The organism is Pseudomonas sp. SJZ074, assembly GCF_007828215.1.
Lineage (GTDB): Bacteria > Pseudomonadota > Gammaproteobacteria > Pseudomonadales > Pseudomonadaceae > Aquipseudomonas.
The window spans coordinates 1-57671 of the sequence record NZ_VIUE01000015.1 but is presented as its reverse complement, the minus strand read 5'-3'; the positions used below and the strand labels follow the sequence as shown (position 1 = coordinate 57671).

The following is a 57671-nucleotide window of genomic DNA, read 5'->3' as shown; positions in this document are numbered from 1 at the left end:
GCGGCGACCGTTGGTATCGGTGCTGCACTTCCTGCCGCTCGCTTCGTCAAGCCATTGCTCGGAGACGCCGCAATTGCTGTGGGAGCGAACGTTGGTCTTGGCATGGCCGGGCGTGGCGCTACTGCCAAGCTGTTGGAGAGCAACGGCTACACCGCCCAGGCCGCGCAGTACCAGGCCATGGACGGGACAGCCATCGCCACCGACGCCATCTTGGGCGCGGCATTCTTCGGCATTGGCCGTGTGGGAGCGAACGGCCTACGCCGGCCCACCACCAGGCAGGTGGACGCAGCGCTGGCCGAGCGCACGTACCAGCATGCCGACATCGATACCGCCCCAGGCGCTCCGATAAACCCACGGTCGGCTGTAGCGCATCAGGACGCTATCCGCACGGCCATCAGCCAGTTGAGCCGTGGCGAGTCTGTAGTGCTACCGGAGAGCATCCACAGCGCGGAGTTCCTGCGTACCGCTGACGATGTGCCGGCCATGGCCCCAAGCCGTGACGCGGCACTGGCATCCGCCCGCCAGGACTTGGAGCCCACCTTGCGGTTGGAGCTGGAGCAGGAAGCCGCCGGAATTCTGCCCAACGTGCGCGATGTGAAGGCCGAGCTATCGACTGTAGCCAACAGCCTGCAAGGGCTGGACGACACGTTCCGTGCTCGAGCAAAGGAGTTTCAGCAGCAAGGGCAGAGCCGCAAGGCTGCCGAGCGTTCGGCGCGGGAATCGATCAATGCCGAGCGCCAAGCCCTGACCGACCGCCAGGCCACCCTGAATGACAGCCTCAGCGGCAACCGCAGTGCAGAGCAGGCCCGGGCTGACCTGAACACCCTTGATCGTGGTTCGCTCCCACGAAGGTTTGAAGAGCGGGTCAGTCAGCGCGCTGACGCCATTGTGCAGGGGTTCGAGAAGAAGCCCCTTGCCGCCGGCGTGGCCGAGGGCAATACCCGCTTGAGCATGGCCCAGGTGGCACAGCAGGAAATCCGCCGAATCCTTGACGACATCGAGCGCGCCGAGCCTACGTTGCAGGCCAAGCCGCTGGATATCGGCACCTCAAAACAAGTTGCAAAACCGGAAGCGTCGTCACCGAAGGCTGACTTACCACCTGGTGGTAAACAAACTGGTAAGTCTGCCGGGGAGAAAGTTACCAACCCTGATAAACCGGGGGCTGAGGTGGTAAGCGAGTCCGGTAAACCGAGTGCCGATCCAGAGATTCAGGTTGCCGACGAGATCCTGTCCAGGGTTGAGGATATGCGGATATCCACCGGTGCCATCGATGCCGACGGCAATCCTATCACCGTGTCCGCCCGGGAAATGCTCGCCAGCGCTGACGCTGAAATCGTCAAGGCTCAGGATGACGCCCGAGGCTTCGCCGCTGCCGCTGCCTGCTTCCTGCAACGCGGTTTCTAAATAGTCGGGAAACCGTCTATCCCCGCCCCATAGGCTTGCTCCCATCCCATCAGGAGCAAGCCCATGCGCCCCGAATGTATCAAGGCCGTAACCCAGGCCATTGGCCGCCCCCTCACGCAGCCAGAAATCCAAGGCATCGAGAATCGTGTGCGCCGGAATATGAAGCAACTGGCGCAGACCGACCCCACCTGGCAATCAAAGACTGCTGCTGACCGGCTCAACGAGGCCGCCGCCAAGTCCGCCAAGGACCTGGTCGATGAAGCCAACCTCAAGAAAAAGCGCGTGGCGCTGACGATCCTGGCCCATGACCGTATCGACAGCTACATGAAGCGATTCCCCGATCAGCCCCTTGAAGGGCTTGATCGGCTGTTGGCGTTCTCGTCGGACGGCAAGAGCGGCATTCAGTCCATTGAATCGGCCACCCGCGCCATTCGTGACGACGCGCTCAGTCGCATGCTGGACGTCATCGACCAGACCAAAGGCAAGTTCCTCGGGCTGTTCCAGGACGAAGCCGGAAACCTTGCGCTGGTGCGCGAACTGCACGGCCAGGACTCCGGCAACGCCACGGCCAAGGCTGCCGCCAAATCCTTCAAGGACACTGCCGAGCAGCTTCGCCAGCGCTTCAACCGCGCCGGCGGAGATGTGGGCTTCCTTGATGATTGGTCAATGCCTCGCGATCACTCGCAAGTCAAGGTCGCCAAGGACCAGGCCAAATGGGTAGGCGACCACATCCAGTGGGCCAACCGGGCCAAGTACCTCAAGGAAGATGGCACACCCATGAACGATGCCGAGCTGACCGACTTCCTGAACCATGCATGGCAGACCCTGGCGACCGGTGGCGTCAACAAGCTGGAGCCGGGACAGGCGGCCGGTAACGGCATGCGCGCCAACCGTGGGAGCGAGTCGCGGCAAATCCACTACAAGGACGCGGAAAGCTTCATCGCAGCACAGAAGGCCTACGGTGAGCGCAATTTGCTGGAGCTGCTGATAGGTCACATTGACCGGGCGTCCCGTGACATCGCTCTGGTTGAGGCCCTGGGCCCGAACCCGTCCAACCAGATGCGTTACTTCCTCGATGAGGGCCAGAAGGCCACAGACACAGCCGACCCGAAGAAGTCCGACAAGACCGCCAAGCAGCGCCGCAAGATTGAAAATCTGTTCGAAGAAGTGGCCGGCACCCGGGAGCCGCCGGCATCGGCAACCATAGCCAATGGCTTCGAGACGTATCGCGCCTTGAACGTTGCCAGTCGCCTGGGCTCTGCCGTGCTGACGTCGGTCACCGACCAGGGAACCCTGGGCCTTACCGCATCCATGAACGGTATGCCGGTGATGAAGGTGTTCGCCAACGAGATACGCATGCTAAACCCGGCCAGCGCGGCAGACCGGCGCATGGCACAGCGCGCAGGCCTGGGCCTGAATCAGTTGATCGGCAGCCTGAACCGTTGGGGGGCTGATGGCCTAGGCACCACGGAACAGATTTCCGGGCGGATCTCGAAGTTCAGCCAGACCGCCGCCAGCAAGATCATGCAGGCCTCTGGCATGAACGCATTGACCGCCGGCACCCAGCGGGCGTTCGGCGCCACCATGATGGATACCCTGGGTGACATGTCCCGGCGGCATCCGACCATTGCGGCCATGGACCCGGCCGACAGCAAGCGCCTGCTCGGGCAGGGCGTGACGGAAACCGATTGGGCCGTGTGGCGCCTGGCGCAGCCAGAGGATTGGCGCGGCGCGGGCGACACCGTACTGACGGCGAACAGCATCTACCGCATCCCTAACGCTGACCTGGTGCCGTTGGCGCAGCAGCTCAAGACAACCCCGCAACGCCTCAAGGATCAGGCCGCCACCAAGCTGCTGGGCACGGTGCTGGATGAAACCAATATGGCGATCATCGAACCCGGTGCCCGGGAGAAGGCCGTCATGCACGGTGGTGTCGAGCGTGGCACCGTTAAGGGCGAACTGATGCGCTCGTTCTGGCAGTTCAAAAGCTTTTCTATCGCCATGATGCTGCGCCACGTTCGGCGCGGGCTGGCCCAGGAAGGTTGGGGCAAGGCTGGATATATCGGCGCGCTGGTAGCGTCCACTACCGTCCTGGGCGGAATGGCGATTCAGTTGGGCGAGATCGCTGCAGGTCGTGACCCGAAGAACGTCACCGATGACGGAACGCTGGGCGTCCCTGGCCTGCGCTTTGGTGTGGCCTCGATGCTCAAGGGCGGGGCATTGGGGCTATACGGTGACTTCCTGTTCTCCGACAGCTCCCAGGGCGGCAGTTCACCGCTGGCAGCCATTGGCGGGCCGATTGCCGGCGACCTGGAAGCCGTGTTCAAGCTCAAGGACAACGCGGCGGCAGGCGAGGTAAACCAGACCGGCGCCAAGCTGGTGCGTCTCGCCAAGTCCCATACCCCAGGCGCAAACCTCTGGTACACGAAGGCGGCCACCGATCACCTGATATTCAACCAGCTTCAGGAATATTTCAGCCCTGGCTACCTGCGCCGGATGAAGAAGCGGGCCAAGACGGAATTCAAGCAATCGTATTGGTGGGAGCCTGGCGACATGACGCCGGATCGGGCTCCAAACCTTGGCGCAGCCGTGGGAGCGAGACCATGAGAGATGATCAGATCACGCGCCTACAAGCGCTCAGCGAACGCTTGGGGGAGGTTGTCATCACCGAGGTTGATCCGCACAACTGGCCTGGCGCGGAGAAGCCGCCGGCAGAACTTACCCAGCAGGAGCGAGGCGACCGCTATTGGTGCAAGAAAAACGCCGCAGCCACCATGACGCTACTGCTCAAGGTTGTGAACATCGCCGGCATCATGAATCGGCAGAAGCCGGCACCAGATGCTGGACATGCGGTTGATGAGCTGGACGGTGAGCTGGCATCCGCCGAACGTGAGGCCCAGGCCATCATCGAGCGGATGCAGAAGGCCGGGAATGTCCACTGACCCAGAGAAGAAAGTCAGCCTACTGGTTTTCTTCATGCTGTGGGCGCGGCGCATGCGTTGGGATGTGCCGTTCATCCACGTTCAAGCGTTGATGTGGCTGGAGGCCAAAGGGCCTCTGGCCGTTTTGCGTTGTTTCCGGGGCTTCGGCAAATCGACCTTGCTCGCGATTTACAACGCCTGGCTGTACTACAAGGACCCGACGTTTCGCATTCTTCACCAGTCCGAATCAGACCCCACGGCCTACAAGACCAGCCGTGACACACAGAACGTCATTCGCAATCACCCGCTTACTCGGCACCTGCTGCCGCCCAACCAGGGCACCGTTGAGCAATGGTGGGTGGAAGGGGCCGCGGACATTCGTAACGCGAGCATGTTCGCCAAGGGCATTTTGTCGAACGTCACGTCGGCCCGTGCGGACGAATGCCAGAACGACGACGTTGAGGTGCCGCGAAACATCCAGACCCCTGAGGCTCGCGAGAAGCTTAGGTATCGCCTGGGTGAGCAGACGCACATCCTGGTGCCTGGCGGCAGCAAGCTATTTATAGGCACGCCGCACACCCATGACAGCCTGTACGACGAACTGGAGAGCATGGGGGCCGACTGCCTGACCATCCGCATGTTCGCCCAGGAATTCAGGATCGAGGACGCCAAGCGCCACGCCTATGACGTGCCGTTCGTGCCTGACGTGGTTTTCTCCGGCATCGGCAAGCATGCCCGGGTTCTGGTGCAGGGCAAGGACTATCAGGTCACCAAAACGGGTATCGCATTCTTCGAGCCGCCCGGAACGCTGATCGACTGCTACGCGGGCAGCGCCTGGCCCGAGCGTTTCGACATGGCTACGCTGGAGATCCGCCGGCGCGAAACCCGCACGATCAACGAATGGGACTCGCAATATCAGCTCCATTCGAAGCCCGTCACGGAGGTTCGCCTCGATCCTGCTCGGATCATTCCCTACGACGTGCAGCCGACCATGCGCTATGCCAACAGCGCGGCGGCCATGTACCTGGGTTCAACGCAGATTGTCGGTGCCATCGCTTACTGGGACTGCTCGCTGGGCAAGATCAAGTCGGATGCCTCAGCCTTTTCCCTGATCCTCACGGACGCCAGGGGGCAACTGTACTGGCATCTGGCGAAGGGACTCACTGGTGAGATTGCCGAGTTCGACGAGCGCGACCGGATCAACGGCGGCCAGGTCTATCAGATCCGGGAACTGGTCATTCAGTACCAGATTCCCCGGGTGATCATCGAAACCAACGGGCCCGGTGGGTTCGCTCCCGCGATATTGAAACAGGCCCTGAAGGGCACGGGGTGCGGCGTAGGAGAAGAGCACAGCAGTACCAACAAGCAGAAACGCATCCTCGACGCCTTCGAGCCGCCTCTCTCGGCGCGCTTCCTGTGGGCCCACATCGATGTGCTTCGAACGATTTGGGATCAGATGCGCGACTTCAACCCAGCGCTGACAGATCAGGATGATGACTTCATCGACTCCGGCGCCGGCGCAATCGCCCAAACCCCTGTGCGCATTGGCCGAATAGTCGGGAAACCGACAGAGGTCCGGCGGGACGATTGGCGTCCAGATGCGGGCGTGCACGACGTGCAGGTTGAATACTAGGGCCCGCCGCCACCAAGGGGTCTACACATGTCTGTCCAGCCAGGGCCAACCGAAAAGCGCTATGCCGCCAACGGCGTCACCACCATCTATGCCGTACCGTTCCTGGTGATCGAGGCCGGCGACCTCAAGGTTTATTTAAACGGGGTCCTGCAAACATCTGGATACACCCAAACAGGTGTCGGCCAGCCGACCAGCTCTGTCACCTTCACCATCGCGCCTGTGGGTGATCTCTATTTCGTTTTGGAAGTACCGTTTCAAAGGCTGGTGGATTATCAGGAAAACGGCGATTTCCTTTCCTCGACCGTGAACCGCGACTTCGACCGAATCTGGCAGGCTCTCAAGCAGTTGCTCACCACTACCAGCCGTTCGCCAGTCCTGGGGGTGAACGACGTTGACGGTTCTGGCTTTTACCGGGCAAAGGGCAACGGGCTTATCAACCTTGCCTCCGCCGCCGGCAACCCAAGCTCTGCGCCAAATTGGCAAGATGTTCTTGATTATGTGGCAAGCGTTCTCGAGACCGGTCAGGGCCCGATCAATAACGCTGCAAACATTGCTTATGCTTTCCCGAACTCCGTGGTTCGCTCCGTACAAGACCTCTCTAGTTACACTGATCCCTTGAAGGGCGCCAATGGCATTGGCTTGTTCAGTCCTGGCGGAAACCTTCTTACCGTGGGAGCTGTTCTGAGTGGACAGCGAAACATCCGTCAATTCGGCGCATTGGCAAATGACGGAGTGACCAATGACATAGCCGTGTTCCAGGCGGCCGCTGCTGCTGGCCCTGGCATTATCGATGCTCGCGGCCTGACCTGTAAGCTCGACGGCACCTTCAGCCCCGGCAGCAATCAGACCTGGCTACTTACTGGATCCATCTTCACCACGGCCAACACTACCGAGACGCTGATCAACGTAACGCTCACAGATCGAACCAGCATCATCGGCCCGTTCGCAATAACAGGGACTGGCGGGGCAACCTTTACCGGGGCAGCAGGCGTTCGCATCAATGATTGCTCGCGCTGGTACATCGACCGCCCTATCGTCTCGGACATGCCAGGCTATGGGATTTATGTAACTCCAGGTTCTAGCACGTCCGGGCGAAGCAACCACGGCACAATCAATAATCCACACTGCACCGGAAACAACATCGGGATTCTCGACGTGGCTGGTACTGGCGCCGAGTATTACACGATTCTCAACCCATATTGCTCTGGTAACTACAACTGCGGTTTGGTTACGGCGGCCGGTAATGTAAACGTCATCGGCGGCCACATCGTTGACAACTTGCAGGATGGTTTGCGTATATCTAACGGCTCGAACCACGCTCACGGGATCATCAACGGCGTAAACATAAACCACAACTTTCGATACAACTTGTGGTGCGACAACGTTCAGAATGGGCAGTCAATCGTCAACTGTCACTTCTTCGCCTACAGTGCGCCAAGCGGCGGCAGCATCTTCCTCGACGGCTGCAAAGGGGTCGATATCAACGGCGGGTTCCTTGTGTGCCGTGTGTATAGCTGGAACGAGGCTGCAGGCGGCCTAAACTTCATAAGGAACATGTACTGTCTTGGAACGTATGGTGATGTGATTATCGTAGATGACACTTCACCTACTCCGGTGACCCCATCAAAACTGATTGTTACAGACTGCTATGGTCCGGGTGCTTACTGGCTCGGCGTGAGTATCAATGACCCGTCTCCGGTTTCGGTAAAGGCTCGACGTGCGGCCGGTGCAACTCAGGCCATGACGTCGGGGGTTAGTGCCGTACTAATATTTCCCACCGAGGATTACGACCGCCGGCGGGCCTACAACAACTCGACGGGGGTTTTTACAGTTCCTGCCAACCAAGCAGGTCGCTACAAGGTCTTTGCCCATGCGATTGTTACTGGTGCGTCTTACTCGCTGACAAATAGTTACATAGAGGTCAGAAAAAATGGAGCGGCCGAAACGGTGGCTGGAGGCACGGCAGTTCTCACCGACAAAATCTCTTTCGACATTGAGTGGCATTTGGACTTGGCGGCAGGCGACACGGTAACGATTACCGCAATCGTGCAAGCAACAACGCCCGTATTTGGCAACAGCGCTTACCAGTCTGAGCTGGTCATTGAGCGTGTAGCGTAATTACGAAAGTGACTGAGATCCTCGGTTTCTGTAGGCTGTAGGCTGATGAGAAACCTGAGGATTTTGTCTAGATGGATTATGTTGATGTTGTCGCAAGCTACCAAATGAGTCGACCTGTACATGTTGCCTTTATCGGCAACAGCGTTTCGTGCGGCTTTTATGGCGACGACTGGAAGCATATCCGATCAATACTGCAGTCTAATGGGAAAATCCGTGACGACCAGATAGAGAGCGATATCCCGCAAAGCGCCCCGACCAAGCTCAGGGCGATGCTCAAGGCCAGAAACCCAGCGTCAACCGTGGCGAATATCTGCGGTAGCGGCTGGGACACCAATGATCACCTTGGCGTCGCTACCCCCTCAAGCAGTGTTACACGCCAAACCAATTCCGTTGATCAGGTCCTTCGGCTGCCACGCAGGCCAGAAGTGGTTTTCCTCCCCCTTCAAATCAATGACGCTAACCACAAGCTGACCGTGGAAACGTACACCAGGAACACCAACAAGATCATTCAAGCTCTGAGGGGAGCGGGGATCCAGGTGGTTCTGGTGAAGGAAAATTACGCCATCATCCCAGGCTACAAGGCGTTCATTGATAAGGTCGACGAAATAGCCAGGGACTGGGGGGTGCCAGTGATCGACACCTACACACCGTTCGGTAACGCTCAGTGGTTTCTCTACGACCGTACACATCCGAACGGCCAGGGGCACAACTTGATATTCAGTCAGTATGTGAAGTGGTTCAATTTCATGACGCCGCCCGGCCGATCAGATGATCAGCGAAGCGCAAACAGTACATCTGTTGGTACATCAAATTTTTGATCAGCCTATTTTGATCAGTGTTTATATGGGTTTTTGTGCTTAGTGCGGTTCCTGTCTCGGGCACCACGCTTCCTTTATCTGCGCTCTTCGACTCCTGTTGTTGCACTGGCTTGCGTCTCTGCTAGGATTCCTTGCCTCAACGAAACAATTGCTCTGTTTTCAGATGATCCTCACGAATGGTTCTGAAGGCCAGGTAAACCGGGCAAGTCACGGTTTCCTGTGTCAGAGAGATCCTTGAATGATCCAGACCTATCCCCATTCCTCCGATCAGCGAGAACGACATGACGGCTAAAGAACTGACGCAAGAAGCCAGACACGAAGAAGCCCTGCGCAAATACGCCCTGGACACGCCTCAGTTACTGGAAGAAATCAGGAATCTGAGCGACGACGAACAGAGAGACCAGATCCAGTGGGCCTTCGAAGATGAGGCCGAAGCCCAGGGGCTGCAGCCTTGGGAGTTGACGCTCAAGTACACCAGCACACCTGAGGAATTCGAGGCGCAGCGCCTTGCCTTGCACAAGGAGGCTGCCGAGGTGTTGGGTGTGGATTGGGAGGAATACTGCGAGATGAATAATCTTGTAGTTTAAAAAAGCAGCCACAAGCTACAAGCTGCAAGACAGGCGTCGAACCGCTTGAAGCTTGCAGCTTGAAGCTCGCAACTGCCGCTCAGAGGCTCAGCCGCATCGACAGATCCACCGCCTTCACATCCTTGGTCATCGCTCCGATCGAGATGTAATCCACCCCGGTCTCGGCAATCGGTCGCAAGGTGTTTTCATTGATTCCGCCGCTGGCCTCCAGCTTCGCCTTGCCGCCGTTCAGGCGTACGGCTTCACGCATGTCGTCCAGGCTCAGTTCGTCGAGCATGATGATGTCGGCATTGGCCGCCAGGGCTTCTTTCAATTCCGCCAGACTTTCCACTTCGACTTCCACCGGTTTGCCCGGTGCGATCTTGTGGGCGGTCGCAATCGCCTGGGCGATCCCGCCGCAGGCGGCGATGTGGTTTTCCTTGATCAGGAAGGCATCGTACAGGCCGATGCGGTGGTTATGGCAACCGCCACAGGTCACGGCGTACTTCTGCGCCAGGCGCAGCCCGGGCAGGGTCTTGCGGGTGTCCAGCAGCTTGACCTGGGTGTCGGCGACAAAGTCGGCCAGGTAACGGGCACGGGTGGCGACGCCGGAAAGCATTTGCAGGAAGTTCAGCGCGCTGCGCTCGCCCGTGAGCAAGGAGCGGGCCGGGCCTTCTAGGTGGAACAGCACCTGGTCGGGGCTTGCCCGGTCGCCGTCGCGCACTTGCCAGTGGACCGCGACACGCGAGTCCAGTTGCCGGAACACGGCGTCGACCCAGGCCGTACCGCTGATGATCGCGGCTTCGCGGGTAATGATGATGGCCTTGGCCAGGCGTTCGGCGGGGATCAGTTGCGCGGTGATGTCGCCGCTGCCGATGTCTTCGAGCAATGCGCGACGCACATTGGCTTCGATTTCGGCGGTCAGGTCGGCGAGACGTAGGTTCGGCATAACGGGCTCCACAGGCAAAGTGGGCCGATTATAGGGCCAGTGTCCTGTGGCACAAACATTGTTCACCAGGACCTGCATTTGGTCGGCTCTTCGCAACGTTTTGCCGATTTCCCGGTCATCTATTGCGATGTATTTCAAGCTGGGTCACAGAGTCCTCTGGTGCGACGGGGTTCTTTTACCAGATAATCCGCCTTTCGATTGACGTCATGGCTTTGACGTTGCCAACCGAAGAACACCGTTTCAGGAGGCCAGGATGCATAACGACGGGAATGTAGTGCCTTTGCGCAAGGGTTCTACCGATCAGGCGAATCGCTCGCCACTCGCCCGTTTGCCTGTGATTCTGCTCCAGGTTCGCGACAAGGCTGCGCAACAGTTGCGCCTGGGTTTGCAGAGGCTGTTCGATAACGCTGACGATACGCTGTTCGAGATGGCCGACCGGGCGCGCAACGATGTCGAACAGAATCTGTTCTTCGAAGCCATGCGGGACCTGCGCCTGAAGCGAAAGAGCATCGAACGCGAATTCATCGAGCAGTTCTTCGAGGCGTTCGTCAGCCTCGCCCAGTACGACCTGACTCGCGCCTCCTTGAGCACCGTCGTCGCTCCGGGGGGGCCGGGCAAGTCGTCCCATGACGATCTGGAGCGCCATCTGGCCGTGGAGGCCATGGTCACCCGGGTGCTCAGTCGCGATGGGGCCTCCCTCGACCAATTGACGGCCCGGCTTAGCGTACTGCTGGCCCGGCCGATGGCGAGTTCCCAGAATCCCCTGAGCCCGGCGCTGTTGTGCCAGACCTTTCTGCAGGCCGGGCGCAACCTGGGGGTGGAGATCAAGGTCAAGCTGATCCTGCTCAAGCTGTTCGAGCGGTATGTGCTCAGCGAGTGCGACCAGTTCTATGCCGAGGCCAACCAGTTGCTGGCGGCCACGGGGATCCTGTCGGATCTCAAGATTTCGCCGTCCCGGCGTGCGTCGGATCGTGCCGACGATGCTCCGCGTTCCACGCCGGAGCGTGCGGCCAAGCCCCGGTCCGCCGAGGTCGATGACAGCGTGCAGGAAGTGTTTTCCGCCTTGCAGAAACTGGTGATGCAGGTGCGTGGCAGCGTGGCGCCGACCCTGGAGCCCAGCGCACCGGCGCAGCCCATCTCGACCCGTGACCTGTTGCGTCTGCTCTCCCATTTGCAGCAATACGTGCCGGCCCCCACGCTTCAGGACGAGTTCGATCTGCGCAGCCAGCTCGAACAACTGCTTACCCGGGTCAGCGTCAAGAGCGGCAAGTCGCGGGTGGTCGAAGGTGCCGACGAGGACGTGATCAACCTGATCGCGATGATGTTCGAGTTCATCCTCGACGACCACAACCTGCCGGACTCCCTCAAGGCGTTGATCGGCCGGCTGCAAATCCCGATGCTCAAGGTCGCGGTGCAGGACAAGAGTTTCTTCAGCCGCGGCAATCATCCCGCCCGCCGGCTGCTCAACGAAATTGCCGCCGCCGCCGTGGGCTGGGGCGATTGTGACGATCATCAGCGCGATAGCCTTTACCAGCGCATCGAACAGGTGGTGCAGCGGCTGTTGAACGACTTCGTCGATGACCCGGCGATTTTCTCTGAAGTACTGGCCGAATTCCTCGCCTTCACCAGTGATGAGCGGCGCCGCTGCGAGCTGCTCGAACAGCGGATCCGCGATGCCGAAGAAGGGCGGGCCAAGGCTGAGCTGGCGCGCCAGCGGGTCGAAGGTGCGTTGAATCAGGTCATGTTTGGCAAGGTGCTGCCCCAGGCCGTGGTGGAATTCGTGCAGCAGGCCTGGAGCCAGGTGCTGCTGCTCACCGGCTTCAAGCATGGCGAGCAGTCCGCCGAATGGCAGGCCGATGTCCTGACCCTGGAGCAACTGATCTGGAGTGTCCAGTATCACGATGAGCCAGATGCCGGCTTACGCTTGCTGGCCATGGTGCCGGAGCTGCTCAAGGCCTTGCGCGAAGGGTTGAGTCGTTCGGCATTCGACCCGTTCGCCACCAGCGAATTCTTCAGCGAACTGGAAGTCCTGCATGTGCAGGCTTTGCAGCGTATGGGCCAGGCCACGGATCAGGCCCAGTCGGCCGATGCGCCGGCAATGATCGAGGTACGGGAGAAAATAGTCCTGCGCCCCGCCTACAAAGCGCCTGCGGATACCGCGACGGTAAGCTTGCCGGCCGATGACGTGGGCCTGCTTCAGGTCGACCAGTTGCGCCTGGGCAGTTGGGTCGAGTTCCAGGAGGATGACGACAACAGCCTGCGTTGCAAGCTGGCGGCGATCATCCAGAGCACCGGCAAATATATCTTCGTCAACCGTACCGGCCTCAAGGTACAAGAGCACAGCCGCACCAGCCTGGCCCTGGAGTTTCGCCGGGGGGCAGCTCGGCTGTTGGACGATACCCTGCTGTTCGACCGGGCGCTGGAGTCCGTGCTCGGCAATCTGCGTCAACTCAATCGCGGCAAGTGATCGCACAGTCCGGGTCGATCGCGGCATACTGGCGGCATCGCCGTCGTCTCCGAAGGAACCTGTATGCAGCTGGACCCCGCGAGCGGTTGGTGCGATGGCGTGCGTCATTGCCCATCGCCCAATTTCAATGCGCGCCCCGAGGGCGAAATCTCCCTGCTGGTGATCCACAACATCAGCCTGCCGCCTGCCCAGTTCGCCACCGGTAAGGTGCAGGAATTCTTCCAGAATCGCCTGGATGTCACGGAACATCCCTACTTTGCCGGTATCGCCGACCTGCGTGTCTCTGCGCATTTTCTGATCGAGCGTGACGGTGCCGTCACCCAGTTTGTCTCTTGTCTGGAGCGTGCGTGGCATGCGGGCGTTTCGTGTTTCGAGGGGCGGGAAACCTGCAATGATTTTTCCATTGGCATCGAGCTCGAAGGAACCGATGACCTGCCGTTCACCGACGGGCAGTATGTCGCCCTGGTGGAATTGACGCGGCAATTGCAAGCGGCCTTCAAGGCGATCACCGTGCAACGCATCTGCGGGCACAGCGACATCGCTCCGGGGCGCAAGACCGATCCGGGACCGGCATTTGACTGGGGGCGCTATCGAGCGGCCCTGACAGAAGGGGAAGGACAATGAGTTTTCTGGTGTTGCTGCTGGCGGTCTGGATCGAGAAATTCTCGGCCTTGCGTCAGCGAGTCCAGCGCGACGGCGCGTGGCTGGGCGAGCTGAACCGGATCGAGGCGACCCCTCGCTGGGTCAATCGGCCCTGGCTGGTACTGCTGGCCATGGTCCTGTTGCCCGTGGCGCTACTGGCGCTGTTGTTGTGGGTACTTGAGCCGCTGGCCTATGGATTGCTGGTGCTGCCGGTTCACTTGCTGGTGGTGATTTACAGCCTGGGGCGTGGGGATCTGTTGGCCGAGCTGGGACCTTTTCGCGATGCGTGGCGTCGCGAAGACCTGCAGGCGGCTATCCATGTGGCCAAGCGGGACTTGGGTATCGAAGCCGACAATGGCGAGCAATTGCTGGAACGGGTCCAGGGCCATCTGCTGTGGCAGGCCTACCAGAGCTTTTTCGCCGTGATCTTCTGGTATTTCCTGCTGGGCCCGGTGGCGGCCCTGAGTTATCGCCTGCTGGCGCTGGCCGCCGAGCATAGCCGGAACCCTGGCGTGGCCGAGCGGGCAGCGCAACTGCGCCATGCCTTCGACTGGGTGCCGGTGCGGCTGCTGGCGGCGAGTTTCGCCCTGGTGGGCAACTTCGTGGCGGTCAGCCGGGTGATGCTGCATGAACTGCTGAACTGGAACATCAGCGCCGCTCAACTGGTCGACAAGGTCGGCCTGGTGGCCGGCGAAATTCCTGAGCCCGTGGCCGGGCCGGACGGCATCAACAGCCTCGATCGGCTGTGGGAATTGCTGTTGCGGGCGGCCGTGCTCTGGTATGCCGGGTTTGCGCTATGGACGGTGTTGGCCTGAGGAAACAAACACATTCCTGTTTGGCCCGGGACATGGTGACCCCTCGCCACAGGAATGGGTCGGGCTGACTCGTTAACCTTAAGTTACAAATCTCCTCTCCGATTTAGGCTATACAGGGACAGCGCCCAATAGTGGCTTTCTGCTGTCTCTGTGCGCATGTCCCATAACAATAAAAACACTACCGGGAGGCTTCCTTGTGAAGAGTTTGCTCTGGCCCGCCGTCGCCCTGATGAACCGCCTGAGTTTCGGCATGAAATTCAGCCTGATCAGCGTGTTGTTTCTGCTGCCGATGCTGGTGACCAACTTCTTTCTGGTACGCGATTCCTACCGTGAGTTCCAGGGAACGCAAGTGGAGCTGCAAAGCCTCGACCTGCTGGGCAGCAGCCTGACCCTGCGTCGCGACCTGGAAACCCTGAACAACCTGGTGCAGATCAACGCCAGCCTGGGCCAGTCCGGTAAGGCCGGGGATGTGGACGCGAAAATAGCCACCTTCGAGCAACAGATCCTCACGCGTCTGCAGGGCATGACCGCCATGGCCGTGGAGTCCGATCAGGCGAGTCTTTTCGAGGCCAAGCGCGACGAGATAATCGCCGGGTTCAAGGTCCAACAGGCGGAAAACTCCTTGCAGAGCAAAAGTGCGCTGATCGGCAAGCTGCTTAACAGCTCGCAGATATTCAGCCAGATCATCGCCAGCCAGGCAGGATTGAGTCGTGACAACCAGAGCGATATTCGTCAGCTCGGCGAACTGATTACCGGCGTCACCCCCAATGTCACCCAGATCCTGGGCGAGGGGCGTGCGCTGGGCGCGTCGGCCTTGGGTCTGGGTTTTCTCAATTCCGCCTCCAGCACCCGGTTCGATGAGCTGCTGGTGCAGATCGAAAAAGTCCAGGGTGAATATGGCTTGAAGCTGCAAGACGCGTTGACCTCCAGCCCTGCGGCGGGACAAGCCCTCGCCGGCCCGGCTGACACGAGCAAGGCCACCTTGAAGAAGGCCGCTGAACTGATCGAAGAACAGGTGGTGATGGCCGACGCCCTCGACGCGCCCTGGCCGGCATTTTTTGGTCAGGTCAGCAGCCTGATGGAGCAGACGTACCGGCTGGACGATGCAGCGCTGGGTTTCCTCGGTGTCCAGTTGCAGCATCGCCTGGAGCAGAACCGCAGCCACATGGTGCTGCAAGCTGTGGCGTTGGTGGTGGTGTTCCTGCTGATTTTCTATCTGTATGCCGGCTTCTACGCTTCGACCCGCGCCACCCTCCACTACCTGGGCCGGATGATGGATAAAGTGGCGGCAGGGGACATGACGGTTAATTTCGTGGCCCGCAGCCAGGACGAACTGGGCGAGTTGGGTGAGGTGTTCAACGGCACGGTGGCGAAGATCCACGACCTGATCGAACGGGTGGGGCAGACCGTCGTCGAGGTGGAACGTCAGGCCGGGCAGGTGGAGTCGGTATCGGCTCAAAGCAATCTGGCGGTGGCGGGGCAGCGCAACCAGATCGAACTGGTTGCCACGGCGATGAACCAGATGTCAGCCACGGCCCAGGAGGTGGCCCGCAGTGCCGCCGCGGCGGTCAGCAGCGCTCACAGTGTGAACGACGAAACACTCAATGGGCGTGGGCTGGTGGAGTCCCAGCAGGGCAGCATCGCCCGCCTGGCCAGCGAGATTGATCAATCGGTGCAGGTGATCAATCAGTTGGCGACCGACAGCCAGGCTATCAGCCGGGTGCTGGACGTGATCAAGAGCATCGCCGAGCAGACCAACCTATTGGCCCTCAACGCCGCGATCGAGGCGGCTCGGGCCGGTGAACAGGGACGCGGCTTCGCGGTGGTGGCCGATGAAGTGCGGACCCTGGCCAAGCGGACCCAGCAATCGACTGAAGAGATCGAGGCGATGATCAGCCGTCTGCACGGTGGCGTGGGCGCAGCCGTCAAGGCCATGGGCACCAGTCATGAAATGGCCAATGGCACGGTCGGTCAGTCGGAGAAGGTCCAGCAGGCGTTGGAGAACATCCTCGGTGCGGTTGGCATGATCGTCGACCAGAACCAGCAGATCGCGGCCGCTGTCGAGCAGCAGACGGCGGTGGCACATGATATCGATCAGAACATTGTCGAGATCAACCGTGCGGGTGAGCGCACGGCCGAAGGGGCGCACCAGACCGAGGATGCCAGCCGTGAATTGTCTGCGCAGGTGGGGCAGCTCAAGTTGTTGATCAATGCGTTTCGGGTGTGATGATCGCTGCAGAACTCTTGTGGGAGCGAGCCTGCTCGCGATGGCGGAGTGTCAGACGACTCATGTGTTGGGTGATACACCGCTATCGCGAGCAAGCTCGCTCCCACAGGTGTTTTACCAACCGAACAATTGGCGGGCGTTGGCTGTGCTGGCCTCGGCCAGTTGTTCCGGGCTGATTGCCATGATCCCGGCCAGGGCCTCGCAAATCGTCGGCAGGTGCGCCGGGCTGTTGCGTTGGCCGGGGAACATCGCCGGGGCCATGTCCGGGGAGTCGGTTTCCAGTACAACCGCATCCAGCGGCAGTTTCGCCAGGACCCGGTGCATGCGCAGGGCCTGGGGCCAGGTGGCGGCGCCGCCGAGGCCGAGTTTGTAGCCGAGCTTGATGTACTCGCGGGCCTCTTCGAAACTGCCGGCGAAGGCGTGGATGATCCCCGCGCGTTTCAGAGCAAGGCGTTTGAGGGTGGCGATCACCGCTGCGTGGCTGCGACGCACGTGGATGAGGGCGGGCAGTTCGAACTCCGCCGCCAGTTGCAGTTGCGCTTCGAACAGCGTCTGCTGGCGCTCACGGTCCAGGCTCTCGATGTAATAATCCAGGCCGATTTCCCCCACCGCGCACAATTGCCGATGCCCGGCCAGGCGGGCCAGCCAGTCGCGCAGGTGCGCCATGTCGTCAGGGCGATGCTGGTCGAGGTACACCGGGTGCAGGCCCAGCGCGGCGTGCAGGTCCGGGTCGCTTTGTACCAGGTCCCAGACTCGCTGCCAGTTGTCGCGATACACCCCCAGCACCACCATCTGCCGGACGCCTAAGGCGCGGCTCGCTGCCAGTAACGCCGGACGATCCGCGTCGAAATCGGGAAAGTCCAGGTGAGTGTGGGTGTCGATCAGCTCCACGATTCAGTCCCGGTGGATACGCTGCTTGAAGGTCCGCGCAATGGCCTGCACGCCAGGCTGGTAGTCGTCGTTTTCGATGGCTGCCAGGGCCAGCTCCAGCGCCTTGTCGGCGATCAGCTGATGTTGCTGGGACATGGCATTGACCGGCAATGGCAGGAAATCCAGCAATTGCGTGTCACCGAAGGTGCCCAGGCGCAGCGGGCGCGACTTGAGCGGGAAGTCGTGCAAGGCGTCGAACACCCCTTGCAGCAGCACGTAGGAGGTGGTGATCAGCGCATCGGGCAAATGCCCCAGGCGCATCAACAAATCGTCCATCAACTGGCGGCCGCATTCACGGCTGAACGATTCGCCGTGCTCGACCAGCACCTGGCCTTCGAATCCGCTGAGTGCTTCGCGAAAGCCCGCGGCCCGCTCCTGGCTGATACTCAGTTCGGGACGCGCGCCGACCAGCACGATCTGTCGGGGTTGCGTCTCCAGCAGGCTGCGGGTCAGTTGCAGGCTGGCCTGGCGATCGTCACTGATCACCGAGCAAAAGTGCTCAGGCTCCATTACCCGGTCGATGGCGATGATAGGAATGCCCTTGGCCTGGAGCTGGCGGTAGCTGTCATCTCCGGCCGGTAGGCAACTGGCGACGATCAACGCGTCACAGCGCCGGGCGCGGAACAGTTGCAACAGTTGTCGCTCACTTTCTGGCGCGTCATCGGAACTGGCGATCAGCAACTGGTAGCCCTGCGCCCGGGCGCCCTGTTCCAGCAGCTTGGCGATGCGGGCGTAACTGGGGTTTTCCAGATCCGGCAGGATGAAGCCCAGGGTGCGGGTATGCCGACTGCGCAATCCGGCGGCCTGGGGGTTAGGCGTGAAGCCATGCTCTTCGACCACCGCACGTACCCGTTCGACGGTCGCGTTGCTGATGCGTTGCTGTTCGGCCTTGCCGTTGATGACATAGCTGGCGGTGGTGACGGACACACCGGCCAGTTGGGCGATATCACTGAGTTTCAACCCGTTTTTCCTTGTTTTTTCGAGTTTGCCCGACACTGAGCGTCCATCCTAACCGATTCGACGCGACGGTCGTGGTCCAAACACTGGCGACAAGTTGCACTTCAAGGATGTGAGATTATCGAGTAACGTGCCAATCTTTCTAGATTAAACGTTTCAGCAAGCGTATTTTCAAGGTTAGCAGGATTTTTTGGCCGCACTGCCGCGATACCGCCAAAAGCCGTCCTGTAACGCTAAGCTCATTCAAAACAATACCTGGCGCCAACCCGACGCCAAAAAGGAGAAAGCATGCTCGAGCTCAATCCAGAGCAGATATCCATGGCCCAGACCGCCGTGGATAAAGCCGCCGCGCTGCAATTGCTCGCTGACAAACTGGTGGCCGATGGCTTGGTGGCTGAAGGTTATCTCGCCGGCTTGCAAGCCCGCGAAGCCCAGGGTTCGACTTTTCTTGGCCAAGGTATCGCCATCCCCCACGGTACGCCGCAAACCCGCGACCTGGTGCATTCCACCGGCGTGCGCCTGCTGCAGTTCCCCGAAGGGGTGGACTGGGGCGATGGCCAGATCGTCTACCTGGCGATCGGGATCGCGGCCAAGTCCGATGAACACTTGCGCCTGCTGCAGCTGCTGACCCGCGCCCTCGGTGAGACCGACCTGGGCCAGGCGCTGCGGCGTGCCGGCTCCGCCGAAGCCTTGCTGAAGTTGCTGCAAGGTGCGCCGCAGGAGCTGGCCCTGGATGCGCAAATGATCGGGCTCGGTGTGTCGGCCGACGATTTCGAGGAATTGGTGTGGCGTGGCGCCCGTTTGCTGCGCCAGGCCGATTGCGTGAGTAACGGTTTTGCCGGGGTGTTGCAGCAGGTCGATGCGCTGCCCCTGGGCGATGGCCTGTGGTGGCTGCACAGCGAGCAGACCGTCAAGCGCCCAGGCCTGGCCTTCGTGACACCGGACAAACCCATCCGTTATCTGGGACAACCCTTGAGCGGCCTGTTCTGCCTCGCCAGTCTCGGCGAAGCTCACCAGGCGTTGCTCGAGCGTCTCTGCGCGTTGCTGATCGAAGGTCGCGGCCACGAGCTGGGCCGTGCCACCAGCAGCCGCAAGGTGCTGGAAGTGCTCGGTGGCGAACTGCCCGCCGACTGGCCCAGCGCTCGAATCGGCCTGGCCAACGCCCATGGCTTGCACGCGCGCCCGGCGAAGGTTCTTGCGCAACTGGCGAAAAGCTTCGAAGGCGAGATCCGCGTGCGCATCGTCGACGGCCAGGACAGCGCCGTATCGGTCAAGAGCCTGAGCAAGTTGTTGAGCCTGGGCGCCCGTCGTGGCCAGGTCCTGGAATTCATCGCTGAACCGAGCATTGCTGCCGATGCGCTGCCGGCATTGCTGGAGGCCATCGAAGAAGGCCTGGGCGAGGAAGTCGAACCGCTGCCGCCGCCGAGTGCGCCGCAGGAAATCCCGATGGCCGAAGTCGCCACCGTGATGCTGGCCCCCGAATCCGGCAGCCTGATCCAGGCGGTGCCTGCCGCGCCGGGTATTGCCATTGGCCCGGCTCATATCCAGGTCCTGCAAGCCATCGACTATCCGCTGCGCGGCGAGTCGGCCGCCATCGAGCGCGAGCGCCTGCAAAACGCCTTGAATCAGGTGCGTCGCGATATCGAAGGCCTGATCGAGCGCGCCAAGGCCAAGGCCATCCGCGAAATCTTCGTGACCCACCAGGAAATGCTCGACGACCCGGAACTGACCGACGAAGTCGACACCCGTCTGAAGCTCGGTGAAAGTGCGCAAGCGGCGTGGATGGGTGTGATTGAAGCCGCGGCGAAAGAACAGGAAGCCTTGCAGGACGCGCTGCTCGCCGAGCGTGCTGCCGACCTGCGGGACGTCGGCCGGCGTGTGCTGGCGCAGTTATGTGGCGTCGAAACCCCGAACGAACCCGAGCAACCGTACATCCTGGTGATGGACGAGGTCGGTCCGTCCGACGTGGCGCGTCTGGACCCGAGCCGTGTGGCGGGGATTCTCACCGCACGTGGCGGCGCCACCGCCCACAGCGCGATTGTCGCCCGGGCCCTGGGCATTCCGGCGCTGGTGGGGGCGGGGGCTTCGGTGTTGCTGCTGGCCCCGGGCACCTCATTGTTGCTGGACGGCCAGCGCGGCCGCCTGCATGTGGACCCTGATGCCGCCACCCTGCAACGCGCCATCGAGGAGCGTGATACCCGTGAGCAGCGCCTCAAGGCCGCCGCCGAACAGCGCCACCAACCCGCGCTGACCCGCGATGGCCACCCGGTGGAAGTATTCGCCAACATCGGTGAAAGCGCCGGTGTCGCCAGCGCGGTGGAGCAGGGGGCCGAAGGCATCGGCCTGTTGCGCACCGAACTGATTTTCATGGCCCACACCCAGGCACCGGACGAAGCGACCCAGGAAGCCGAATACCGCAAGGTGCTCGATGGCCTGGCCGGCCGGCCGCTGGTGGTGCGCACGCTGGATGTCGGCGGCGACAAACCGCTGCCGTACTGGCCGATCGCGAAAGAAGAAAACCCGTTCCTCGGCGTGCGTGGCATCCGCCTGACCTTGCAGCGCCCACAGATCATGGAGGCGCAACTGCGGGCCTTGTTGCGCTCGGCGGACAATCGTCCGTTGCGGATCATGTTTCCGATGGTGGGCAGCGTCGAAGAATGGCGCCAGGCCCGGGACATGACCGAGCGCCTGCGCCGGGAAATCCCGGTGGCGGACCTGCAACTTGGGATCATGATCGAAGTGCCGTCCGCCGCATTGCTGGCGCCGGTGCTCGCCAAGGAGGTCGACTTCTTCAGCGTGGGCACCAACGACCTGACCCAGTACACCCTGGCCATCGACCGCGGTCACCCGAGTCTTTCGGCCCAGGCCGACGGCTTACACCCTGCGGTGCTGCAACTGATCGACATCACCGTGCGCGCTGCTCATGCCCATGGCAAATGGGTCGGCGTGTGCGGCGAACTGGCAGCCGACCCGCTGGCGGTGCCGGTCCTGGTGGGCCTGGGGGTGGATGAACTGAGTGTGTCGGCCCGCAGCATTGCCGAGGTCAAGGCGCGAGTACGCGAACTGAGCCTCGAACAGGCACAAACCCTGGCCTGCGAAGCGTTGGCCGTGGGCAGCGCCAATGATGTGCGCGCATTAGTGGAGGCGCTGTAAATGGCGAAGATTCTTACCCTGACCCTCAACCCGGCGCTCGACCTCACGGTGGAACTGGCGCGCCTGGAACCGGGCCAGGTCAACCGCAGCGATGCCATGCACAGCCACGCCGCAGGCAAAGGTGTGAACGTGGCGCAGGTGCTGGCCGACCTGGGACATACGCTGACTGTCAGCGGCTTTCTGGGTGAAGACAACGCCCAGGCGTTCGAGACGTTGTTCGCTCAGCGCGGGTTTGTCGACGCCTTTATCCGTGTGCCCGGGGAAACCCGCAGCAACATCAAGCTGGCCGAGCAGGATGGACGCATCACCGACCTCAACGGACCCGGGCCGAGGGTCGATGACGCGGCGCAGCAGGCGTTGCTGGCGCGTCTGGAGCAGATCGCTCCCGAGCACGATGCCGTGGTGGTGGCGGGCAGCTTGCCCCGGGGTGTCAACCCGCAATGGTTGCAGGCATTGATCACGCGTCTGAAAACCCTCGGTCTGAAAGTGGCCCTCGACACCAGCGGCGAAGCCTTGCGCGTCGCGCTGGCGGCCGGGCCGTGGCTGATCAAGCCGAACACCGAGGAACTGGCCGATGCATTGGGTTGCGATGTGGTGGCCGAACAGGCCCAGGCCCAAGCGGCGCAACGCCTGCACGCCCAGGGTGTCGAGCATGTGGTGATATCCCACGGCGCCGACGGTGTGAATTGGTTCAGTGTCGGTTCGGCGCTGCACGCTTCGCCCCCCAAGGTCACGGTCGCCAGTACCGTGGGCGCCGGGGATTCGCTGCTGGCGGGCATGCTGCACGGCCTGCTCGGTGCGCACGCCCCGGAACAGACCCTGCGCACCGCCACGGCCATCGCCGCAATGGCGGTCACCCAGATCGGTTTCGGCATCCATGACACCGCGCTGCTGGCGTCGCTTGAACAGGGCGTGCGCGTGCGCCCCCTGACAGAACAATAAGAGGGTTCGCGAGAATGAAATTAGCCATTGTGACGGCCTGCCCGAACGGCATGGTCACCAGTGTGTTGTGCGCCCGCCTGCTGGACGCGGCGGCCCAGCGCCAGGGATGGAGCACCAGCGTCGAAGTCCATGACGCGGCCCATCCGGAGCGCCAGTTGTCGGCGGCTACCCTTGAAGCCGCCGAGTGGGTGTTGCTGGTCGCCAGCGGCCCGGTGGACCTGTCGCGGTTCGTGGGTAAGCGGGTATTCCGCAGCACACCGGCCCTGGCCCTGCAGGATGTCGACTCGGTGCTGCGCCGTGGTGCCGAAGAGGCGGCGGTGCTGCTCGAGTCGGATGTCCGGCAGGAAGCCGCCGTTGCTGTGCAATCGTCCGCGGCTGAGAGTGAACGTGCACCGCGCCTGGTTGCCATCACCGCGTGCCCGACGGGCGTGGCCCATACCTTCATGGCCGCCGAGGCATTGCAACAAGCCGCGACGCGATTGGGCTACGACCTGCAGATCGAAACCCAGGGCTCGGTGGGCGCGCGAAATCCGTTGAGCCCCCAGGCCATCGCCGATGCGGACGTGGTGCTGCTGGCGACCGACATCGAAGTCGCCACCGAGCGTTTTGCCGGCAAGAAGATCTACCGCTGCGGCACGGGCATCGCCTTGAAGCAAGCGGAGGCGACGCTGAAAAAAGCCTTGGCCGAAGGGCAGCAGGAAACGGCGTCCAGCAGCAGTGCCGGGCCGGCCAAGGCGGAGAAGACCGGGGTCTATAAGCATCTGCTGACCGGTGTGTCGTTCATGCTGCCGATGGTGGTGGCCGGTGGGTTGCTGATCGCGTTGTCGTTCGTGTTCGGCATCACCGCGTTCAAGGAGCCGGGCACGCTGGCGGCCGCGCTGATGCAGATCGGCGGCGACAGCGCGTTCAAATTGATGGTGCCGTTGCTGGCTGGTTACATCGCCTATTCCATCGCCGACCGTCCGGGCCTCGCGCCGGGGATGATCGGCGGGATGCTGGCGAGTACCCTGGGCGCCGGGTTCATCGGCGGGATCATCGCCGGCTTCCTGGCCGGTTACGCGGCCAAGGCGATCAACCGTTACGCACGTCTGCCCCAAAGCCTGGAAGCACTCAAGCCGATCCTGATCATCCCGCTGCTGGCGAGCCTGTTTACCGGGCTGGTGATGATCTACGTGGTGGGCAAGCCGGTGGCGGGCATGCTCGAAGGCCTGACCCATTTCCTCGACAGCATGGGCACCACCAATGCGATTCTGTTGGGCGTGCTGCTGGGAGCGATGATGTGCGTCGACCTCGGTGGCCCCATCAACAAGGCTGCCTACGCGTTTTCGGTGGGGCTGCTGGCGTCGCAGAGTTATGCGCCGATGGCCGCGACCATGGCCGCCGGCATGGTGCCGCCGATCGGCCTGGGCATCGCCACCTTCATTGCCCGGCGCAAGTTTGCCCAGACCGAGCGCGAGGCCGGTAAGGCGGCGTTGGTGCTGGGGCTGTGCTTCATTTCCGAAGGCGCGATTCCGTTCGCGGCGAAGGATCCGTTGCGGGTGATCCCGGCCAGCATCGCCGGTGGTGCGCTGACCGGTGCGCTGTCGATGTACTTTGGCTGCAAGCTCATGGCCCCCCATGGCGGGCTGTTCGTGATGCTGATCCCCAACGCTATCAACCATGCGTTGCTGTACTTGCTGGCGATTGTGGCAGGCAGCCTGCTGACGGCGGTGGCGTATGCGCTGCTCAAGCGGCCGGAGGAAGTCGAGATGGCGCTGGAGCCTGCCAAGGCCTGATTACTTTCTGGGGCCATGATAGACCCTGTGGGAGCGGGCTTGCTCGCGAATGCGCTGGGCCAGTCGACGAAAAGGTTGCCTGACATTCCGCCTTCGCGAGCAAGCCCGCTCCCACATTTCGTTTTGCGCTGTTCATAAAGCTTCTGTCACACCCGATTAACACGAGCATGCTCTAGTTTCCCCATTTGGGAGGAACACTATGAGTGAGTTCGACCTGGGCCGTCGCCGTGTGATGCAGGCCGTGGGGGCGGGGTTGTTGTTGCCGGGATTGGCGCCGACGGTGATTGCCTCGGTCAAGGACCGGCCGGTACTGACTGATGGCGTACAGTCCGGTGACTTGCAGGGTGACCGGGTGATGATCTGGAGTCGCAGCGACCGTCCGGCGCGCATGGTGGTGGACTGGGACACCCGTAGCGGTTTCCTCAACCCCCGGCGCGTTGTCTCGCCACTGGCCGACAGCCGCAGCGACTTCACCGCCCGGGTCGAACTCACCGGCCTGCCGCCCGACCAGGCGATTTTCTACCGCGTCCATTTCGAAGACGCCCAGAGCGGCGTCGCCAGCGAGCCTTGGTTGGGTCATCTGCGCAGCGCGCCGCAGTTCAAGCGCGATATCCGTTTTGTCTGGAGCGGCGACACCGTCGGCCAGGGCTTCGGGATCAACCCGGACCTCGGCGGCATGCGCATCTACGAAGCCATGCGCCTGCGCCTGCCGGACTTCTTCATCCACAGCGGCGACACGATTTACGCTGACGGTCCGGTGCCGGCGCAGATCACCACGGAAGGCGGGCGCATCTGGCGCAACCTCACCACCGAAGCCAAGAGCAAGGTGGCCGAGACGCTGGACGAGTATCGCGGCAACTACCGCTACAACCTGATGGACGAAAACGTGCGGCGTTTCAACGCCGAGGTGCCGCAGATCTGGCAGTGGGACGACCATGAAGTGGTCAACAACTGGTCGCCGGGCAAGCAGCTGGACGAGCGCTACCAGACCCGGGAGATCGGCATCCTGGTGGGCCGCGCACGCCAGGCCTGGCTGGAATACGCGCCGATGCGCTTGCAGAAGGCCGATGGCGGTGGGCGGATCTATCGCAAGCTCGCCTACGGACCGATGCTGGATGTGTTCGTGCTCGACATGCGCAGCTACCGCGAAGCCAATGATGCCAACCTCGGCGCGGCCAAACCGTTCCTCGGTCGCGAGCAGTTGGATTGGCTCAAGCGCGAGTTGAAGCAATCCCGCGCTCAATGGAAAGTCATTGCCGCCGACATGCCCATCGGCCTGGGTGTGCCCGACGGCGAAGTCAGCCCCGGTGTGCCACGCTGGGAAGCCGTCGCCAATGGTGACCCGGGCCAGGCCCAGGGCCGCGAAGTGGAAATTGCCGAATTGCTTGGCTACCTGCGCAAGCAGCAGGTGCGCAACTACGTCTGGCTCACCGCCGATGTCCATTATTGCGCCGCCCACCACTATCACCCGGAACAGGCCGCGTTCCAGGATTTCGAACCGTTCTGGGAGTTTGTCGCCGGGCCGCTGAACGCCGGCAGCTTCGGACCCAACGTCCTGGACAAGACCTTCGGTCCCGAAGTGGTGTTCCAGAAAGCACCCCCGGCCCAGAACACCTCGCCGTTTGCCGGTTATCAGTTCTTTGGCGAGGTGAACATCGACGGGCAGAGCGGGGAGATGAGCGTGGTATTGCGAGATCTGGAAGGGGTGGCGGTGTTCGAGAAAAAACTGCAGCCGGTGTGATCTGCAGATCACAGGGGGACCTTGTGGGAGCGGGCTTGCTCGCGAAGGCGTCGTGTCAGTCATGCATCTATCAACTGATACACCGCTTTCGCGAGCAAGCCCGCTCCCACAAAGGGAAACAGGGTTGTTGGTCAGTAAACATCCCGCCGATACCGCCCCTGCTCGATCAGCCGCTCCACTTCCTCAGCCCCCAGCACATCGTTGAGCACCTGATCCACCCCTGACGCCATGCCCTGCAAGCTGCCGCAGACATAGATCACCGCCCCATCGGCCAGCCATTGCTTGAGCAGCGCAGCGGACTCGCGCAGGCGGTCCTGGACGTAGATTTTCTGTTGCTGATCCCGGGAGAACGCCAGGTCCAGGCGTTCCAGGTCGCCGCAGGTCACCCACTCCTGAAGCTCATCGCGGCAATGGAAATCATGCTCGCGCTGGCGCTCGCCAAACAGCAGCCAGTTGCGTTGCGGGCCTTCGGCGACGCGGGCCTTGAGCAGGCTGCGCAGGCCAGCCAGCCCGGTGCCGTTGCCCAGCAGGATCATCGGCACGCCCTGGGGCGGCAGGTGGAAGCCGCTGTTGCGTCGAACCCGCAGGCTGATGGCGCTGCCCAGCGGGGCATATTCGGTGAGCCAGCCGGAGCCGATGCCCAGGCTGCCGTCGGCATGGCGTTCCTGACGCACGATCAGTTCCAGCACGCCATCGGCCGGGATCGAGGCGATGGAATATTCACGCAGCGCCAGCGGGGCCAGCGCGTCCAGCAGTGCCTGGGCGTGCAGGCCCACCAGATGGGCGCGGTTTTCCGGCAACTGACGGGTCGCCAGGGCCTGCTCCAGGTGTTGCGACAAGCCGTCGACCTGGACGCGCGCATTGCCGGCGATACCCAGGCCCTCGAGGAAATGCTCGATGGCCAGCAGGTCGTTGCGCGGCAGTATCTCCACCAGGTCACCGGCCAGCCAGCTGCTTGGCCCAGGGGCGCTGAGGCCCAGCAGATACACGCCCGAGCCACTGCTGTCGGGGTTGAGCAAGGTGCGCTGGCTGAGCGTCCAATGCTCGAAATCGGGGGCTTTCCAGGTGTCCGCCGGCGCCTGTCCGGTCAGTTCGGCCAGTTGCTGTTGCCAATGACGCAAAGCATAAGGGTCGCCGCTGTCGACTTCCACCGGGGCGAACAGAGTCTTGCCGCCGTGCTCCGCCAGCCAGGTGTGCAGGCGTCGAGCGAAACCGCAGAAGTTGTCGTACTGCCGGTCACCCAGGCCCAGCACTGCATACTGCAGGCGTTCCAGGCCCAGGGGGCGGCCCAGCACTTTGCGCTCGAAACCCCGGGCGCTGTCCGGTCCTTCGCCGTCGCCAAAGGTACTGACCACAAACAAGGCGTGGGTGGAATTGCTCAAGTCCTGCTCGCTGACGCCGGCCAGTGGCTGGACGTTCACCGGCAGCCCGGCGGCCTGGAGCTGGCCGGCGGTCTGCCACGCCAACTGTTCGGCAAAGCCGCTCTGGCTGGCAAAGCCGATCAGCCACGCGGGCGCGTCGCCGTGGCTGGCCGCCAGCCCTTGGCGCGCCTGGCGGGCTTGACGTTTCCTGCGGCGGCGGTCCAGGTACAGTAACCAACCGGTGATGAAGAACAGCGGCATGGTCAGCGCCGCCACCGTCACCAGGATCCGCCCGATCAGGCCGAAATAACTGCCGACATGCAGGGCATAGACGCTGGTCAACAGTTGCGCCTTGAGGCTCTTGTCGCTGTAGCGGCTGTGGCGGCTGACGACGCCGGTGGCCGGGTCGAGGATGATCTGGTTCAGTGCCCGATCATGGGGCGAATTCTTCAACAGGTAGAACACCGTCGCCGGCTGCCCGGCCACCGGCGGCAGGCGCACATTGTAGGACGCCAGGTCCGGGCCGGCGGCGCTGTAGATGCTGCTCCACATGGCCCGGTAATCGGCCACCGGCGGCGGGCCTTCAGGCGCGGGGCCGCGGTTGCGCACTCGTTCTTCCTTCGGCGAGTCGGAGAGCAGGCGGGTCACGCCTTTGTTATACCAGTCGTAGGACCAGGTCAGCCCGGTCAGGGCCGCCAACAGGTAGAACACCAGGCACCAGGTACCGGCTACCGAATGCAAGTCCCAGTTGAAACTGCGGCCTTTCTTCTTCCAGTCGAGGGTCAGCCAGGCACGCCAGCTTCGCCACTGGCGCGGCCAACGCAGGTACAGTCCGGACAGGCAGAAAAACACCAGGATCAACGTGCAGGCTCCAGTGATCTGCCGGCCTACGTCGTCCAGGGCCAGGATGCGATGCAGCTTGAGCAGCAGGCCGAAAAAGTCCTGGCCCGCCACATCGCCCATGAATTGAGCGTTGTACGGGTTGAAGTAGCGCATGGGCCCGCGCTTTTCCCCCGGCGGCGCGGCGAAGATCGCCCGTGCGGCATTGCCGCTGTCGGTCTCGACCCAGAGCATGGCCACGGATTTACCGGCGGCGGCTTCGATCTGTTCCACCAATTCGGCGGGCGGCAGGACACCGGCCGGTTGTTTCTCCACCGTCAGCACCTGCGGGTTCAGCGCCCGCAGGATCTCGTCCTGGAACGACACCGCCGCACCGGTAATGCCCATAAACGCCAGGACCAGCCCGGCACTGATGCCGAAAAACCAGTGCAACTGGAACAGGGTTTTCTTCAACACGTCGCCCGCCTTTCATTCAGTACTGTTCATCACGGCGTGCATTATGCCGTGTGTTATCGAGAAGCATTCATAAACACACATAAAAGCCCCGCTCATGAAGATGGGCGGGGCTTCTATGGGTGGTCAGCGATGGCGAGTCAAACCCTGTGGGAGCGAGCCTGCTCGCGATGGCGGCATGTCAGACGATAGTGTGGTCGACTGATCCACCGCTATCGCGAGCAGGCTCGCTCCCACAGGTGACCGCATCACGGCCCCAGCCATTTGCGATCAGAAATGGAAATTGGTGCTCAGCAACGCCGTTCGCCCCGCCGCCTGGTTGGCAAAGTGGTTTCCGAGCGCCTTGTCGTAGTAGGTTTCGTCGGTCAGGTTCTGTACGTTGAGTTGCAGGTCCAGGTGCTTGCTGACCTTGTAGGCGGCCATGGCGTCATAGCGCACGTAGGAGTCGACCATCGTGGTGTTCGCCACGTTGCCGAACACGTCGTCGACGTAGAAGGCGCCGCCGCCGATGCTCAGCTTCGAAGTGAGTGCGTAGGTGGTCCAGACACTGGCGCTGTTCTTCGGCGTATTCGGCAACTGGTTGCCGTTGGTGACGCTCAACGGGCCGCCATCGACCTGTTCGCTGTCCAAGTAGCTGTAGCCGGCGAACACTTGCCATTTGTCGGTGATCTTGCCGCTGGCCGAGAGTTCGAGGCCGTCGACACGGGTCTTGCCGGCGTTCTCATAAGTCGTGGTATCGACCTGGACCCGGGCGTTCTCTTTCTCGGTGCGGAAGACTGCGGCGGTCAGCGAGAGGCGACTGCCCAGCAGGTCCCATTTGGTGCCGATCTCGTAGTTCTTGGTGGTTTCCGGCTCCATGTCACTTGCCAGCAGGTTGCCGTTGCGGTCCGGCGTACCGCCCAGCGGATTGCCTTCGATGCCTTCGCCGACCATGTTGCCCGGCGGTGTGGCCGAAGTGGCATAGGACGCATAGACGCTGCCGTTGTCGGCCGGTTTCCAGACCAGGCCCAACTGGCCGGTGACGAATTCACTGACATCGTCGCCCTTGGACGTGGTGGTACCGGCGGCGTTGTAGGTCTTGTACTTTGTGTCGAAATGATCGTAGCGCAGGCCCATGTTCACCAGCCATTGCGGTGTCAGCTCCAGAGTGTCGAACGCATAGAGCGCGCGGGTGACGCTGGTGGTGTCGGTGCCGGCATAGTTGCGGGCGATGGTGCCGTTCCACGGATCGTCCGGGTTCGGGTTGGACAACGAGGTGCAGTTGAAGCCACTCGACGAACCGATCATTGACGGGGTGCAGTTGGTGTTCGCGGCGGCGGTGCTCGCTACGGTGTCGGTGTTGACGGCGTAGGAAGATTTTTCACCTTTCTCGCGGCTCAGCTCGATGCCGGTGGAGAAGCTGTTCTTGAACCCGGCGACGTAGAAGTCACCAAACAGGTCGGTCTGGTTGGTGGTGGTGTCGACGTTGCTGACCCGGCTGTTGGCTCGACGCCAGACCGTCCCGTTATTGACGTTGCCTTTGCTGTCGTCGGGTTGGGTCAGGATGTAGTCCTGCATGCTGGAGCCATGGCGCAAGGTGTTCTTGACCGTCAGTGCATCGCTCAGGTCGTGTTCGATGGCGAAGGTCGCCGTGTCGACGCGGGTCTTGCGGAAGTCGCGGTCGGTGAGGCCATAGAAGTTGCTGCTGTCGCCGCCGTCGTTGGGCTTGTCCGGGTTGGACTTGGTGCGGTCGGCCGTTCTTCCTGAAGCTGGCATGCTGTAAGGGATGCCCGCGTCCGGCAGATCATTGCTTTCGAGATGGTAGTAGTCGAGGTTGACCCGGGTGTCCGTGCCGAGGCCGAACGCCAGCGATGGGGCGATGCCCCAGCGGTCGTTATTGACCTTGTCGCGGCCGGCGACGTTGTTCTCGTGGCTCATCAGGTTGAGGCGGCCGGCGGCGCTGTCGCTGAACTGATAGTTGCCATCCAGGGTGTAGCGCTGGGTCTGGTCCGAGCCCCAGGTGAAGCCACCATCGAAGCTGTCGCCCAGGTGGGCCTTCTTGCTCACCAGGTTGATGGTGCCACCTGCCGCGCCACGACCACCGATGGCCGAGTTCGGGCCTTTGCTGACTTCAATGGATTCAATGGCGAAGATCTCGCGGCTTTGCGAGCCAGTGTCGCGCATGCCATCCAGGTAGGTGTCGCCTTGAGCATCGAAACCGCGGATGAATGGACGGTCACCCTGGGGATTGCCGCCTTCACCGGCGCCGAAAGTAATGCCCGGCACGGTACGCAGGGCATCCTGCATATTGAGCGCGCCGGTGTCCTTGAGCACTTGCTGGGGGATGACGGTCACCGAGCGCGGGGTGTCGACCAGCGGTGCGGTGTATTTCGGGGAAGAGGCTTTTTCGACTTGATAGGAGGTCGCGTCCTGGGCTTCGCCGGTGATGCTGGTGGCATCCAGGGCAATGGCCTCGCGCGGGGATTTCTCATCGGTATTCTCCGCCGCCTGGGCCAACTGGGCTGCGGACGTCGCACTCAGCGCGACGCCAATGGCGGACGCCAGCAGACGGGGCGATTGGACCGGTAATTGTGGTGATTGACGCGACATGAAGGTTGCCTTCCCCAAGGTTTCGAGGCCGCGGAATATAGGGTAAACGTGTATTTGTATCAATTGCGAAATATTGCTATTTGATAGGAATTTACGTTCTTTACAATTGGCTCTCACTCCTTGGGCTCCCGTCACACACAATGGGGTTGTGCATAGACAATAAGAATCACTACCATTGGCGTCCCGTTTTTATCCACAGGCTTGATCCCATGCTGCTGCACATTCCCGGTGTGTTTTCTCCTGAAGAAGTGCAGCGCATCCGCGAGGCGCTGGAACAGGCCGAATGGGCAGACGGAAAGATCACCGCCGGTTATCAGTCGGCCAAGGCCAAGCACAACCTGCAATTGCCCGAGGGCCATCCCCTGGCCAAGGAAATCGGCGCCGCGATGCTCGAACGGTTGTGGGGCAACCCGTTGTTCATGTCCGCCGCGATACCGCACAAAGTCTTCCCGTCGCTATTGAACTGCTACACCGCTGGCGGCAACTTCGACTTCCACATCGATAATGCCGTGCGCCAACCCAAGGGCAGCGCCGAACGGGTGCGCACCGATCTGTCGGCCACCTTGTTCTTCAGCGATCCACAGAACTACGACGGCGGCGAGCTGGAGATCCAGGACACCTACGGCTCCCAACGGGTCAAGCTGCCGGCCGGAGACATGGTCTTGTATCCGGGCACCAGCCTGCACAAGGTCAACCCGGTGACCCGTGGTGCCCGCTATGCGTCGTTCTTCTGGGTCCAGAGCCTGGTGCGCGAGGACAGCCAGCGCGCGCTGCTGTTCGAGATGGATGGGGCGATCCAGGCGTTGACCCGCGACGTGCCGGATCACCCTTCGTTGATTCGCCTGACCGGCACCTACCACAACCTGTTGCGCCGCTGGGTCGAGGTGTAGAGGGTGGATGTTCGTCTGCGCCGCAAGGAAGTGCTCGACGGCGAGCGTCTCAAGGCCATGCTGGATGAAAGCCCGGCGCGGGCGGCTCAGGCGATCCTGCTCGCGGCGGGCGAAGGCGTGCTCGATGCCCAGGCGTTGCTGGGGCAGATCCTGCTCGATGGCCAGGGCATCGCCCGGGATCCGGTACTGGCGGTACGTTGGTTCGACATTGCCGCGCGGCGCGGGCATCCGATGGCGCGCAACATGCTGGGGCGTTGCCATGAACACGGTTGGGGTTGTGTCGCTGATGCCAGCGTCGCCGCCCGGCATTATCGCCAGGCCGCCGAAGCGGGACTGGACTGGGCGATGTACAACTACGCTAACCTGCTGGCGACTGGCCGGGGCGTGCCTCGGGATCAGGCGCAGGCATTGAGTCTCTATCGCCGTGCCGCCGAACTGGGCCACGCCAAGTCGATGAACCTTCTGGGGCGCTACCTGGAGGACGGGTGTTTCTGTCCGGCCGATCCGCTGGCGGCTGCCCGATGGTATCGACGTTCGGCCGAAGGCGGCGATTTTCGGGGGCAGTTCAGTCATGCGGCAGTGCTGGCGGGGGAGGGGCTCATTGACGAGGCCCTGGGCTGGTTGCGCAAGGCGCTGGCCACCGGGAACGTGAATTTCCTGCGAGTGAGCGGTGAATCATTGTTGCAGGCCCCTCACCCAGAGATTCGCGCCATGGCGCATGTTTACCGACTACGTTTCTTGCAACTGAACCAATAGTTTCATCAATTCCCGCGGGTTACTTTGGGTTCAGGAAAAGCACGGTTAACGCTTGGTAATGACTGAATGTTCATCATTGGCTCAGCGCTTGTCTGGGCTGACGGGTGATTGTCTTGTTTTCTAATATTTGAAGAGTAGTGGGCGTGCGCGCAACTGCTTTAGAGTCATTTGGCGCGACCGGTAATTATGTTTGTGATTTTTTACTCTGATTACCATCAGCGAAACTTCAATATTATTTTAGAAGACAGGAAGTCTATGATGGAATTTAACTTGGACGATAAGATCGTTGAGGCCGCCATGCAGGCGCCCAAGGTTTTTGTAGAGGCGTCTCTGGGCAGCGGGCGCGAATATAACCGGGAGCCCGGCATACAACTTACCAAAGAGCAGATCATCAGTTTGCGCAGGTATGAAGTGCTCGGCTTGTCGCTACCTTACCGTTATAACGATGTCGTGGCTTATTTGAATTATGGCGCAGGCGATGGTGGCGGTCTTGGGCTGACAGCCAGGGATTTTTTGCGTACGTTCACAATGACCTATGACCATGCCAAGCGTTGGGCGCCGTTGCGTCGGGAGATCATGCTGACGGGCACTCATCTGAAATTATTTGCCGAAAAGATTATCGAAAATGGCGAAGGGATTGTTGAGGTTTATGAGGACAGTGAAATATCGAAACATCTCCGGGAACATGGAATCAGCACCGTAGAGGGTTACCTGCAGCTCAAGCTCAAACACCCCGGTCTCCCCGACGTGACGCTGCCTTCGGGGGATATTCCAGAGATCAAGTACTACCTCAATGCCATGCTTGCCGATGTGAAGGATTGCCAGGCGAAGGCAGAAAGTGTCAGGTCGGAGCTGGACCGCTTCGGCACGGACCTGCGGGAAAAAGTGCTGCCGGAGGTCAAGCTGCGATTGAAAGCGGTGAGCGAGAACTCCTATCGGCAGGAAGTTCAAGTGCTTCAGGATGATATCGACCAGCGCGCTGCAGAACTCGATGAGCTCAACAAGAAATACGACCAGATGGTGAAGGAAGCGATTATTGCAGCGGCCTCCCTTAATGTTGGTGGACTGATTCTTGGCATTTATCAAGGGGTCCAGGCCGAGAAAATACGCAATCAGCGCAAACAACTGAAGGAAGTGCAGGATATTGCCATCCAGAAAATGGCCAGCAAAAGCCAGACACTCAGTTCTTTGAATCGCGTGCGAGGTGACCTGCAGAACCTGAGTGCCGTTACGATTGAAGCTGAAGTGGCCACCCAGAACCTCATGCTGGTATGGGAAGCGCTCGGCTTATATATCACTTCCTCGGTAAAGGAGGTGGATAAGATCAATGACGCCGTGAGCTTGAGGGGATTTATCCGCAACGTGAAAAAAGTGTTCACGCCCTGGCGGGATATCCGTACCAGTTCCGATGCATTGCTTGCCGTATTTGCAGAAGCTCAACGGGAGTACGAAATGAGTAATTTGATGTCAAGGAGGATGGGGCGAATGATGTTGAGGAGCACCGATTATCCGGCTCTTGAGGTAATGGCGCTACGCAGTCATAACTCGAATGTTCAGAACTCCAGCGTTCGGGCACAGATGCTGTTCCAAAGGCATGCTTATCTGCCGGGTGTAGTAGAGAGAATGACAAGCCTGGCACTTATGATCGACAGTACGACCTTTGGTTTGCGCAGCCGTGCGCAGACAACGATGTATGTATTGGACCGGGCACTGGGCAACCTCAAGCAGATTCAGGAGGATTTTGAAAACGCCCATGACAAGAATGAACTACATGAAATTTCCAAGGAAATGGAAGATGAGCTTCATGAGGTGTTCGTTGCCATTGCCCAGCAGACCCGCGAATTGAAAACACTCCAGGTCGACCTTGGCGCCCGCTATGACAAGAGCGCCTCGGCGCAATGGATCGCCACACTGGAGCAAGACCGGGCATTTGCAGAAGATCAAAAAAACAAGGCTGAGGCCAAGCGAGCCGAGTTGGACTCGCAGATGAAATCGGTTGCCGATGCGATTGCGTTGATTGAAAGAAGCGGCGTGGAAAAAATCGGTCAGCAGGCTCAGTTGACTGTGGATAACCTGATGGCGATGGGCATGGCGCCTCCCCAGGTGCAGGTTGCAATGCTGGCCATGGAGACGCTGAAGAAAACGCTCTCCGGCATCGCCGAAACCATTTCCTATCTCAACATGCTTGCCGGGTACAGCCGGCTTCAGGAAAGGGCCAGGCAACTGCGCCTGGAGACAGAGGCGTATACCAGGGACATCACCTTGATCCAGGGCAAAGTCGAGCTGGTTCAGACACTAGACGCATTGGACAGTGGACGTGGGAGTTTTCTTAAGGAGTTCCTGAATATCGTTGCGGTGTTTGAACAGTTCACGGGCGTTTTCCAGCAGGATAAATCACAACCTGTCGAGGCGCGCGTGCGCGCCGTATGTGGCCTTATCCCAGGCATGATCAACCATTTGCGCCCCCTCCGCGAATAACCCACGCATCGGAGCGGAGTCTTCCTGACCGCAATGGACATTCCCATTAATGAAGCGATGGCGGACCCGTGTCTGCCATCGCCAAGGGCAGCCTATGGATCAACTTGGCCATGAATGGACGAGGGCACAGCGAAAGACTCTGGATCGCTACGCTCGCTTCCTGGGTTCCCTGCGCTCGATCTTGAATAACATTTCGGTCGTTCTTGAACGGCGTCGAAGTGCGGGTCATCAGCCATCCGTGCCGGCGATGGATTCAAGGTGGAACAACGCATTCTTCAACGGACAGTATCTATCGGCGCTCTGGGGCTACGTCAATGCTCTCGACATTTCCTTGAAAAAGGATGTGGAAGTACTGGCGGTGTTCAGCCGGGATGCTCTCGATGTCACCGCGCGGTTCTCCAGAAGGGAAGCGATTGAACAGGTGGATTTCAGACTGTTCAATTTGTCCCGTTCAGCGCGATGGTTGCTGGCGCCTCCGACAAAGGTAGAGGACCTGACCCATGAGCTTCACCTGCGCTTTATCAACCACAGAAGCGCGATCAGACAGTGGGTGTTTCGTTTCGATGAGCTGTATCGAGAGTCACTCGGGTTGAGCCCGGTGTTCATCAGCGCCATGGATCATCGCGCTTGTCGTTGCCACACCCAACCGAGCGTGGCGCAGATGTTATTTCAAGAAGCGGTTACCACACCCGCCTGGGACCTGGTTTATTCCTCTCGGGACGCTTCGATCAGGGCGGTGGAATACAAGGCCGACATTGCCTTGTTGTTCAAGGAATTCAATAGCCTGATTGGGCAGATGGGCGTGTTGGCGCAGGATTTATATCGGCGTATGGAGGACGTGGTCCTGACCCTCAGGCGCGCGAGCTACGCAGTGCGGCTGGGAGAACTGAATTCAAGATTGAGCGCTGTCATGAATGCTCTGGGTCAATGCATGGCGCTGCTGGAGAATTTCGAGACCTGGCTGCGCAAATAAAAAAGGTCCATGCACGCTGCATGGACCCTCTTATCGACAGATCGCGTTATACGTAGAACGACTTCAGCGGCGGGAAACCATTGAATTCCACGGCGCTGTAGCTGGTGGTATAGGCGCCGGTCGACAGCCAGTACAGGCGGTCGCCGATGGCCAGGTTCAATGGCAGGCCGTACTTGTAGTTCTCGTACATGATGTCGGCGCTGTCGCAGGTTGGACCGGCAATGACCACTTCTTCCATCTCGCCTTTCTTCTCGGTCCAGATCGGGAACTTGATGGCTTCGTCCATGGTTTCGATCAGGCCGGAGAATTTGCCCACGTCGGTGTAGACCCATCGCTCGACGGCGGTACGGGATTTACGGGCGACCAGCACCACTTCGCTGACCAGGATACCGGCGTTGGCAATCAGCGAACGGCCCGGCTCGAGGATGATTTCCGGCAGGTCGTCGCCGAAGTCTTCCTTGAGGAAGCGGATGATTTCCTCGGCGTAGGTTTCCAGGCTGTTGGTGCGGGTGATGTAGTTGGCCGGGAAGCCGCCGCCCATGTTGATCAGTTTCAGCTCGATGCCGTCTTCTTCCTTGAGGCGCTCGAAGATCACCTTGACCTTGGCGATGGCGGCGTCCCAGACGCTGATGTCGCGCTGTTGCGAGCCGACGTGGAACGAGATGCCGTACGGCACCAGGCCCAGGTCGCGAGCCAGGATCAGCAGATCCATGGCCATGTCGGTCTGGCAGCCGAATTTGCGCGACAGTGGCCAGTCAGCGGTGGTCGAGCCTTCGGTCAGGATGCGTACGTAGACTTTCGAACCCGGCGCTGCCTTGGCGATGTTGCGCAGGTCGGCTTCGGAGTCGGTGGCGTACAGGCGCACGCCCTTGTCGTAGAAGTAGCGGATGTCCCGGGACTTCTTGATGGTGTTGCCGTAGCTGATCTGGTCGGGGGTTACGCCCCGGCTCAGGACCTTGTCCAGCTCATAGATCGAGGCAATGTCGAAGTTCGAGCCTTTTTCCTTGAGCAGGTCGATGATTTCCACCGCCGGGTTGGCCTTGACGGCGTAGTAGACCTTGGCGAATTCGAAACCGGCGCGCAGGTCGTCGTAGGCCTGGGAGATCATCGCGGTGTCGATCACCACGAACGGGGTTTCCTGCTTGTCGGCGAACGCCTTCATTTTCTGAAAGGTTTCGCGCGCGAAATAATCTTCGACCTGGATCGACATACGTTGGGACTCCTACTGGCAAACATCAGGATCAATGGGTTTGAGGGCAAGCTGCCCCCGTGAACGTCCTCCGTATCCCCACTTTGGTTCGCCTACTTCCCAAGGCATGTCGCCGAAAGCAAAAAGGCCATGGGCTGCGTGCTGCCCTTGGCCTTGCTGTCTCGTCGTCAGTACTTGAGCCGGATGGATCGTTTCCAGCATGGACGTTCGGCGCGAACTTTAGGGCGTGAGGGGCCTGAGATCAACTAAAAATGTCGCGTTTTTGCACACATCCGTCGTGCGGTCCGCGACAGCTCTTGATGTAACCGACCTGTGTGACGGATTGATGTTCCCCTGGATGAGTGTTTGGAACCGCTGATGTGGCTTCTGCCCTCGCCACAAGAGCAAAAAGCCAATCTCCCGGGTAGGGAGTGATCAGAAATCAAGCCTGCGCGATCTCGGCCGGCGACACGATGCTGGTCTTGCCCCCACGGGACTTGCCGGAGCTCAAGTACTCAGCAATCGACTCCTGGGTCACCTCGCCGAGGAACACCCGCTCGGCGTCCATCACCGGCAGCCACGAGCGGTTGAACTCGTACATGCGCGACAGCAGGATCCGCAAGTGCTCGTCGTAGGCCGCCGTCGCGTTGAACTCCCGCAGGTATTGCGCGCAGGTGCCGGTCTGGCGGTGCAGATCGCGACGGCGCACGTAGCCCAGGGCCTTGTTCTCGGCACAGGTGACCACCACGTAGCGACGGTCATGCTCGTCCATCAATTCCAGCGCCTCGGCCACCGGGGTTTCCGGGCTGACCGAGGGGGCGTTGTCGGCCGCGTCCTCGGCCTTGACCAGCAACAGCCGTTTGAGGGTGCTGTCCTGGCCGACGAAATTGCTGACGAACTCGTCGGCCGGATGCGCCAGCAAGGTGTCCGGGTGGTCGCACTGGATCAGCTTGCCGGCGCGGAAGATCGCGATCTTGTCCCCCAGCTTGATGGCTTCGTCGATGTCGTGGCTGACCATGATTACGGTCTTGTTCAGTGCCCGTTGCATCTCGAAGAACTCGTTCTGGATCATCTCGCGGTTGATCGGGTCCACCGCGCCGAAGGGTTCATCCATCAGCAGCAACGGCGCATCGGCCGCCAGGGCGCGGATCACGCCGATCCGTTGCTGCTGGCCGCCCGACAGTTCACGGGGGTAGCGATGCAGGTACTGCTTGGGTTCGAGCTTGATCATGTTCATCAGCTCGCGGGCGCGGTCGTGGCATTTCTGCTTGTCCCAGCCGAGCAGCTTCGGCACTACCACGATGTTCTCCTCAATGGTCATGTTCGGGAACAGGCCGATCTGCTGGATCACGTAGCCGATGTTGCGACGCAGGGTCACCTCGTCGAGGCCGGTGGTGTCTTCACCGTTGATCAGCACCTTGCCCGAAGTGGGCGGGATCAGCCGGTTGATCATCTTCAACGTGGTGCTCTTGCCGCAGCCCGACGGCCCGAGGAACACGCAGATCTCGCCTTCGTTGACGATCAGGTTCACCGAGTCCACGGCCTTGACGTCCTTGCCGTTGCTCTTGAAGGTTTTGCTGAGGTTTTGAAGTTCGATCATTTTAATAGCCCTTTTGGAGTCAGCGAGCGTTGCAGCCATTGCAGAAGCAGGTCGGCGAAGATGGCCAGGAGGCTGACCAGCACGGCGCCGACGATCAGCATCGACATGTCGCTGCGGCTGATGGAAGCGAGAATGAGCACGCCCAGGCCACCGGCGCCGATGGTGGCGGCGATGGTCATGACGCCGATGTTCATGACCACGGCGGTGCGCACGCCGGCGAGGATCACGGGTACAGCGATGGGCAGTTCGACCATGCGCAGGCGCTGGCCGAAGGTCATGCCGATGCCGCGGGCGGCTTCCCGGATGCCCGGTTCCACGCCGGTAAGGGCCAGGTAGGTGTTGCGCATGATCGGCAACAGCGAATAGAGAAACACCGCGGTAATCGCCGGCATCGGCCCCAGGCCCTGGCCGAACTTGGAATAGAACGGCAATAACAGGCCGAACAGGGCAATCGATGGGATCGTCAGCAGCACTGTCGCGCTGGCCTGCAAGGGGCCGGCGAGCGCCGGGAAGCGGGTCATGAAGATCCCCAGCGGCACGCCGATGACAATCGCCAGGGTCACGGCGATGCCCACCAGGGTGATGTGCTGCCAGGTCAGGTGCATCACCTGCTGCCAGTCGAGATGGGAAAAGGCGTTCAACAGTTCCATGGCTTTTTCCTCAGTCGATGGGGTGCTGGCGCAAGAAGTCGGCGGCCACCACGGAAGGGCTTTCATGGTCGACGTCCACGCGGGCATTGAGCTGGCGCATGGTTTCGTCGTCGAACAGCTCGGCCAGCGGTTTGAGTTGCGCGGCCAGTTGCGGATGGGCGTCGAGGAATGCCTGGCGCACCACTGGCGCGGCGGTGTAGTCGGGGAAGTAGTGCTTGTCGTCCTCGAGCAATTTCAACTTGAAGGCATTCAACCGGCCATCTGTGGTGTACACCAGCCCGGCGAACACCTGAGCGTTGCGCAGGGCGGTATAGACCAGCCCGGCGTCCATCTGCCGGATATTCTTGCGGGTCAGGTTCATGCCGTACTGCTTGACCATGCCCGCCAGTCCGTCGGAGCGGTTGGCGAACTCGGTGTCCAACGCCACCAGGTGGTTCTCATCCGCTTCGGCCTGCAGCACGCTGTTCAATTGGCTGATGTTGCGGATCTGCGGGTACTGGCGGGCGACTTTCTCCGGCAGGGCCAGGGCGTAGGTGTTGCTGAATTTCGACGGTGCCAGCCAGGCCAGGCCCTTTTTCGCGTCGAGTGCTTTCACCCGGGCGTAGGACTGGGCGCTGTCGAGTTTCTCCGTGACATGGTTGTAGGCCACCAGGGACACGCCGGTGTATTCCCAGAGCAGGTCCAACTGCCCGGTTTCATGGGCGCTGCGGGCTAGGTTGCTGCCCAGCCCTCCGGTGATCTGCGCGTCGTAGCCTTTGCTGCGCAGGTATTGTGCGGTGATTTCCGCCAGCAGCGTCTGCTCGGTGAAGACCCGGGCGCCGAGGCGGATCACAGGTTTTTCCGCCGCTTGTGCAAAACCGGCGAACAGCAGCACGCAGCCCAGTATCAAGCTCAACTTCTTCATGATGATTCCTTTATCCAGCCGGCTTTATGACGGTCGCAGACCACGTTCCAACCAGAGGCGGCTGGCCAGTGTCACCAGGCCGTCGAGCAACAACGCCAGCAGAGCGGTGCAGGCGGCGCCGAGCAACAGCTGCGGCTGGTTGTTCAAGGCGATGCCAGGGAAGATCAGGCTGCCAAGGCTGTTGGCACCGATCAGGAAAGCCAGCGGTGCGGTGCCGACATTGATCGCCAGGGCGACCCGCACGCCACCGACGATGATCGGCACGGCGTTGGGCAGTTCGACTTTCCACAGCACCTGGCGTGGGGTCATGCCGATGCCGGTGGCGGCTTCCTTGAGCGAACCCTGGACGTTTTTCAGGCCTTCATAGGTGTTGCGCACGATAGGCAGCAGCGAGGCGAGGAACAGGGCGAAGATGGCCGGCCCGCTGCCGATTCCCAGCACGCCGAGGGCGATGGCCAGTACGGCCAGGGGCGGCACGGTGTTGCCGATGTTGAAGACTTGCATGAAGCGCTCGGCGCGCCCGACCATGCCGGGGCGGCTTAAGGCGATACCGGCGGGGATGCCCACGATCAAGGCTGCCAGCATCGAAACCAGTACCAGCATCAGATGGGCTTGCAGGTAGAACAACAGGTCGTCGCGATAATGTCGGATCGTATCGATGCCGATCCAGTGGACCAACAGGGCCAGGAGGGCGACGACGACCACGCCTCCTGTCAGCCCTTTGCCATAGCGGATAGCCACAGGCGGACTCCTTTGTCTTTCAATCGGCGCACGCTTTCCCAGGCGACAGGCCGTAGGGTTGCCGGGAAAACGTTCGCGAAAAGCAGCTCTTTTCGATACCGGTAAACCGGCATGTGGATGGAGCCATGGGCGCTGCCTCGTCAGGCTAACTTGCTGATTTTTCAGCTCCTGACGAACAAATGCAGCAGGGGGGTGGACGTCTCCACGGCGCAAAAGGTTCCCCAGTCGGGAAGCTTCTGGCCACCTTCGATGTGCTCAACGGTTCGGTTCCTGGCACAAGTTGAGCTATAATCGCCGCCCTTTTTTGAATCACCTGCCAGGCGATTTCCCATGACCAAACAGGCCGCCGAAGTCGCGAAACGCCGCACTTTCGCCATTATTTCCCACCCCGATGCCGGTAAGACCACCATCACCGAGAAGCTCCTGCTGATGGGCAAGGCGATTGCGATCGCCGGCACGGTGAAGTCGCGCAAGTCCGACCGCCATGCCACCTCCGACTGGATGGAGATGGAAAAACAGCGGGGTATCTCCATTACCACGTCGGTCATGCAGTTCCCATATCGCGAACACATGATCAACCTGCTCGACACCCCAGGCCACGAAGACTTCTCCGAAGACACCTACCGCACCCTGACCGCGGTGGACTCGGCGTTGATGGTGCTCGACGGCGGTAAAGGCGTCGAACCGCGGACCATTGCGCTGATGGAAGTCTGCCGCTTGCGGGACACGCCGATCGTCAGCTTCATCAACAAACTCGACCGCGACATCCGCGACCCGATCGAACTGCTCGACGAGATCGAGGCGGTCCTGAAGATCAAGGCTGCGCCGATCACCTGGCCGATCGGCTGCTACCGCGACTTCAAGGGCGTGTACCACCTGGCCGGTGACTACATCATCGTCTACACCGCCGGTCACGGTCATGAGCGCACCGAAACCAAAATCATCGAAAGGTTGGACTCCGACGAAGCGCGCGCGCACCTGGGCGACGAGTACGAGCGTTTCGTCGAGCAACTGGAGTTGGTGCAGGGTGCCTGTCATGAGTTCGACCAGCAGGCGTTCATCGATGGTCAGATGACTCCGGTGTTCTTCGGAACCGCGCTGGGCAATTTCGGTGTAGACCACGTGCTCGACGCTGTAGTCGACTGGGCGCCGCGTCCGCTGCCGCGGGTCGCCAACGAGCGCACCGTGGAGCCGGTGGAAGAGAAGTTCTCGGGCTTCATCTTCAAGATCCAGGCGAACATGGACCCCAAGCACCGCGACCGCATCGCCTTCATGCGCATCTGCTCCGGCAAATACGAAAAAGGCATGAAGATGCGCCACGTGCGCACCGGCAAGGACGTGCGCATCGGCGACGCCCTGACCTTCTTCTCCTCGGAACGCGAACAACTGGAAGAGGCCTTCGCCGGTGACATCATTGGCCTGCACAACCATGGCACGATCCAGATCGGCGATACCTTCACCGAAGGCGAAGCCCTGGGTTTTACCGGCATCCCGCACTTCGCCCCGGAGCTGTTCCGCCGCGTACGCCTGAAGGATCCGCTCAAGTCCAAGCAACTGCGTCAGGGCCTGCAGCAACTGGCCGAAGAGGGCGCGACCCAGGTGTTCTTCCCGGAGCGCAGCAACGACATCATCCTCGGCGCCGTCGGTGTGCTGCAGTTCGATGTGGTCGCCAGCCGCTTGAAAGAGGAATACAAGGTCGAGTGCTCCTACGAGCCGATCACCGTGTACTCGGCTCGCTGGATCGAATGCAGCGACAAGAAGAAGCTCGAGGAATTTTCCAACAAGGCTGTGGAAAACCTCGCCTTGGACGGCGGCGGTCACCTGACCTACCTGGCCCCGACCCGGGTCAACCTGGCGCTGATGGAAGAACGCTGGCCGGACGTGAAATTCCGCGCGACCCGTGAGCATCACTAAGCGCTGAGTAGCAGGACCGAAACCCCGTTGCGAGAGCTTCGGGGTTTTTTGTTGCTGCTCTCTTCCCCTGTGGGAGCGGGCTTGCTCGCGAAGAGGCTGTTACATTCGGCATCTTCATGGGCTGTCACACCGCCTTCGCGAGCGAGCCCGCTCCCACAACAGATCTCCAGTGAATAAAAAATTTTGCTCCCGATCCACATCCCCCTGTGTGGGAGCGTGTTCCAGACATAACTGTTCGAACTAACTTCTATTCGAAAGCGGTCTGTCGCCCAGGGCATTCTGTCCCAGGTTCTGCGTCCTACTCTTGTAAGCCAACCTGTTCGGGACTGTTTCCTGAACGCCGTCGGGTCGCGGCTTCATTTCAGAAGAGAGGGCATCGGTTATGAACAGGTTTCTACGCGTCATGTTGTTGCTGAAAGTCATGGTCATGCTGTCACTGGGATCCGCCGCTGTGTGGGCGCAGTGCGATAAGCATGAACAGCACGCTTCAAGCGGGCAAGTGGTGGAGAGTGGACTGCTGCTGGCTGCCGATGAGCAAAAAGACACCGGCGACGAGGAGGATGACGGTCCGACTACCGATGATGAACCGGATGACGGTGGCGATGAAGAGGATAGCCAATCCTGAGTGTTAACTCTCGCCACGATGATCGTGACCTGTCAGTTCTGACAGTAGACGCTTGTGCGGTCGGCTCTTATAACTCAAGTGCAATGTACCTGGGAGCGGAGAGCAAAATGAGCACCAACGACCAGTCAGCACAAGCGACGGGGTACTTGAAGGGATGGGTAGGCGACGTCGCGTTTGATTCAACTTCGCTCACGTTGATGGCTGACGGGAGCAGTGAGGATTTTGTGATCCAGGCCATCTGGACAGGCGACGACGGGCGTCAGAGAGAGCTGATCTTCTATATTCCCGAGCGCGACCGGGAGCCCAAGGTTTATCGGTTTCCTTCGGTTGAAGGTGCTGGCGCCTACTATGAGATCGCGGGAGAGCGAACCATGGATTGGCAGGGCGGTTCCATCACTCGGGAGCGAGTGGATTTTACGTCGTCCGACTCAAGGCAATGGCAGGTAGTGCTGGGGTTCAATGTTGAAGTCAGCCTCGATGGTCAGGCCGTGTGGATCAAAGGAGAGGGGCAGGCCACCGGCGCATCGCCCTGGGGCAGGAGCATGCGCCAGCGCTTTGCCTTAGCGTGAACCTGACTTAGCCCTGTGGCGAGGGGCGGTGTTGTTCTTGAATGAACAACACCGCCCTTTCAACCAGACTCCTTATGCCGCGCCGTCGAGAAATTGCTCGGCGTAGTGGCAGGCGACCAATCGATTATCGAGTGGACGCAGGGCCGGCTCTTCGGTCTTGCAACGTTCGGTGGCGTACGGGCAGCGCTTGTGAAAGGCGCAGCCGGGCGGCGGGTTGAGCGGGTTCGGCAGTTCGCCGACGATCTTGATTTTCGGCTTGTTCGGGTCCGGGTGGATGGTCGGCGTGGCCGACAGCAGCGCCTGGGTGTAAGGGTGCAACGGACGGCTGTAGATCGACTCGTTGGGACCCATTTCCACCGGGCGGCCGAGGTACATCACCATCACGTCGTCGGCCACGTGTTGCACCACCGCCAGGTTGTGGGAAATGAACACGTAGGCAGTGTTGAGTTCCTGCTGCAAATCCATGAACAGGTTGAGCACCTGGGCCTGGATCGAAACGTCCAGCGCCGACGTCGGTTCGTCCGCCACCAACACCTTGGGTTGCAGCATCATGGCGCGGGCCAGGGCGATGCGCTGGCGCTGGCCGCCGGAGAACATGTGCGGATAACGCTGGTAATGCTCGGGACGCAAGCCCACCTGCTTCATCATCGCCTGGACTTTTTCCCGCCGCTCGGAGGCCGACAGGCTGGTGTTGATCAACAACGGCTCGGCCAGTTGATCGCCGATCTTCTGCCGCGGATTGAGAGACGCATAGGGGCTCTGGAACACCATCTGCACGTCTTTGCGCAATTGCTTGCGTTCGGCCTTGTTGGCGCCAGCGACTTCCTGGCCGGCGATTTTCAGGGAGCCGGAGGACGGCTCCTCGATCAGCGTCAGGGCCCGGGCCAGGGTGGATTTGCCGCAACCGGATTCGCCCACCACGGCCAGGGTCTTGCCGGCTTCCAGTTCGAACGACACACCGTTGAGGGCACGCACGGTCGCATGGCCCTTGAACATGCCACGGGACACTTCGTAATGACGGGTCAGGTCACGGGCGGTAAGAACGACGGCCATCACGCCACCTCCTGGTTCAGCGGGTAGAAGCAGCGGGCGAGGCTGTTGGATTTCGGATCGAGGGCCGGGCGTTGTTGACGGCAGTTATCCTGCACGTAAGGACAACGCGGCGACAGCAGGCAGCCCTGTGGACGGTCGTATCGGCCGGGCACGATGCCTGGCAATGTCGCGAGGCGCTCGGCGCCCATGCTGTGTTCCGGAATCGCCGCCAGCAATGCTTCGCTGTACGGGTGGGCCGGAATATCGAACAACTGCGGCACCTTGCCCACCTCCACGGCTTGACCGGCGTACATCACGCACACCCGCTGGGCGGTTTCCGCGACGACGGCGAGGTCGTGGGTAATCAGCACCAGGCCCATGTTCTGCTCTTTTTGCAGGGCCAGCAGCAGGTCCATGATCTGCGCCTGGATGGTCACGTCCAGGGCGGTGGTCGGTTCGTCAGCGATCAACAGCTTCGGCTCGCCGGCAATGGCCATGGCAATCGCCACGCGCTGGCTCATGCCACCGGACAGTTGGTGCGGGTAGGCGTCCATGCGGCTCGCGGCGCCCGGGATCTCGACCTTTTCCAGCAGTTCGATGGCACGCTTGCGGGCGGCCTTGCCGGACATCTTCAGGTGCAGGCGCAGCACTTCTTCGATCTGGAAGCCCACGGTGTAGCTGGGGTTGAGCGCGGTCATCGGGTCCTGGAACACCATCGCCAGGTCCTTACCGACGATCTGCCGGCGCTGGCGGGCACTCAGCTTGAGCATGTTCTTGCCGTCGAAGTTCAGCGCATCGGCGGTGACGATGCCGGGATGCTCGATCAGGCCCATCAGCGCCATCATGGTCACGGATTTACCCGAGCCCGATTCGCCAACAATGGCCAGCACTTCGCCTTTTTCCACGCTCAGGTCCAGGCCATCGACCACGGGTACGGCGTTGGCGTCGCCGAAGCGGACGTTGAGATTCTTGATTTCTAGCAGTGACATGGGAATCTCCTCAGGCGGCATTCTTGAGTTTCGGGTCCAGCGCATCGCGCAGGCCGTCGCCCATCAGGTTGATTGCCAGCACGCTGAGCAAAATGGTCAAGCCAGGCAGGCTCACGACCCACCAGGCGCGTTCGATGTAGTCCCGAGCCGAGGCCAGCATGGTGCCCCACTCCGGAGTCGGCGGCTGCACGCCCAAGCCGAGGAAGCCCAGGGCTGCGGCGTCGAGGATGGCCGAGGAAAAGCTCAGTGTTGCCTGCACGATCAGGGGGGCCATGCAGTTGGGCAGCACAGTGATGAACATCAGGCGCGGCAGACCGGCACCGGCCAGGCGGGCGGCGGTCACGTAGTCGCGGTTCAGCTCGCCCATGACGGCGGCGCGGGTCAGGCGCACGTAGGACGGCAGCGACACGATGGCGATGGCGATCACGGTGTTGATCAGGCCTGGGCCGAGGATGGCGACGATCGCCACGGCCAGCAGCAGCGAAGGCAGGGCCAGCATGATGTCCATCAGGCGCATGATGGTCGGGCCGAGGATGCGCGGGAAGAACCCGGCGAACAGGCCCAGCAGGATGCCTGGGATCAGCGACATCACCACCGACGACAAGCCGATCAGCAGTGACAGGCGCGAACCCTGGATCAGCCGGGACAGCAGGTCGCGGCCCAGTTCGTCGGTGCCCAGCAGGAACTGGATCTGCCCGCCTTCGAGCCAGGCCGGCGGCGTCAGCAGGAAGTCACGGTACTGCTCGCTCGGATCGTGGGGCGCGACCCATGGCGCGAAGATCGCGCAGAACACCACCAGGATCATGAACATCAGCCCGGCCACGGCGCCCTTGTTACGGGAAAACGCCTGCCAGAATTCTTTGTACGGGGACGGGTACAGCAGGCTTTGATCGACTGCTACCGAAGGAGTTGGAGTACTCATGGATTTGATCTCAGCGCTGGTGACGGATGCGTGGGTTGGCAAAGCCGTAGAGGATGTCCACGACGAAGTTGACCAGAATCACCAGGCAGGCGATTAACAGGATGCCGTTCTGTACCACGGGATAGTCCCGGGCGCCGATGGCCTCGATCAGCCACTTGCCGATGCCCGGCCAGGAGAAGATCGTTTCGGTCAGGACCGCGCCGGCCAGCAGTGTGCCGACCTGCAGGCCGACCACGGTCAGTACCGGGATCAACGCGTTGCGCAGGCCGTGGACGAACACCACGCGTGTCGGCGACAGACCCTTGGCCCGGGCGGTGCGGATGTAGTCTTCGCGCAGCACTTCCAGCATCGAAGAGCGGGTCATGCGGGCGATCACCGCCAGCGGAATGGTGCCCAGTACAATGGCCGGCAGGATCAGGTGGTGCAGCGCGTCGAGGAACGCGCCCGGCTCATCGGCGAGCAAGGTGTCGATCAGCATGAAGCCGGTTTTCGGTTCGATGTCGTAGAGCAGGTCGATGCGTCCCGACACCGGGGTCCAGCCCAGGGACACCGAGAAGAACATGATCAGGATCAGGCCCCACCAGAAGATCGGCATCGAATACCCCGCCAGGGAGACGCCCATCACCCCATGGTCGAACAGCGATCCTCGCTTGAGTGCCGCGATCACCCCGGCCAGCAGGCCCAGGATACCGGCGAACAACAGGGCGGCCATGGACAGCTCCAGGGTCGCGGGAAACAGTGAGCTGAACTCGGTCCAGACGCTTTCGCGGGTGCGCAGCGATTCGCCGAGATCACCGTGGGCCAGGTTGCCGATGTAGTCCAGGTACTGGGCGTACAGCGGTTTATTGAGGCCAAGGCGTTCCATTGCCTGAGCATGCATTTCGGGATCGACCCGACGTTCGCCCATCATCACTTCCACGGGGTCGCCGGGGATCATGCGAATCAACGCGAAGGTCAGCAAGGTGATGCCGAAGAACGTGGGGATCAATAATCCCAGTCGGCGGGCAATAAAACTAAACATCTTCAGGTGTACCTCATCAGCCGGTTAGGCGTGCCCGGCAGCCCTGGGGTCAGGGATGCCGGGGCATCTTCTTATCTACTTCACCTGGGTGGTGGCGAAGTTATTGGTGGTGAGCGGGCTAATGGCGTAGCCCTCTACGTTCTTGCGCATTGCCGTGAACATCCGGGTGTGGGCCATGCTGATCCACGGTTGGTCCTGGTTGAAAATCATCTGGGCCTGTTCATAGAGCTTGATGCGCTCCTCGGGGTTCACTGTGGCGCGGGCCTGGTCGATCAGCGCCTGGAATTTCTCGTTGCACCAGCGGGCGTAGTTTTCGCCGTTCTTGGCCGCCTCGCAACTGAGCATAGGCGTCAGGAAGTTATCCGGGTCGCCGTTATCGCCCGCCCATCCGGCGGAGACCATGTCGTGCTCGCCATTTTTTGCGCGCTTGAGCATTTCGCCCCATTCCATGACGCGGATATCGACCTTGATCCCGACTTTCGCCAGGTCAGCCTGCATCATCTGCGCGCCGAGCATCGGGTTGGGGTTGGTCGGGCCGCCGCCATTGCGGGTGAACAGGGTGAACACGGTGCCTTCCGGCACGCCGGCTTCCTTGAGCAGTTGGCGGGCCTTGTCCAGGTCCCGGGGCGGATTCTTCAGCTCGTGATTGAAGCCCAGCAGCGTTGGCGGGTAGGGGTTGACCGCCACGGTGGCGTTACCCTTGCCGAACAGCGCGTTGACGTAGGCTTCCTTATCGAAGGCGATGTCGATGGCTTTGCGCACCCGCACATCGCTCATGTACTTGTGCTGGGTGTTCATGGCGACGTAGGACACGGTCATGGCGTCCAGTTCATCGACCTTCAGGTTGGCGTCTTTCTTGATGCTCGGGATGTCATCGGGCTTGGGATACAGCGCGACCTGGCACTCGTTGGCCTTGAGCTTCTGCAGCCGCACGTTGTTGTCGGTGGCGATGGCCAGCACCAGTGCATCGGCCGGCGGCTTGCCGCGGAAGTAGTCCGGGTTGGCCTTGAAGCGAACCTGGGCGTCCTTGTTGTAGCGCTGGAAGATGAACGGCCCGGTGCCGACCGGCTTGCTGTTGAGGTCGCCGGCCTTGTTGGCCTTGAGCAACTGGTCGGCGTATTCGGCCGGGTAGATCGAGGAGAAGGCCATGGCGATGTCGGCCAGGAACGGCGCTTCGCGGCGGGTCAGGGTGAACTTGACCGTGTGCTCGTCGACTTTCTCGACGCTTTTGAGCAGCTCTTTGAAGCCCATGCTTTCAAAGTAGGGGAAGCCCACGCTCGACAGTTTGTGCCATGGGTGATTCGGGTCCAGCTGGCGCTGGAAGCTCCAGACCACATCGTCGGCGTTCATGTCGCGGGTCGGCTTGAAGTATTCGGTGGTGTGGAACTTGACGCCTTTGCGCAGGTGGAACGTGTACGTCAGGCCATCGTCACTGATGTCCCAGGATTCGGCCAGGGCCGGAATCACTTCGGTGGTGCCGGGCTTGAAATCGGCCAGGCGATTGAAAATGGTTTCCGCCACGGCGTCGGCAGTGACTGCAGTCGTGTACTGGACCATGTCGAAGCCTTCCGGGCTGGCTTCTGTGCAAACCACGAGGGGCTTGGCCGTGGCGCCAACGGCGACACTCAGCAACGCAGCGGCGATGGCTGCGCGTAGGGGGATCATGTTCATCGTCATATCCTCTGCAATCGGTGGAACGGCAAAAAACCGAACGGTCGACCTTGTGGGTCGACCGTCGGCGGAAGGTTAGAGAATGTTGAACGGAACGGTGGTGACCAGGCGGAACTCGTTGATGCTGCCGTCAATCTGGTTACGGCTGGAGCGGTGTTCGGTGTAGGTGGCACGAATCGCCGTGGCCTTCAACGGACCGCTCTGCACCGCGTAGGAAGCGCCCACACCGGTTTCGTAGTGATTTTCATCGTTCAGGCCGCGGACGTCATAGGCGGTGCCGGTGTAATGAGTACCGTCGATGCCCCAGCCGCGAGCACGATAGATATTAAATTTCAGTCCTGGCACACCGTATTCAGCCATGTTGATGCCATAGGCGATCTGGAAGGATTTTTCGTTCGGACCGTTGAAGTCCGACAGCAGGGAGTTGGCCAGGTAGATGCCGTTGGTTTCGTGCAGGTAGTCGAAGTATTCGTTACCGTTCACCGCCTGATAGGAGAATGTCAGGGTATGGGCCTGGTGGGTCAGGCCCAGCGACAGCGAGTAGGTGTCGTTGTCGATTTCACCCATCTCCTTTTTGCCTTCGTCCACGGTCTTGTAGTAGTTCAGGCCGGTGGTCAATGCCAGCTGCGACGCGTCGCCCAGCTCGTGGGTGGCGCCGAAGTAGTACTGGTTCCAGAAGTCTTCGACCTGAGAAGCGTACAGGCTGGTCTTCAGGCTCTTGAGTGGCTGGTAGTTCAGGCCGACGACGCTGACCTTGTCGGTCTCTGCGCTGTTGTTGGTGTACTCGGAGCGGAATTTCGACAGGCTCTGTTCGGTACGTGGCGAGACGCGGTCAAACACGCCGGCATCGAACGACAGGTTGCTGAATTCTTCGCTGTGCAGGCTTACACCTTCGAAACTCGAAGGCAGCGGACGGTTGCCGATCACGTCGACGATCGGGGTGCTGAAGTTCTGACGACCCGCGGTCAGGGTGGTGTTGGAGATCCGGGCTTTTACGTTGGCCAGACCCAGCTTGCTCCACTGGTCCACGGCATCGCCGTTGTTCTCGGCCAGGGTGCGGTTACCACCGTTGGCAATGTCCTTGCGACTGCGATCCAGGACTACCGCGTTGTAGGCCGCGACTTCGGTGCTGAAGCCCACGGTGCCTTGAGTGAAGCCCGAGGTGTAGTTGAGGATGGTGCCCTGGACCCAGTTGATACGACGATCGGTGGGGCGTGTCTCACCGTGCTTCTGATAGCTGAAGTTTCCGCGTTTCAACAATTCATTGGCATACCAGTTGCGCGTAGTGCCCGACAGGCTTTGGCCGTCGATAAAGCCCTTGGCTTCGGATTGGGCACTGGTACTCGCCAGTTCGGTCGGCACGAATGCCTGGCTTTGCGGCTCTGCGTACGCCGTAGCGGTAACGCTGCTGATGGCCAGGGCCAGTAACGCGGTGCTGCTCAATTTCATGGGTAACGCTCCTTTTTCTTTCTTTATTAATGCCGGTCTTTTTTGGTGATGCGGCTATCGATTTGCTGCTGATAAGAGATCGCAAACGTTTGCAGTTGGCCTGATCGGCGAATTACGGCAAGACCTCTGCGTAAGGGCCCCAAGGGGCCCTCGCTGTGGACTAAACGGTTATGGGTTCAGGCTGACGCCCGAGAACACGTTGCGACCGAAGGGGCTGACTTTGAATCCTTCGACTTTGGCACTCAGCGGCTGGTTGACCGTCGAGTGGGCAACAGGGGTGATCGGCACTTGCTGCTTGAGCAACTGCTGGGCCTGTTTGTAGAGCACGGTGCGCTGGTCGCGGTCGGTGACGACCTTGGCCTGCTTGATCAACTTGTCGTAATCCTGGTCGCACCACATGGAGTAGTTGTTGCCGCCAATGGCGTCGCAGCTATACAGCGTTCCCAGCCAGTTGTCCGGATCACCGTTGTCGCCGGTCCAGCCGATCAGGCTGATATCGTGCTCACCGTTCTTGGTGCGCTTGATGTACTCGCCCCATTCGTAGCTGACGATCTTCACCTTCAGGCCGATCTTCGCCCAGTCGGCCTGGAGCATTTCGGCCATCAGCTTGGCGTTGGGGTTATACGGGCGCTGCACGGGCATGGCCCAGAGGGTGATTTCGGTGCCTTCCTTGACCCCGGCGGCCTTGAGCAGCTCCTTGGCTTTTTCCGGATCGTAGGCGGCGTCCTTGATGGTGTCGTCGTAGGACCACTGGGTCGGTGGCATGGCATTGACCGCCAGTTGCCCTGCGCCCTGGTACACCGCGTTGAGGATGCCCTGCTTGTTCACCGCCATGTCCAGCGCACGGCGCACTTCGACCTGGTCGAAGGGTTTGTGGCGGGTGTTGTAGGCGATGTAACCCAGGTTGAAACCGGGCTTCTCGATCAACTGCAGCTTGGGGTCGTTCTTCAACGCTGGCACATCGGCCGGACGCGGATGCAGGGTAATCTGGCATTCGTTGGCCTTGAGCTTCTGCACCCGCACGGAGGCGTCGGTGTTGATGGAGAAGATCAGGTTTTTCAGTTTCACCCGTTCCGGTGCCCAGTACTGGGGGTTGGCAACGTAGCGGATGTTGGAGTCTTTCTGGTAGCTCTTGAACTCGAACGGGCCGGTGCCGATGGGTTTCTGGTTGATGTCGCTCGGCTTCCCGCTCTTGAGCAACTGGTCGGCGTACTCGGCCGACAGGATCGCGGCGAAGCTCATGGCGATGTTCTGGATGAACGCGGCATCGACACTGTTGAGGGTCATGACCACGGTCAGCGGGCCGGCTTTTTCCACCTTGGCGATGTTCTTGTTCAGGCTCATGCCGTTGAAGTAGGGGAATTCGGTGGGGTAGGCCTTGCGGAAGGGATGCTGCGGGTCAAGCATGCGGTTGAAGGTGAACAGCACGTCGTCGGCGTTGAAGTCTCGGGTCGGCGTGAAGTAGTCGGTGCTATGGAATTTCACCCCTTCGCGCAGGTGAAAGGTGTATTTCAAACCATCTTCGGAAATATCCCAGCTTGTCGCCAGGCCTGGAACGACATTGGTCGCGCCTTTTTCAAACTCGGCCAGGCGATTGTACAACGGCTCGGCGGCATCGTTATCGGTGGCGGTCGTGTACTGCGCGGTGTCGAAGCCGGCGGGGCTGCCTTCGGAGCAGAACACCAGGCTACCGACTGCGGCGGCCTGGGCCACGGATGTCGCGGCCAGCAGGCCGGTACTCAGCAATGTAGAAAAAATCAGGGTATGACGCATGACGCTCCCTCTTTCGTTCGGGGATGTTAAACAGTGAACCGGCGTCCATCCGGGGACAGGTCCGGGACACTGAATTCATTCCATTGCATACAGCGATGCCATAGGGTCAGCCGATCTGCCAGATTCCTACGGTACGGCCGTGGGTTTGGCAGTCAATGCGTAACGCCTGAAAGACTTGTGAGAAAGGGCGGTACGTCCTCGAACAGCTGCCGTGCTGTGCAGATGTCTTGGAGGTAGGCGATTTCCTGGGCCTTGGCAGATAAATAAACGGCGGCGTCAGGAGACGCCGCCGTTGCTTACCTATTTGTCGCTGATGCTGACACCGTAGAAGGAGTTCAAGCCGAATGGGCTGATCAAGAAGTCCTGCACGTTGGTGCGCATGGGTTGGAACACCGTCGAGTGAGCGATAGGTGTCATCGGCACGGCATCCTTGAGGATGTGTTGCGCCTGCTTGTACAGCTCGGTGCGCTTGGACTGGTCCGAAGTGCGCTTGGCCTGCTTGACGATGTCGTCGAACTTCTTGTCGCACCACTTGGAGAAGTTGTTGCCCTGCAGCGAGTCGCAACCGAACAGCACGTTGAGCCAGTTGTCCGGGTCACCATTGTCGCCGCTCCAGCCGATCAGCATCGCGCCGTTCTCACCGCCCTTGGAACGCTTGATGTACTCGCCCCACTCGTAAGTGACGATCTTGGCCTTGATGCCGATCTTGGCCCAGTCGGACTGGAGCATTTCAGCCATCAGCTTGGCATTGGGGTTGTACGGACGCTGGACCGGCATCGCCCACAGGTTGATTTCGGTGCCTTCCTTGATGCCCGCTTCCTTGAGCAGTTGCTTGGCTTTCTCAGGGTTGTAGCCTGCATCCTTGATGGTGGTGTCGTAGGACCACTGGGTCGGCGGCATGGCGTTGACCGCCAGTTGGCCGGCGCCCTGATACACCGAGTCGATGATCTGCTGCTTGTTGACGGCCATATCCAGCGCCTGGCGCACTTTCAATTGGGCCATCGGGTTGGGCTGGTCGCTGCCCTTGATCTTGTCCATCACGTTGTAGGCGATGTAGCCCAGGTTGAAGCCCGGCTGGTCCGGCATCTTCAGGTTCTTGTCTTCACGGATGGCCTGCAGGTCGGCAGGGCGCGGGAAGAGGGTGACCTGGCATTCGTTCTTCTTCAGCTTCTGGATACGCACCGACGGGTCGGTAGTGATGGCGAAGATCAGGTTGTCGATCTTCACGTCTTCCGGAAGCCAGTATTCCTTGTTGCCGGTGAAGCGGATGTTCGAGTCTTTCTGGTAGCTCTTGAACACGAACGGGCCGGTGCCGATCGGTTTCTGGTTGATATCGGAAGGCTTGCCTTCCTTCAGCAACTGGGCGGCGTATTCGGCGGACTGAATGGACGCGAAGTGCATCGCCATGTTCTGGATGAATGCGGCATCGACGGCGTTGAGGGTGAACTTGACGGTCTTGTCGTCGAGCTTCTCGACCTTGGCAATGTTGGTGTCCATGCCCATGTCGGTGAAGTACGGGAATTCGGTCGGGTACGCCTTACGGAACGGGTCGTCCTTGTTGATCATGCGGTTGAAGGTGAACAGCACGTCGTCGGCGTTGAAGGTACGGGTCGGCTTGAAGTACGGGGTCGTATGGAACTTGACGCCTTCGCGCAGATGGAAGGTGTAGGTCAGGCCATCTTCGGAAATGTCCCACTTGGTCGCCAGGCCCGGGATCACGGCGGTGCCGCCGCGTTCGAACTGGGTCAGACGGTTGAAGATGGTCTCGGCTGAGGCGTCGAAGTCGGTTCCGGTGGTGTATTGACCCGGGTCGAAACCCGCCGGGCTGCCCTCGGAGCAGAACACCAGGTTAGCCGCCGCTTGGGCGAAGGGGGCGCTGGCTAATAGGCTTGCGCCGACTAAAAACGGAATGACCGCGTGTTTAAGCATGTTGGCCTCATGATTTGTTGTCATTTTTGGATTTGAGGGCGACCTCGTGAGTCGTCCTGCGGATACTTATGCAGGCCCCATACCCAATGCAAGATCCAGAGCGGTTCCATATCTGAAACAGTGGCACGAACGTACCTTAATGTCGCATCTGTGTAAGTTCTGACGCGGTTGATCGTTTGCGCCGGCTTTTTTGGTGCAAACAGTGCCTTGAATCGGTGCGCCATGGGTCTGCGGCGCACCGGTTCGGGGCGGGTTCTACTGCTGCAAACCCACGCCGTAGAAGGGCGTAAGGCCGAACGGGCTGAGTTTGAAATCCACGACCTTTTTGTTTATCGGCTGGAATACCGTGGAGTTGGCAATCGGCGTGATGGGCACCTGTTGCTTGAGGATTTTTTGCGCCTGCCGGTACAGGTCGATCCGTTGCTGGCGGTCGGTCGAGACCTTGGCTTGCTGGATCAGCTTGTCGTAGGCCGGGTCGCACCACTTGGCGTAGTTGCTGCCCTTGACCGCCGCGCAGCTGTAGAGCACGCCAAGCCAGTTGTCCGGGTCGCCGTTGTCGCCGGTCCAGCCATAGATCATGGCGTCGTGCTCGCCATTTTTGGCGCGCTTGATGTACTCACCCCACTCATAGCTGACGATGTTGGCCTTGATGCCGATTTTCGCCCAATCCTGCTGGATCATCTGCGCCGACATCCGCGCGTTGGGGTTGGACGCGCGTTGCACCGTCATCGCCCATAAATTGAGGGTGGTACCTGGCGCCACCCCGGCTTCCTTGAGTAGCGCCTTGGCTTTGGTCACGTCGTGGGGCGCGTCCTTGATGGCCGGATCGAACGACCACTGGGCCGGGGGCAGGGCGTTCTGGGCCAGTTGCCCGGCGCTCTGGTAGACGGCCTTGATGATCGCCGGTTTATCGATGGCCATGTCCAGCGCCTGGCGGACCTTGAGCTGGTCCAGGGGCGGGTGCGTCACGTTGTAGGCGAGGAAACCCAGGTTGAAGCCCGGTTGCCTGAGCACTTGCAGGTTCGGGTCCTGTTCCATCACTTCGATGTCGGCCGGACGCGGGTAGCCGCTGACCTGGCATTCGTTGCGCTTGAGCTTTTGCAGGCGCACGGCGGCGTCGGGGGTGATGGAGAAGATCAGGTTGTCGACCCTCACGTCCTCGGGTTTCCAGTAGGCTGTGTTGGCGGCGTAGCGGATCTGCGAGTCCTTCTGGTAGCGCTTGAACACGAACGGGCCGGTGCCGACGGGTTTCTGGTTGAGGTCGCCGGCCTTGCCTTCCTTCAACAACTGCGCGGCGTATTCGGCAGACTGCACGGAAGCGAAGCTCATCGCCAGGTTCTGCACGAACGCGGCGTCGACGTTGTTCAGGTTGAAGCGCACGGTGTGCTCGTCGACTTTCTCGACGTTCTTGATTGTGGTGTTCAGGCCCATGTCGGTGAAGTAGGGCGACTCGGTCGGGTAGGCCTGGCGGAACGGTTGCTGCGGATCGAGCAGGCGCTGAAAGGTGAACACCACGTCGTCGGCGTTGAAGTCGCGGGTGGGGGTGAAGTAGTCAGTGGTGTGGAATTTCACGCCATCGCGCAGGTGGAAGGTGTAGACCAGGCCATCGGCGGAGACATCCCAACGCGTCGCCAACCCCGGCTCGACTTCGGTGCCGCCGCGCTTGAACTGGGTGAGACGGTTGAAGACGGTTTCGGCCGAGGCGTCGAAGTCGGTACCGCTGGTGTATTGGCTGGGGTCGAATCCGGCGGGGCTGGCTTCGGAGCAGTAGACCAGGGTGGTGGCGGCCTGGGCCATTGGAATGCTGCCGATCAGGGCGAGGGTGAGCAGCAATGGTTTGAAGGTGGTTCTGTCCATGAAATCCCTTGGGCGATGGCGACGGATTGGCGAAGAGTAGCGTTCTGGAGGGCGGTGGGGGAAATAGCCAAAAATGAGGGGGACCCCTGGGTTTGGGCATAGCAGGTCCGGTATCAGGGCTTGATGGGCGCGCATTCCACTGTGGGAGCAAAGCTTGCTCGCGATGGTGGCCTGATGGTTGACTGGGCGGTACATATCCATTGCTGCGGTAACGGCCACCTATGGTTTCGCCCTGACGGCGACTTACTTTCTTTCAGACGCCAAAGAAAGTAAGCAAAGAACGCTCGCTCCAGCGTCCGGCCCCTCGCCAAGGCTCGGGGTCCCTTCGCTCCGGCATTCATCAGGGGGCATCGGCTCCGGTCCGCTGCGCTTGACCTCCACTCGATGGGTTCGACTGCGTCGAACGGCGCTGCGCGCCATCCCCCTGATGAACGCCTC

General features: G+C 60.9%; 41 protein-coding genes and 1 pseudogene (1 of these 42 running past the window's edge). 23 read left to right on the top strand and 19 right to left on the bottom strand.

The genetic code is table 11. The annotated features are described in order from the left end of the window. The 7 genes from FBX99_RS16585 to FBX99_RS16555 form a co-directional block, all read left to right on the top strand. Positions 1-1404, top strand: the 3' portion of a protein-coding gene (locus FBX99_RS16585) for a hypothetical protein (protein WP_145132142.1). Its footprint begins 528 nt before the window's first position; 1404 of the gene's 1932 nt are visible here — the last part of the coding sequence; its start codon lies beyond the left edge, outside the window; its stop codon occupies positions 1402-1404. Between the two features lie 63 nt (positions 1405-1467). Further along, positions 1468-4011, top strand: a complete 2544-nt coding sequence (locus FBX99_RS16580) for a hypothetical protein (RefSeq protein ID WP_145132140.1) — start codon at positions 1468-1470, stop codon at positions 4009-4011. Then, entirely contained in the window at positions 4008-4346 is a 339-nt protein-coding gene (locus tag FBX99_RS16575; RefSeq protein WP_145132138.1) for a hypothetical protein, read from the top strand. The genes FBX99_RS16580 and FBX99_RS16575 overlap by 4 nt, the downstream gene beginning before the upstream one ends. After that, positions 4336-5958: a phage terminase large subunit gene (terL, locus tag FBX99_RS16570; protein ID WP_145132136.1), complete on the top strand. Its 1623-nt coding sequence runs from the start codon at positions 4336-4338 to the stop codon at positions 5956-5958. The genes FBX99_RS16575 and terL overlap by 11 nt, the downstream gene beginning before the upstream one ends. A 27-nt stretch (positions 5959-5985) precedes the next feature. Then, positions 5986-8076: a right-handed parallel beta-helix repeat-containing protein gene (locus FBX99_RS16565; protein ID WP_145132128.1), complete on the top strand. Its 2091-nt coding sequence runs from the start codon at positions 5986-5988 to the stop codon at positions 8074-8076. Positions 8077-8147: 71 nt separating this feature from the next. Continuing rightward, positions 8148-8894 (top strand): GDSL-type esterase/lipase family protein, encoded by a 747-nt coding sequence (locus FBX99_RS16560; RefSeq protein WP_145132125.1) that lies wholly within the window; start codon positions 8148-8150, stop codon positions 8892-8894. A gap of 281 nt (positions 8895-9175) precedes the next feature. Beyond that, entirely contained in the window at positions 9176-9481 is a 306-nt protein-coding gene (locus tag FBX99_RS16555; protein ID WP_144930240.1) for a DUF6388 family protein, read from the top strand. Between the two features lie 79 nt (positions 9482-9560). On the opposite strand, the gene nadC is transcribed toward FBX99_RS16555, so the two are convergent. Continuing rightward, entirely contained in the window at positions 9561-10409 is an 849-nt protein-coding gene (nadC, locus tag FBX99_RS16550; protein WP_145132123.1) for a carboxylating nicotinate-nucleotide diphosphorylase, read from the bottom strand. 253 nt (positions 10410-10662) lie between these two features. Between nadC and FBX99_RS16545 the strand changes: the two genes are divergently transcribed. The 5 genes and pseudogenes from FBX99_RS16545 (at position 10663) to FBX99_RS29600 (ending at position 16560) form a co-directional block, all read left to right on the top strand. Further along, positions 10663-12876, top strand: coding sequence for a DUF1631 domain-containing protein (locus FBX99_RS16545; protein WP_144930242.1), 2214 nt, complete (start codon positions 10663-10665; stop codon positions 12874-12876). 63 nt (positions 12877-12939) lie between these two features. Beyond that, positions 12940-13500 (top strand): 1,6-anhydro-N-acetylmuramyl-L-alanine amidase AmpD, encoded by a 561-nt coding sequence (ampD, locus tag FBX99_RS16540; protein ID WP_144930243.1) that lies wholly within the window; start codon positions 12940-12942, stop codon positions 13498-13500. Beyond that, positions 13497-14333, top strand: coding sequence for a regulatory signaling modulator protein AmpE (ampE, locus tag FBX99_RS16535; protein WP_144930244.1), 837 nt, complete (start codon positions 13497-13499; stop codon positions 14331-14333). Before ampD ends, ampE begins: the two co-directional genes overlap by 4 nt. Before the next feature lie 229 nt (positions 14334-14562). Further along, positions 14563-15654: pseudogene (locus FBX99_RS29605) on the top strand (methyl-accepting chemotaxis protein); the annotation flags it as partial. Continuing rightward, positions 15631-16560, top strand: a complete 930-nt coding sequence (locus tag FBX99_RS29600) for a methyl-accepting chemotaxis protein (protein WP_371923864.1) — start codon at positions 15631-15633, stop codon at positions 16558-16560. The pseudogene FBX99_RS29605 and the gene FBX99_RS29600, both read left to right, overlap by 24 nt. A 114-nt stretch (positions 16561-16674) precedes the next feature. Here the strand turns inward: FBX99_RS29600 and FBX99_RS16525 are convergent, their stop codons facing one another. Both FBX99_RS16525 and cra read right to left on the bottom strand, forming a co-directional pair. Continuing rightward, entirely contained in the window at positions 16675-17451 is a 777-nt protein-coding gene (locus FBX99_RS16525; RefSeq protein ID WP_144930246.1) for a TatD family hydrolase, read from the bottom strand. A 3-nt stretch (positions 17452-17454) separates the two neighbouring features. Beyond that, positions 17455-18450, bottom strand: a complete 996-nt coding sequence (cra, locus tag FBX99_RS16520; RefSeq protein WP_144930247.1) for a catabolite repressor/activator — start codon at positions 18448-18450, stop codon at positions 17455-17457. A gap of 285 nt (positions 18451-18735) precedes the next feature. Here cra and ptsP point away from each other — a divergent pair, with 285 nt between their 5' ends. The 4 genes from ptsP (at position 18736) to FBX99_RS16500 (ending at position 26058) form a co-directional block, all read left to right on the top strand. Further along, positions 18736-21600, top strand: coding sequence for a phosphoenolpyruvate--protein phosphotransferase (gene ptsP / locus FBX99_RS16515; RefSeq protein WP_144930248.1), 2865 nt, complete (start codon positions 18736-18738; stop codon positions 21598-21600). Further along, a complete protein-coding gene (pfkB, locus tag FBX99_RS16510; RefSeq protein ID WP_144930249.1) occupies positions 21601-22542 on the top strand; it encodes a 1-phosphofructokinase in 942 nt (313 codons plus the stop codon). A gap of 14 nt (positions 22543-22556) precedes the next feature. Then, positions 22557-24317, top strand: coding sequence for a PTS fructose-like transporter subunit IIB (locus tag FBX99_RS16505; RefSeq protein ID WP_145132120.1), 1761 nt, complete (start codon positions 22557-22559; stop codon positions 24315-24317). Between the two features lie 199 nt (positions 24318-24516). Continuing rightward, the gene (locus tag FBX99_RS16500; protein ID WP_145132118.1) at positions 24517-26058 is read left to right on the top strand and encodes an alkaline phosphatase; all 1542 of its coding nucleotides are present in this window, start codon (positions 24517-24519) and stop codon (positions 26056-26058) included. A 131-nt stretch (positions 26059-26189) separates the two neighbouring features. On the opposite strand, the gene FBX99_RS16495 is transcribed toward FBX99_RS16500, so the two are convergent. Together FBX99_RS16495 and FBX99_RS16490 are read right to left on the bottom strand one after the other, a co-directional pair. Next, positions 26190-28715, bottom strand: coding sequence for a sulfite reductase flavoprotein subunit alpha (locus FBX99_RS16495; RefSeq protein ID WP_145132116.1), 2526 nt, complete (start codon positions 28713-28715; stop codon positions 26190-26192). Between the two features lie 267 nt (positions 28716-28982). Then, the gene (locus tag FBX99_RS16490) at positions 28983-31301 is read right to left on the bottom strand and encodes a TonB-dependent siderophore receptor (RefSeq protein WP_145132114.1); all 2319 of its coding nucleotides are present in this window, start codon (positions 31299-31301) and stop codon (positions 28983-28985) included. A gap of 209 nt (positions 31302-31510) precedes the next feature. Here FBX99_RS16490 and FBX99_RS16485 point away from each other — a divergent pair, with 209 nt between their 5' ends. The 4 genes from FBX99_RS16485 (at position 31511) to FBX99_RS16470 (ending at position 36398) form a co-directional block, all read left to right on the top strand. After that, positions 31511-32191, top strand: a complete 681-nt coding sequence (locus FBX99_RS16485) for a Fe2+-dependent dioxygenase (RefSeq protein ID WP_145132112.1) — start codon at positions 31511-31513, stop codon at positions 32189-32191. 3 nt (positions 32192-32194) lie between these two features. Continuing rightward, the gene (locus FBX99_RS16480) at positions 32195-32947 is read left to right on the top strand and encodes a tetratricopeptide repeat protein (protein ID WP_144922655.1); all 753 of its coding nucleotides are present in this window, start codon (positions 32195-32197) and stop codon (positions 32945-32947) included. 270 nt (positions 32948-33217) lie between these two features. After that, entirely contained in the window at positions 33218-35425 is a 2208-nt protein-coding gene (locus FBX99_RS16475) for an alpha-xenorhabdolysin family binary toxin subunit A (protein WP_256664075.1), read from the top strand. Positions 35426-35519: 94 nt separating this feature from the next. Continuing rightward, a complete protein-coding gene (locus FBX99_RS16470; protein ID WP_145132110.1) occupies positions 35520-36398 on the top strand; it encodes a hypothetical protein in 879 nt (292 codons plus the stop codon). A gap of 46 nt (positions 36399-36444) precedes the next feature. On the opposite strand, the gene FBX99_RS16465 is transcribed toward FBX99_RS16470, so the two are convergent. The 5 genes from FBX99_RS16465 to FBX99_RS16445 form a co-directional block, all read right to left on the bottom strand. Then, positions 36445-37608: a type III PLP-dependent enzyme gene (locus FBX99_RS16465; protein WP_144922662.1), complete on the bottom strand. Its 1164-nt coding sequence runs from the start codon at positions 37606-37608 to the stop codon at positions 36445-36447. 421 nt (positions 37609-38029) lie between these two features. Continuing rightward, positions 38030-39187 carry a betaine/proline/choline family ABC transporter ATP-binding protein gene (locus tag FBX99_RS16460; RefSeq protein WP_145132108.1) on the bottom strand — a complete coding sequence of 386 codons (1158 nt, stop codon included), beginning with the start codon at positions 39185-39187 and terminating at the stop codon, positions 38030-38032. Then, on the bottom strand, positions 39184-39837 hold the full coding sequence (locus FBX99_RS16455) for an ABC transporter permease (RefSeq protein ID WP_144922667.1): 654 nt from the start codon (positions 39835-39837) through the stop codon (positions 39184-39186). The genes FBX99_RS16460 and FBX99_RS16455 overlap by 4 nt, the downstream gene beginning before the upstream one ends. A gap of 10 nt (positions 39838-39847) precedes the next feature. Beyond that, positions 39848-40741, bottom strand: a complete 894-nt coding sequence (locus tag FBX99_RS16450; RefSeq protein WP_144922670.1) for a glycine betaine ABC transporter substrate-binding protein — start codon at positions 40739-40741, stop codon at positions 39848-39850. Between the two features lie 24 nt (positions 40742-40765). Further along, positions 40766-41482, bottom strand: a complete 717-nt coding sequence (locus tag FBX99_RS16445) for an ABC transporter permease (protein ID WP_055126890.1) — start codon at positions 41480-41482, stop codon at positions 40766-40768. Between the two features lie 330 nt (positions 41483-41812). On the opposite strand from FBX99_RS16445, the gene FBX99_RS16440 reads away from it, so the two are divergent. From FBX99_RS16440 to FBX99_RS16430, 3 genes are all read left to right on the top strand, one after another. Then, positions 41813-43396: a peptide chain release factor 3 gene (locus tag FBX99_RS16440; protein ID WP_144922676.1), complete on the top strand. Its 1584-nt coding sequence runs from the start codon at positions 41813-41815 to the stop codon at positions 43394-43396. Positions 43397-43799: 403 nt separating this feature from the next. Then, positions 43800-44021, top strand: a complete 222-nt coding sequence (locus tag FBX99_RS16435) for a hypothetical protein (protein WP_371921389.1) — start codon at positions 43800-43802, stop codon at positions 44019-44021. A gap of 107 nt (positions 44022-44128) precedes the next feature. Beyond that, positions 44129-44590 carry a hypothetical protein gene (locus FBX99_RS16430; RefSeq protein ID WP_144922682.1) on the top strand — a complete coding sequence of 154 codons (462 nt, stop codon included), beginning with the start codon at positions 44129-44131 and terminating at the stop codon, positions 44588-44590. A gap of 72 nt (positions 44591-44662) precedes the next feature. On the opposite strand, the gene FBX99_RS16425 is transcribed toward FBX99_RS16430, so the two are convergent. The 9 genes from FBX99_RS16425 to FBX99_RS16385 all read right to left on the bottom strand — a co-directional run bounded on the left by FBX99_RS16425 (position 44663) and on the right by FBX99_RS16385 (position 57233). After that, entirely contained in the window at positions 44663-45643 is a 981-nt protein-coding gene (locus FBX99_RS16425) for a peptide ABC transporter ATP-binding protein (protein WP_145132106.1), read from the bottom strand. Then, positions 45643-46611 carry an ABC transporter ATP-binding protein gene (locus FBX99_RS16420; RefSeq protein WP_144922688.1) on the bottom strand — a complete coding sequence of 323 codons (969 nt, stop codon included), beginning with the start codon at positions 46609-46611 and terminating at the stop codon, positions 45643-45645. Before FBX99_RS16420 ends, FBX99_RS16425 begins: the two co-directional genes overlap by 1 nt. 10 nt (positions 46612-46621) lie before the next feature. Beyond that, on the bottom strand, positions 46622-47533 hold the full coding sequence (locus tag FBX99_RS16415) for an ABC transporter permease subunit (protein WP_041020610.1): 912 nt from the start codon (positions 47531-47533) through the stop codon (positions 46622-46624). A gap of 10 nt (positions 47534-47543) precedes the next feature. Further along, positions 47544-48554, bottom strand: a complete 1011-nt coding sequence (locus tag FBX99_RS16410; RefSeq protein WP_144922691.1) for an ABC transporter permease subunit — start codon at positions 48552-48554, stop codon at positions 47544-47546. 75 nt (positions 48555-48629) lie between these two features. Then, on the bottom strand, positions 48630-50225 hold the full coding sequence (locus FBX99_RS16405) for an ABC transporter substrate-binding protein (protein ID WP_145132104.1): 1596 nt from the start codon (positions 50223-50225) through the stop codon (positions 48630-48632). 75 nt (positions 50226-50300) lie between these two features. Beyond that, a complete protein-coding gene (locus tag FBX99_RS16400) occupies positions 50301-51674 on the bottom strand; it encodes an OprD family porin (RefSeq protein ID WP_144922698.1) in 1374 nt (457 codons plus the stop codon). Positions 51675-51842: 168 nt separating this feature from the next. Next, positions 51843-53447 carry an ABC transporter substrate-binding protein gene (locus FBX99_RS16395; protein ID WP_144922701.1) on the bottom strand — a complete coding sequence of 535 codons (1605 nt, stop codon included), beginning with the start codon at positions 53445-53447 and terminating at the stop codon, positions 51843-51845. A gap of 300 nt (positions 53448-53747) precedes the next feature. Further along, entirely contained in the window at positions 53748-55376 is a 1629-nt protein-coding gene (locus FBX99_RS16390) for an ABC transporter substrate-binding protein (RefSeq protein ID WP_144922704.1), read from the bottom strand. A 255-nt stretch (positions 55377-55631) separates the two neighbouring features. Then, the gene (locus FBX99_RS16385; RefSeq protein WP_145132102.1) at positions 55632-57233 is read right to left on the bottom strand and encodes an ABC transporter substrate-binding protein; all 1602 of its coding nucleotides are present in this window, start codon (positions 57231-57233) and stop codon (positions 55632-55634) included. Between the last annotated feature and the right edge of the window lie 438 nt (positions 57234-57671).

Bases quoted from the DNA above. Each gene is read 5' to 3' on its own strand.
- FBX99_RS16580 (WP_145132140.1), top strand. From the start codon at position 1,468: ATGCGCCCCGAATGTATCAAGGCCGTAACCCAGGCCATTGGCCGCCCC.
- FBX99_RS16575 (WP_145132138.1), top strand. From the start codon at position 4,008: ATGAGAGATGATCAGATCACGCGCCTACAAGCGCTCAGCGAACGCTTG.
- terL (WP_145132136.1), top strand. From the start codon at position 4,336: ATGTCCACTGACCCAGAGAAGAAAGTCAGCCTACTGGTTTTCTTCATG.
- FBX99_RS16565 (WP_145132128.1), top strand. From the start codon at position 5,986: ATGTCTGTCCAGCCAGGGCCAACCGAAAAGCGCTATGCCGCCAACGGC.
- FBX99_RS16560 (WP_145132125.1), top strand. From the start codon at position 8,148: ATGGATTATGTTGATGTTGTCGCAAGCTACCAAATGAGTCGACCTGTA.
- FBX99_RS16555 (WP_144930240.1), top strand. From the start codon at position 9,176: ATGACGGCTAAAGAACTGACGCAAGAAGCCAGACACGAAGAAGCCCTG.
- nadC (WP_145132123.1), bottom strand. From the start codon at position 10,409: ATGCCGAACCTACGTCTCGCCGACCTGACCGCCGAAATCGAAGCCAAT.
- FBX99_RS16545 (WP_144930242.1), top strand. From the start codon at position 10,663: ATGCATAACGACGGGAATGTAGTGCCTTTGCGCAAGGGTTCTACCGAT.
- ampD (WP_144930243.1), top strand. From the start codon at position 12,940: ATGCAGCTGGACCCCGCGAGCGGTTGGTGCGATGGCGTGCGTCATTGC.
- ampE (WP_144930244.1), top strand. From the start codon at position 13,497: ATGAGTTTTCTGGTGTTGCTGCTGGCGGTCTGGATCGAGAAATTCTCG.
- FBX99_RS29600 (WP_371923864.1), top strand. From the start codon at position 15,631: ATGACGGTTAATTTCGTGGCCCGCAGCCAGGACGAACTGGGCGAGTTG.
- ptsP (WP_144930248.1), top strand. From the start codon at position 18,736: ATGCTCGAGCTCAATCCAGAGCAGATATCCATGGCCCAGACCGCCGTG.
- pfkB (WP_144930249.1), top strand. From the start codon at position 21,601: ATGGCGAAGATTCTTACCCTGACCCTCAACCCGGCGCTCGACCTCACG.
- FBX99_RS16505 (WP_145132120.1), top strand. From the start codon at position 22,557: ATGAAATTAGCCATTGTGACGGCCTGCCCGAACGGCATGGTCACCAGT.
- FBX99_RS16500 (WP_145132118.1), top strand. From the start codon at position 24,517: ATGAGTGAGTTCGACCTGGGCCGTCGCCGTGTGATGCAGGCCGTGGGG.
- FBX99_RS16490 (WP_145132114.1), bottom strand. From the start codon at position 31,301: ATGTCGCGTCAATCACCACAATTACCGGTCCAATCGCCCCGTCTGCTG.
- FBX99_RS16485 (WP_145132112.1), top strand. From the start codon at position 31,511: ATGCTGCTGCACATTCCCGGTGTGTTTTCTCCTGAAGAAGTGCAGCGC.
- FBX99_RS16470 (WP_145132110.1), top strand. From the start codon at position 35,520: ATGGATCAACTTGGCCATGAATGGACGAGGGCACAGCGAAAGACTCTG.
- FBX99_RS16465 (WP_144922662.1), bottom strand. From the start codon at position 37,608: ATGTCGATCCAGGTCGAAGATTATTTCGCGCGCGAAACCTTTCAGAAA.
- FBX99_RS16460 (WP_145132108.1), bottom strand. From the start codon at position 39,187: ATGATCGAACTTCAAAACCTCAGCAAAACCTTCAAGAGCAACGGCAAG.
- FBX99_RS16455 (WP_144922667.1), bottom strand. From the start codon at position 39,837: ATGGAACTGTTGAACGCCTTTTCCCATCTCGACTGGCAGCAGGTGATG.
- FBX99_RS16450 (WP_144922670.1), bottom strand. From the start codon at position 40,741: ATGAAGAAGTTGAGCTTGATACTGGGCTGCGTGCTGCTGTTCGCCGGT.
- FBX99_RS16440 (WP_144922676.1), top strand. From the start codon at position 41,813: ATGACCAAACAGGCCGCCGAAGTCGCGAAACGCCGCACTTTCGCCATT.
- FBX99_RS16435 (WP_371921389.1), top strand. From the start codon at position 43,800: ATGTTGTTGCTGAAAGTCATGGTCATGCTGTCACTGGGATCCGCCGCT.
- FBX99_RS16430 (WP_144922682.1), top strand. From the start codon at position 44,129: ATGAGCACCAACGACCAGTCAGCACAAGCGACGGGGTACTTGAAGGGA.
- FBX99_RS16425 (WP_145132106.1), bottom strand. From the start codon at position 45,643: ATGGCCGTCGTTCTTACCGCCCGTGACCTGACCCGTCATTACGAAGTG.
- FBX99_RS16420 (WP_144922688.1), bottom strand. From the start codon at position 46,611: ATGTCACTGCTAGAAATCAAGAATCTCAACGTCCGCTTCGGCGACGCC.
- FBX99_RS16415 (WP_041020610.1), bottom strand. From the start codon at position 47,533: ATGAGTACTCCAACTCCTTCGGTAGCAGTCGATCAAAGCCTGCTGTAC.
- FBX99_RS16410 (WP_144922691.1), bottom strand. From the start codon at position 48,554: ATGTTTAGTTTTATTGCCCGCCGACTGGGATTATTGATCCCCACGTTC.
- FBX99_RS16405 (WP_145132104.1), bottom strand. From the start codon at position 50,225: ATGAACATGATCCCCCTACGCGCAGCCATCGCCGCTGCGTTGCTGAGT.
- FBX99_RS16400 (WP_144922698.1), bottom strand. From the start codon at position 51,674: ATGAAATTGAGCAGCACCGCGTTACTGGCCCTGGCCATCAGCAGCGTT.
- FBX99_RS16395 (WP_144922701.1), bottom strand. From the start codon at position 53,447: ATGCGTCATACCCTGATTTTTTCTACATTGCTGAGTACCGGCCTGCTG.
- FBX99_RS16390 (WP_144922704.1), bottom strand. From the start codon at position 55,376: ATGCTTAAACACGCGGTCATTCCGTTTTTAGTCGGCGCAAGCCTATTA.
- FBX99_RS16385 (WP_145132102.1), bottom strand. From the start codon at position 57,233: ATGGACAGAACCACCTTCAAACCATTGCTGCTCACCCTCGCCCTGATC.